We start from the raw sequence: 57,486 nt of genomic DNA, 5'->3' as shown, positions 1-57,486 counted from the left end.
CCCCACGTATCCTTGGCGGCAACATCGGCGCCGGCGGCGATCGCCGCCTGGCTGGCTTCGAAATCGTTGGCGTAAACGGCTTCGAACAGCTTCTCGGTCGGATTCGCCTCGGACGCGGCGCGCGGCGGTTGCTGGGCCTCAGGCGCGGCCAAAGTCACGACCACGGCAATCAACGTTGCGGCGGCGCGCCCGAGCAGCCGTCGCAGCGTCCGCGGACGTGCTCCTCCCGGACGGCTCCTTTTTCCCTCAGCATGGATGTCGCTCATACCCACCTCTCCTGTTCCCGGGACATCATGCCCGCAAAAGAGGCCCGCGACAACTACACCGTGTCATGCTTCACAGCCGCGTTGACGTGTGCCGCTTGAGCCGATTCGTTCAGCGGACCCCTTGCTCCGGCGAGCGGGCAGCGCCCGCCCGTTCTGCCGCCGCCACGATTCTGCTGGCTTCTCCTGATGACGCAATGCCTTGCAACGTGCCTTGATAGTCTCCGTTTGCGTCTACCGCGGCGGACGCATAAGGTGTGCCACCTTCGGATAGTGGAGAGTGCAGAGTGACAGCAATGCTAGGCGTAGTTCGTGCATCGAAGCGCTGTGTACGTGCGGCGGCAATGGCGGCGTTCGTATCGGTGTTCCTGTGGGCCGGAGTGGCGTCGGCCAACCTGTGCGCCAAACCGAAGGAGCAGGAGGCGCTCAACACGCGGGTGCTGCAGACCGAGCTGATGGTCGCCGCGCTCAGCTGCAACAACCAGCCGCTGTACAACGCCTTCGTCACGAAGTTTAAGAAACAACTGGTGGACAACGGCCAGTCGTTGCGCAGCTTTTACGAACGTAAACACGGAGCGGGGGGCGCAACGCAGCTCAACGCCATGGTGACGCGCGTCGCCAACGAAGCGTCGCAGGTCAGCAACGACCAGCACATCGGTTTCTGTTACCAGGCCTCCATCCTGTTCTCGCAGGCATTGAAAACCGACCCGGGTGACTTCCAAAGTCTGTTGGACAAGCCGATGCTGCGCGGGCGTCACGGCATCGCACCGTGCGGTGAAACGGCGCAAGCCGAAGCGCAGAAACCTGTCGCCGGCTTCGGCGCAACCGTCAATCGCATATTCAAATAGCGGCTGCGGCTGCTGGAACCTGCTCCGACAACCACTGCGCCAGATCCACACGGGCGCGTCGGACCAAAGCCTGCTTGCGCTCGCGCCCCTTCGGCAGGCGTCGCAGGTCCCCGTCGGGCCCTTCTGCACTTGCCGGCGGCGGCGGAAACAATCCGAAGTTAATGTTCATGGGTTGGTAGGTCTCTGCGGCGGCCGCGCCGGTGATGTGGTTCAGGAGCGCTCCAAGTGCGGTCGTCGTCGGCGGCGGCTCCGCCATTGTGCCCAACCACTCGGCAGCGGCGAACCTGCCGGCGAGCAGCCCGACGGCGGCGCTTTCAACGTAACCCTCGCAGCCGGTGATCTGTCCCGCCAGCCGCAACCCCGGTCGCGTCCGCAGGCAGAGCGTGCGATCGAGGACGCGCGGCCCGTTGATGAAAGTGTTGCGGTGGATTCCGCCGAGGCGGGCGAACTCGGCGTTCTCGAGACCGGGGATGGTCCGCAACAGGCGGGTTTGCTCGGCATGCTTCATCTTGGTCTGAAAACCGACCATGTTGTAGAGAGTGCCGAGCGCGTTGTCCTGGCGCAGTTGCACCACCGCGTAGGGGCGCGCCCCCTCGGCGTGCGGGTTGCGCAAGCCCACTGGCTTCATCGGGCCGAACGCGAGGGTGCGGGGCCCGCGCGCCGCCATCACTTCGATCGGCAGACACCCCTCGAAGTAGGGCGTCTCGCGCTCCCAGTCGCGGAACGGCACCGTGTCGGCAGCGACCAGCGCGGCGACGAAGGCGTCATACTGCTCGCGGCTCATCGGGCAATTGACGTAGTCGGCACCGTCGCCTTTGTCATAACGGGATTGCAGCCATGCCTTGGAGAAATCGATCGATTCCCTGTGGACGATGGGGGCGATGGCGTCGAAGAAGGCCAACGCGTCCTCTCCGGTCAGACGGCGGAGCGCCTCGGCGAGCGCCTGCGTGGTCAATGGCCCGGTGGCGATGATCACCGAGCACCCGTCGTCCGTCGGCAGTTCGGAGACCTCCTCGCGGACGATGGTGATCCCTGGCTCGGCTTCGAGGGCGCTCTGGACCTCGGCGCTGAAGCCATCGCGGTCGACGGCAAGGGCGCTGCCGGCGGGAACCCGGTGGGCATCGGCCGCCGCCAGGATGAGCGATCCCAGGCGCCTCATCTCCTCGTGCAGAAGCCCGATGGCGCTGGTCTCCGCATCGTCCGAGCGGAACGAGTTCGAGCACACCAGCTCGGCGAGGCCGGCGGTGCGATGAGCGTCGGTGTTTCGAACCGGGCGCATTTCATGGAGGATGACAGGCACGCGTGCGCGCGCCAGTTGCCACGCCGCCTCGCTGCCGGCAAGGCCGCCGCCGATGACGTGGAAAGCTTCAAGGCTGGCGTCTTGCATGGATCGACGGCCTAACCGGATCGGTGTCGCTTTTCAACAGCCCTGCGGAGGGACAAGATGGACTTCGATGCCAGAACCCTGTGGAGCCTTGTGTTCGTCATCGCGGCGGCGATGGGGCTCAAGTACCTGCCGCGCTGGCAAGCGCGCTCGCCATTCGTCGGACCGGAGGTTCTGAAGGCCCTGCTCGACGAAGGCCGCGACATCGTCGTCCTCGACGTGCGCACGACCGGCGAGGTCGCTGTCAAGGGCCTCGTTCCGGGCGCGACCCACGTCGCCATGGGCGACCTGCAAGCGCGTCTGAGGGCGCGGGACCGGGAGCTGGACACCCTCAAGGACCAGGCGATCTGGGTCTACTGCCATCGGGAGGGCCGCGCCGCGCGTGCCGCCAGGATGCTGCGGGATGCCGGGTTCACCAACGTCTCGGTGCTCCAGGGCGGCTTCATCGGATGGAAACGGAAGGGCTACCCGACCGAGCGTTCAACCGCGGCGTCCTCGCCATAAGGGCCGATAGCGGCGTCGACGGCGGTGTCTGCATCGGGGGGACCGTCCACGAGATGGCGGTACAGTCGGTCGATTTCCTTGTGAGCCACCGAGCCGGGCGCGAAATCGCCCACCCATTGACCGTGGTCGAAGGAATAGGAGAAGGCTGTGCGCATGCCGATCGGCGGCGCGATCGGCTCGCCGAATTGCTCGTAGGCCGAAAGCTTGTTGGCGATCGTGGTGCGACGGTCGAGCCGGTTCGGCACGATGACGCAGCCCGGCTTGTCGCTGCGGCGCATCTCCCGGGATTTCTTGATCAGGTTGATGAAAGTGGCCGTTGAATGAAAGTCGATGCCGCTTGGGTTGACCGGGATGATGATCAAGTCGGCGATAGTGGTGACCGCGGCCATGGAAAACTGCAGACCGGGCGGCAGGTCGATGACCACGAAGGAATGGGATTCCGCGAGGCCCTTGATCTGGGAAATCCACAGGATGCCCGGATACCGCTCCTCCGGCTTAGCCTCTTGCAGGACCCGCGGCGCGACCTTGACCGGCAGCTTGCCCTTGATGCCCCAGCGTCGCGCCGAGCCCTGGCGATCCGCATCGACGATGACGGTCGGCGCGCCGGTGGCGGCGTGAATCATGCACGCCAAGTTGACGGCGAGGGTGCTCTTCCCGGAACCGCCCTTGAAGTTGCAAACGGCGACAATGCGCGCCGCACCATCCGTCATCCAAACACCCGAGTCATAGAGCCAACCCGCATTTTATGTAACACGACCGGCGGCGCGGCAGAACATGCTATCAGCAACACAGCGAATCATTCTGACCGAATCACTCTGGCGCAACAGGGGCGAACATGACGACGATTCATTCCACCGCCATCATTGGCGAGCGCGTGCGGCTCGGCGCGGGTGTAAGCATCGGCCCTGGCGTCATCGTCGCCGACGACGCCACCATAGGGGAGCGCACCGACGTCGGCGCCCATTCCTATATCGGGCCCTACACCGAGATCGGCCCGGACAATCGCATCGGCATGTCGGTGCATGTCGGCGGCGATCCTCAGATCACCGGCTGGCAACCGGTCGCCAGTCGGTGCCGGATCGGCGCCGGTAACATCATCCGCGAATTCGTCACCATTCATCGCGCCAAGGACGCCGGCGGCGAGACGCGGATCGGCGATCGCTGCACGCTGATGGTGGCCGCCCACGTCGCCCACGACTGCCGCGTCGGCAACGAGGTTGTGCTGGCCAATGGGGTCCTGCTCGCCGGTCACGTGGAGGTCGGCGACAACGCGTTCATCTCCGGCAACTGCGTCGTGCACCAGTTCGTCCGCATCGGGCGGCGGGTGATGGTGCGCGGCCTCACCGCGCTCGGCAAGGACGTCGCTCCGTTCACCCTGGTCGACGAAACCAACACGGTGCGGAGCCTGAATGCCGTCGGCCTGCAGCGAAGCGGCCTGCCGAGGGATTCCCTCCGGCAACTGCAGCACGCCTATCGGGAGATCTTTCGCGGCGACCGCTCCGTTACCGAGGCGCTATCGCACCTGGAACGTGAACCGCAGTGCCCGGAGGTCCAGGAACTGGTGGCCTTCATCCGCGCCAGTACCCGCGGCGTCTGCCTCTATGCGCCGCCGGGAGCGCGGCGGAGGTCGCCACTCCTGGCCGGTCACGACGGTGATGACTGCGATGATGCGGACGTTGCGTAAGAGTCTTCGTGTTCGTTCGTCACGCCTGCATCAGGTGCAGGAGACGGCGGATGGGCTCGGGTTGGGCGGCGAGTCCGAGTGACAGGGAGAAATGTCCCTGCGGCCGCAGGAACAGGTTGGCGCGCGGGATCTCCCAGCGCTCGGCGAGGAGGCGGCCGCCGGGCATCGGCGTCAAGTCGTCTGCTTCGCCGATGAGCAGCAGCACCCGGTTCGGTCCCATCACCGGTGTCGGCCCCGGCTCCAGCAGCGCCGACCAGCGATCCATGAGCGCAGCGCTCCACCCGGCCTGATCCAGGTGATCGGCGAGCCCGGTCCCCGTCGCCAGGCTGCCGCCATAGACGATGTCGGTCAGCACGCCGGTGGTGGCGACCAGCAAGAGTGCCTGGGGCCGCAGGTGCTCCGGCCAGCTATGGGCGGCGGTGGCCAGGATCTGCGCGGTGAGGGCGCCGAGAGAGATGCCGGCGAGGGCAACGGTCGCGCTGCCCTGCTTCTGCGCCCAGTTGATGATCAGCGCGACTTCCGCGATCCACGCGTGGAACAGGGCGAGCAGCCCGGCCGGCCCCAGCGCCAGCACCGGCTCGCCGCTGTAGCGGGACGCCAGCATGCGCCGGCCGTGCCACGGCGCCGTCAGGCGCACGACCCGCATGCCGGCATTGACCAGGCTCTCGAACGGGTCGGTGCGATCCGGCCACAATCCGGGTTCCGCAAAGATCCCGTGCAGCACGATCAGCGTTTGCCGCGGGCGCGTCGCCGAGGGTTCGATGACCCGCGCCCAGGCTGTGTCGCCGAGGATCGGCGACGCGAACCGCATCCAGTACACCTGGGCTGCGCCGCGTCTCAGTGGATGCGTCGGATGCATTGCGATCCGCTCAGGCGGTGCATAGGCGGCTCCCGGATCGGCCAGCCGCCCGGCATGGGCGGCCTCCACGACCTCAGGAGAGGGGATGTCCCACCGCGCCGCCGGAAGCGTCCGCGCCCACGGCAGGAACACCGAGCGCCGGCCGAGCCAGTTGGCGGCGGCGAGCAGGTGCAGGCGGTGGGTCCTGAGGAGCCGCGCCGGCGTCGGTGAAACGGGGGCGAAGAAATCCCGTTCCCATCGCTCCCGAGCGCCGGCGTAGGCACGCTCGGCGAGGCGATGACGCCACAGGATCGACCGCAGCAGCGTTTGCGGAATTTCGATGCCGGATGCCTCCGCGAAGCGGTCCGGGTCGCCATCCGCCGCCCGCGCCGCCGACCAACCTACGGAGATCGGCAGATACACCCGGCTCACGAACGGGGCGCCGATGGCGTCGAACCACGGCCGGTAGATCAGGCGTCGGACCAAGGGGGGCTCCTCGGATGTTCTCTGGTGTGCCGGCTCAGCGTACACTGCCCGGAATGGAAGTGTGGAGACGCCGGTGAAAATTCATACGATCGGCCACTCGATCCACGCGATTGACAGTTTCATCGGCCTGCTCGCCGGCGCCGGCGTGACCCTCATCGTCGACGTCCGCAGCGTGCCGCGGTCGCGCCGAAACCCGCAGTTCAACGTGGACGCGCTGCCTGGCTCGCTGGCGGAGGCGGGGATCGACTATCGCCATCTCAAGGCGCTCGGCGGACTTCGCGGCCGCCGGTCATCGGACACGCCGTCGCCCAACACCTACTGGACCGTCAGCGGCTTTCGCAACTACGCTGACTACGCCCTGACGCCTCCGTTCCATGAAGGTTTGGCGGACCTGACGGCTTTGGCCGAGCGGGTCGCCACCGGGATCATGTGCGCCGAGGCGCTGTGGTGGCAGTGCCACCGCCGCATCGTCGCCGACTATCTGCTCGCCGCCGGCGTCGAGGTGGTGCACATCCTGTCCTCTGGAAAGCACGAAGCTGCAAACCTGACCGCCGCCGCCGTCCCCCAACCCGACGGCACCCTCCATTACCCGCCGGACCAGCCAAAGTTGTTCATATCTGGTCCGACAGAAACTCCGTGAACCGAGCCGCGTACGTGTCCGGCTGCTCGATGATCAGGGAGTGGCCCGCGCTCGGGATGATGTCGAGGCGACAGTCGGGCATGCGGCGGGTCATCTCCTCCAACTCCGTCCGCGGGATGAAAGCGTCGAGGGCGCCCCACAACACCTGGTGCGGATGCGGGATGTCCGGCAGGCGCGCGCGCAACACGCCGCTTTCCCACGCGGCGTTGAGGTGGAACGGCGTCCCGAGCCGGATGCCGTCGGACACGGCGAGTGCCTGATCGACCAGGCGCGCGAACAGGTCCTGCTGCGGCTTGGTGACATGCTCCGCGAAGGCAGGGTCTGCGCCGCCGAGGAGGCTCTCCGGCCGGAACAAGGTGCAGGCCGCCAGCGCGAGCGCCTTGTGGGTGTTCCTGCGCGATGCCCTCAGGCTCTCGAACACGGCCCGGCTCCCGGGAGGGAAGGGGATGCCGCTCGGACATGCCGGATCGAGCGCCAGAACCCGGCCGAAGCGCTGCGGCTCGGCAAGCAGCATGTGAAAGGCGATGAGCCCGCCGGTCGAGTGGGTCGCCAAGTGGCAGTGCTCGATCCGCAAGGCATCGAGCACTGCAAGCATGTCCGCCGCGTGGCGCTCCGGTGCGTAGTTGGCGAAGCCGGCTGAGGGCTCCGGCTTGTCCGACCCACCGCAGCCGCGCCAGTCTACGCCGACGACGCGGAACCGCGCTGGCAGCCGCGTCGCAGCCAGTTCGAACCAGTCCGCGGATGCCAGGTTGCCATGGACGAACAGCACCTTGACGGGACCGTGGCCCCATTCCCGGCAGTTGAGGCGGATGCCGCCGAGGTCCACAAGGCGGTTGGCGCGGCCATCCATCGGAGCCTCATTCGAACTCGGCGATAACCTGCCCTACGGTCAGGGTGTCTCCCTCTTTGGCGTGCAGCGTGGCGATGCGACCGAAGCGGCTCGACTTGAGGACGTTCTCCATTTTCATTGCCTCCACCACCGCCACCTCGCTGCCGGGACTGACGCTGTCGCCTTCGTCGACCGCAACCGACCGCAGCAGACCCGGCATCGGCGAGATGACGAACTTGCTCATGTCTCGCGGCTTCCGATCCGGCACGATGCGGGCGAGTTCGCCGACCCGCTTGCGATAGACAATGACGTCGATCTCGGCGCCCTGGTGGAACAGCTTGTAGCCGATGCCGTTGCGCTCGACCTTGAAGCGCTGCGGCACGGCGTTGATCGTGCAGCGCAGCACCGGATCACCGATCCGCCAGTCGCTGTGGATGGCGAGAGAGCGCCCATCCATGACGATGTCAAAGCCCTTTTCCGGCTGGTCGCCCATCGGGCTCGCGTGGACCGGGTATTGGGCGCCGCCGAACTCGATGGCCCAGTCCTTGGGGACGATCCGCTCGTAGCCCGGCATCGCGCCGGTGATGCGGGAGGCGCGATAGAGGTAGCGAAGGTGCATCAGCGTCGCGGCAGCGACGATGGCGTCGACCTCGCTCTTGTCGAGCTCGGCGGGAACGAAGCCGCGGGGATATTCATCCTCGATGAAGCTGGTCGTGAGGTCGCCGTCGAGGAACCGCCGGTTCGCCATCAGCGCGGTCAGGAAGGCGATGTTGTGGGCGACGCCCTTGATGTAGAACTCGTCCAGCGAGCGCCGCATCAGGGCCACCGCCCGCGGGCGGTCGCGGTCCCAGGTCGTGACCTTGGCGATCATCGGGTCGTAGAACATCGACACCTCGCCGCCCTCGTAGACGCCATTGTCGACGCGAACCTGGGGGCCCTCGGTGGGTGACCGGTAGCGGACGATCCGCCCGGTCGACGGCATGAAGTTGCGGTTCGGATCCTCCGCGTAGATCCGCGCCTCCACTGCCCAACCCCGCATCCGCACCTGCTGCTGCTGGATTGTCAGGTGTTCGCCGGCGGCGATCCGTATCATCCACTCGACGATGTCGACGCCGGTGACGAACTCGGTCACCGAATGCTCGACCTGCAGGCGCGTGTTCATCTCCAGGAAATAAAAGCTGCCGTCGGCGCCGAGCATGAGTTCGACCGTGCCGGCCGAGTCGTAGCCGACCGCCTTGGCGAGAGCGACCGCGGCCTCGCCCATCTCCTTGCGGAGGGGCTCGTCGACCACGACCGAGGGCGCTTCCTCGATGACCTTCTGGTGGCGTCTCTGGATCGAGCACTCCCGCTCACCCAGGTAGATGGCATGGCCATGCTTGTCGCCGAGCACCTGGATCTCGATGTGGCGCGGACGAGCAATGAACTTCTGGATGAATACCCGGTCGTCGCCGAAGCTGGACTGCGCTTCGGAGGCCGTCGAGCGCAGCGCGCTCTTCAGCTCGGTCTCGTCGGGGACCATGAGGATGCCCTTGCCGCCGCCGCCGGCCGCCGCCTTCAGCATGATGGGGTAGCCGATTTCGGAGGCGATCTTCTCGGCCTCGCCAAGGTCGCGAACCGGCTCGAGGCGGGCGGGAATGACGGGAACGCCGGCTTCCTCGGCCTTGCGGGTCGACTCGATCTTGTCGCCCATCAGGGCGATGACGTCGGAGCCGGGGCCGATGAAGGTGATGCCGGCTTCGGCGAGCGCCGCAGGAAACTTCGGATTCTCGGAGAGGAAACCATAGCCCGGGTGCACCGCGTCGGCGCCGGTCTCGCGGCAGGCCTCGATGATCTTGTCTATGACGAGGTAACTGTCTCTGGCAGGCGGAGGTCCAATGTGCACCGCTTCGTCGCAGGCGCCGACGTGCAGGCCGTACTTGTCGGCGTCGGAATACACCGCCACCGTCGGGATCCCCATGCGGCGGGCAGTGCGGCTGATGCGGCAAACGATCTCGCCGCGGTTAGCGATCAGGATCTTGCGGAACATTATCGGCCTCCAAGCCTACAGAGGAGGATTGGCGTGTTTGCGCGGCGGCGACGCGATGTCCTTGGTACGGAGCAGGGTCAGCGCCTTGCACAGCCGCCTTCGAGTCGAGTGCGGCATGATGATGTCGTCGATGAACCCGCGCCGGGCCGCGCCGAACGGATTGGCGAACGCCTTTCGGTACTCGTCGATGCGAGCGGCGATCTTCTCCTCGTCGCCGGCCTCGTCGCGGTAGAGGATCTTGGCCGCTCCCGTCGCGCCCATGACGGCGATTTCGGCGCTGGGCCAGGCGAAGTTGACGTCGGCGCGGAGGTGCTTGGAGCCCATCACGTCGTAAGCGCCACCGTAGGCCTTGCGGGTGATGACGGTGAGCTTGGGGACGCTCGCCTCGGCGTACGCAAACAACAGCTTGGCGCCATGGCGAATGATGCCGGCGTGCTCCTGACCCACCCCGGGCAGGAACCCGGGAACGTCGACGAAGGTGATGATGGGGATGTTGAAGGCGTCGCAGAACCGCACGAAGCGGGCCGCCTTGACCGAAGCGTTGATGTCGAGAGTGCCGGCCAGCACCATGGGCTGGTTGGCGACGATGCCGACCGGGATGCCGTTCATCCGCCCGAAGCCGGTGACGATGTTGGCGGCAAAGTCGGGCTTGAGCTCGAAGAACATGAACTCATCGACCACCTTGGTGATCAACTCCTTGATGTCGTAAGGCTGGTTGGGATTGTCCGGCACCAGCGTGTCGAGCGACGGCTCGATCCGATTGGGATCGTCGTAGGCGGCGCGTTGCGGCGCCAGGGCGCGATTGGACGACGGCAGGAAGTTGATCAGGCGGCGGACATACAGCAGCACCTCCACGTCGTTGTCGAAGGCGCGGTCGGCGACCCCGGATTTCATGGTGTGGACGTCGGTGCCGCCGAGGCCCTGGTGGTCGATGTCCTCGTGGGTCACCGTCTTCAGGACGTCCGGCCCGGTCACGTACATGTGCGACGTGTCCTTGACCATGAAGATGAAGTCGGTCAGCGCCGGCGAGTATACGGCGCCGCCGGCGCAGGGGCCCATGATCACCGAGATCTGGGGAATGACGCCCGACGCGTCGACGTTGCGCTGGAACACGTCGGCGTAGCCGGCGAGCGCCGCGACGCCTTCCTGGATGCGGGCGCCGCCGGAATCATTGAGGCCGACGATCGGCGCGCCGACGCGCATCGCCTCGTCCATGACCTTGCAGATCTTGGCGGCGTGGGCCTCGGAGAGGCTGCCGCCGAACACCGTGAAGTCCTGGCTGTAGACGAACACCGCCCGGCCGTTGACGGTGCCGTAGCCGGTAACCACGCCGTCGCTCGGAATCCGGGTCTCGTCCATGCCGAAATCGGCGCACCGGTGCTCCACGAACATGTCCCATTCCTCGAACGAGTCGGGGTCGAAAAGCACCTCGATGCGCTCGCGGGCTGACAGCTTGCCGCGCTCGTGCTGGGCGTCAATCCGCTTCTCGCCGCCGCCGAGACAGGCGCGCGCCCTTTGTTTCTCCAAGCCCTCGATAATCTCACGCATCCGTCGTCTCCTCACGTGTTGGCGGCGGCGCGCGCCGCCGATCGTTCATATGATCCGCTGGAACCGATCGACGCCGGCGTCGTACTCCCAGAGCTGCCCCTCCTTCAGCTCGAACCACCAGCCGTGGATCGACAGCGATCCGGACTCGACGCGCTCGCGCACGAACGGGAACGTCATCAGGTTGTCGAGCGAGCCCTTGATCGATGCTTTCTCGCAGTCTGCCGGATCGGGGGCGTGATCCTTGTGCTCATCGATCAGCTTGGCGCAGTGGCGAGCGGCGATGGACACCCACGGCGTGATAAACTCGCGCCGTTGGCCGGTTCCGGCGGCGCCGTCGATCAGCGCCTTGATGCCGCCGCAGGCCGAATGTCCGAGGATGACGATGTCGCTGACTGCGAGATCCTGCACCGCAAACTGAAGCGCTGCGCTGGTGCCGTGGAAGCGGTCGTCCGGCTCGTAGGGTGGTACCAGATTGGCCACGTTGCGGACGACGAAAAGCTCACCCGGCTCAGCGTTGGTAAGCAACGCAGGATCAACGCGTGAATCCGAGCAGCCGATCACCAAGGCCCGCGGACTCTGCCCCTGGATCGCCAGCGGCTGCATACGCTCGGGCCGCTGCTCGTAATACTCAGAACGAAAGCTCTTGATTCCGGAGATCAGGCGTTGAGTAGCACTAGTCATCACATCCCTTCCCATCAACCTTCGGAACTCGATAACGATAAACGATGTTCGTTGTTCCGCAAGCGCGATATTGCGCTGCAGCAAAGCGTCTGGCGCGACGCGGCCTTGATCTGCGCTCAACACCGACCGATGATGTTGAGCGTTCGCCGCAGAGGCAGGGGGTTACCGATGCAGATGACGGAAAGCAGCTTTCTCGGCCTGGGTCCGCACGGGTTCCATCGGGTGGCGTATGCGGAGTGGGGTGACCCGGGAAACCCTGATGCGCTGGTGTGCGTCCATGGCCTGACCCGCCAGGGCCGCGACTTTGACGAACTCGCCCGCGCCCTCGCCGATCACTACCGGGTGGTCGCGGTCGACCTGCCTGGACGCGGGCGGAGCGACTGGCTGCCGATTGCCGCCGACTACCAGCCGACCACGTATCTGCAGGACATGGCGGCGCTGCTGGCGCGGTTGCGGGTCGAGCGGGTCGACTGGCTCGGCGTATCGCTGGGCGGCCTGCTCGGCATGTTGCTGGCCGCGCAGCCGAAGACGCCGATCCGCCGGCTGGTGCTGGACGACATCGGCGGCTTCATCGACCTGCCGGCGCTGGAGCGAATCGCCAGCTTCGTCGGCGCCGATCCGGAGTTCGATGAGCTCAATCAGCTTGAGGCCCATTTGCGCGTTGTATGCGCTCCATACGGGCCGCTTACCGACGCTCAGTGGGGCCACATCGCGCGCCACGGCTCGCGCCGCGACGAGTCGAGCGGCAAGTGGAAGCTGCACTACGATCCGCGCATTGCCGAGCCGTTCAAGGATGGGTTCTCCGAGCCGGCGAGCTTCTGGCCGGTGTGGGACCTGATCGCGTGTCCGGTTCTGCTCCTGCGGGGCGCTGAGTCCGATGTCCTGCTGCGGGAGACGGCGGACGAGATGCGGATCCGCGGCCCCAAGGCGGAGTTGGTCGAGTTCGCCGGCGTCGGCCACGCGCCGATGCTGATGGATCACGACCAGATCCGCCCGGTGCGCGACTGGCTGCTCGGCTAGCGGCCACGCATCAACGGAAGAGAGACCACCATGCCGATGACCGAAAAGAGCTATCTGAGCCTCGGGCCGCACGGCTTTCACAAGATCGCCTATGCCCAATGGGGCGAGGCGCACAACCCCAATGCGTTGATCTGCGTGCACGGACTGGCGCGGCGCGGGCGCGACTTCGACACCTTCGCGGCGGCGCTGGAGGACCTCTACAGGGTGGCCTGTCCCGATCTGCCGGGGCGCGGCGACAGCCATTGGCTGCCGATCGCCGGCGACTACCAGCCGGCGACGTACCTGCAGGACATGGCGGCGTTGATCGCACGCTTGGGCGCGGAGCAGGTGGACTGGGTGGGCACCTCGCTCGGAGGGCTGCTTGGCATGATGCTGGCAGCCCAGCCCAACACCCCTATCCGCAAGCTCGTAGTCAACGACATCGGCGGGTTCATCGATCTCCCCGCTTTGCAGCGGATCGCCGGTTACGTCGGCGCCGATCCGGAATTCGACGACGTCGCCGAGCTTGATGCCTATCTTCGCGACATCTACAAGCCGTTCGGCGCCTTGACCGATGCGCAATGGCGTCATCTGGCGGAGGTCAGCGTGCGGCACGATCCGGCTTCCGAAAAAGTGCGGCTCCACTACGATCCGCGCCTCGCCGAGCCGTTCAAAGAGGGGTTCTCGGAGCCTGTGGAACTGTGGCCGGTGTGGGACAACGTCAACTGCCCGGTGCTGATCCTCCGCGGCGAAGAGTCCGACATCCTCTCCAAGGACACGGCCGAAGAGATGCTGACCCGCGGCCCGGAGGCGGAGTTGGTGGAGTTCTCCGGCATCGGCCACGCGCCGATGCTGATGGACGCAGAGCAGATCCGCATCGTCCGCGACTGGCTGACGGTGGACTGAAGGCATGGGTGTATGAACGACGACACGCCGCCGACGCCTCCGCCGGCCATCGACCTGATGGCCGCGCCGGAGCGGTTCATCAATCGTGAACTGTCGTGGCTCGCCTTCAACGAGCGGGTGCTGGAAGAAGCGCACAACGTTCGCCACCCGCTGCTCGAGCGCCTGCGGTTCCTCTCCATCTCGGCGTCGAACCTGGACGAGTTCTACATGGTCCGCGTCGCCGGCGTGAAGACGCAGGTGGAGGTCGGGTTCAACACTCCGAGCCAGGACGGCCGCACGCCCAAGCAGCAACTGGCGGAGATCCTGGTGCGGTGCGGCACGCTGCGCGACCATCAGCAGGCATGCTGGACAGCGTTGCGCGACGGCCTGCGGAGCGAGGGCATCGTCGTGGTGCAGCCGAGCGAGTTGTCCGACGAGGATCGGTCGTGGCTGGAGCAGCGCTTCGTGGAGCACGTATTTCCGGTGCTGACCCCCATCGCGGTCGATCCGGCGACAGCGTTCCCGTTCATTCCCAACCTCGGCTTCTGTCTGTTCCTCCGGCTGGAGCAGCCGCGCGGCGCGGCGATGTACGCCCTTGTTCCAATCCCGCGCCAGGTTGAGCGCTTCATCCGGCTGCCGGGCGACGGCGTCCGTTTCCTCCCGCTGGAGGATCTGATCCATCTCTGCATCGATCAGCTCTACCCCAGCTTCCGGGTGGTGCACGCCGGCTGTCTCAGGGTCATCCGCGACAGCGCCATGGCGTTCGACGAGCGCGCCGAGGACCTTGTGCAGACGTTCGAATCGGCGCTCAAGGCGCGCCGGCGCGGCTCGGTCATCCGTCTCTCCATCAACGCCGACATCGATCCCGATCTTCGCCGCATCCTGATCAACGAACTGGATGTGGACGAGGAGGACGTGTTCGCGCGGGAGGGAATTCTGGGGCTGGTGGACGTCCGCCAACTCATCGTCGGCGAGCGTCCGGACCTGCAGTTCAAGCCGTTCGAGCCCCGGTTCCCGGAACGGGTCCGCGATCACGGCGGCGACGTGTTCGCCGCCGTGCGCGCCAAGGACTTCGTGGTGCATCACCCGTTCGAGAGCTTCGACGTGGTGGTGCAGTTCATCACCCAGGCGGCGCGGGATCCGGCAGTGGTGGTGATCAAGCAGACCTTGTACCGGACCAGCAGCGACTCGCCGATCGTGGCGGCGCTGATCGAAGCGGTCGAGGCCGGCAAGCAGGTGACGGCGGTGGTCGAACTCAAGGCCCGCTTCGACGAGGAGGCCAACATCCGCTGGGCCAAGGAGTTGGAGAACGCCGGCGCCAACGTTGTCTACGGCTTCGTCGACATGAAAATCCACGCCAAGATCAGCCTGGTGGTGCGACGAGAGAGCGGGAGCCTGCGCTCATACGCCCACTTCGGCACCGGCAACTATCATCCAGTCACGGCACGCATCTACACGGACCTGTCGTACTTCACCTGCGACCGGGACCTGTGCGACGACGCCGCCGCGACCTTCAACTACGTCACCGGCTACGATCCGCCGAAGGCGCTCAAGCGCCTCCGCATCTCGCCGATGGGCATCCGTCCGACGCTGCTCCAATTGATCGACGACGAGATCGCCCACGCCGGCGCCGGTAGCCCTGCGGCGATCTGGCTCAAGTCCAACTCCCTGGTGGACGGGCAGCTGATCGATGCCCTTTATCGCGCCTCCCAGGCCGGGGTCGAGGTGCGCGCCATCATCCGCGGCATCTGCGGCCTCAGGCCCGGCGTTCCCGGCTTGTCGGAGACGATCCGCGTCAAGAGCATCATCGGCCGGTTCCTGGAGCACTCGCGCATCGTCGCCTTCGGGGCCGGGCGCAAGCTGCCGTCCAGCGACGCCAAGGTGTTTCTGTCATCCGCGGACTGGATGCCGCGCAACATGGACCGCCGCGTCGAGACCCTGGTGCCGATCACCAACCCGACCGTGCACCGCCAGCTTCTGGACGAGATCCTGGTTCACTGCTTCAAGGACACGGTGCAGAGCTGGGAACTGGGGCCCGACGCCGTCTACCGCCGGCTTAACATTGAGGACGCGGATCGGGAGTTCTCGGCGCACACCTATTTCATGACCAACCCCAGCCTGTCCGGCCGCGGCAGCGCCATCCGCAAGGACGCCAAACGCAAGGCGCGCAAGCGACCGTAGACGCGCGGTTGCGGTGGCGGAGCGTTAACGAAGTTCGGCTACGCTCCTGAGAGGCAACCGAGGAAGTTCCGATGTCTACGATCCACAAGAATCAGCCCCGCAAGCGTGCCGCAGAAGTCGTCGATGAGCCAGCGACGGAGCTGGTCACCTTCTCAGTCGAGGACCAGTGGTTCTGCATTCCGGTCCTGAAGGTCCAGGACATGCTGGTGCCCGAGCGTATCGCCGCGATCCCGATGGCCCCGCCCAGCGTCCGCGGCGCAATCAACCTCCGCGGCCGCATCGTCACCGTGATCGATGTCCGCGTCTGCCTCGGCCTTCCGCCGCGCCTGGATGACGGACCCAGCATGGGCGTGACGGTCGAGCACGAGCACGAGCTTTACACTTTGCTGGTGGATCGGGTGGGGGACGTGGTCAGCCTGCCCCACAGCCGCTGGGAGCGGAGCCCGGTGACCCTTGATCCCGTCTGGCAGGACGTGGCGCGGGGCGTCTACCGCATGGACCAGGGGCTGATGGTGGTGCTCGACGTCGACCGCCTGCTCGGCGAGAAGGTCAGAGGCGAAGCGGCGCCCGTAAACGCGTCCTGAGGCCGCGTTTCCTGAAGATCGTTGGGCGTTCCGCTGCACGTACCCTCTTGATTAGCGTGCACACCATGACCCATCCGACTGAATCACCCGAATGGTCCTGTGCACTCCTGGCAAGCGCAAGACGCCGTCACCCTCCCGCTGAAGTGGAGCCCCTGCGGAGAAGCCGGGCGGCTTCGACGGCGGCGTAGGTGAGGATGCCGTCGGCGCCGGCGCGCTTGAAGGCGAGCAGGCTTTCCAGCAGCGAGCGGTCGTTGTCGAGCCAGCCGCGGTCGGCAGCCGCCTTCCACATCGCGTATTCGCCGGAGACGTGGTAGGCGAAGGTCGGAACGGCGAAGGCATCCTTGACCCGCGCCACGATGTCCAGATACGGCAACCCCGGCTTGACCATGACCATGTCCGCCCCCTCGGCGATGTCGAGGGCGACCTCGCGCAGCGCTTCGTCGGTATTGGCGGGGTCCATCTGGTAGGTCTTCTTGTCGCCCCTGAGGGCGCCGCTTGAACCGACTGCATCGCGGAACGGGCCGTAGAAGGCGGAGGCGAACTTGGCCGCGTAGGCCATGATCTGGGTGTCCCTGAGGCCGGCGGCGTCGAGGGCTTCGCGGATGGCGCCGACGCGGCCGTCCATCATGTCCGAAGGCGCCACGATGTCGCATCCGGCTTGGGCTTGAACGACGGCTTGCCGACACAGGACGTCCAGGGTTTCGTCGTTGAGGATGACCCCGTTCTGCACCAGGCCGTCGTGGCCGTCGCTATTGAATGGGTCGAGAGCGACGTCGCAGATCACGCCGATGTCCGGGTGCGCCGCCTTGATGGCGCGAACGGCGCGGCAGACGAGGTTCTCGGGGTTGACCGCCTCCAGAGCGTCGGAGGTTTTTTGTTCCGGCGACACGTACGGGAACACCGCGACCGCCAGGATACCCAAGCCGGCCGCCTCGGCGATGGCATCGACCAGGAGGTCGCAGGAGAGGCGCTCGACCCCCGGCATCGAAGCGATCGGCTCCCGCCGGTCCTCGCCATCGATGACGAACACCGGCCAGATCATGTCGTCTACCGAAAGCCGATGCTCCGCCACCAGTCGACGCGACCAGACGGTGCGGCGATTGCGGCGCATGCGAGTGCGCGGAAACGCCCCGGGGTGGTTGGTCGCCTTCTCGATCACCGGCCGTTGGTCCTCCTTCTCGATCAACGGACGCCGGTCCTCAAGCCGCGTCAAGCGCCTGGTTGAGGTCGGCGAGGATGTCGTCGATGTGCTCGATGCCGACCGAAAGCCGCACGTAGCCCTCGGAGACGCCGGTCGCGAGACGATCCTCCGGCGTCAGCTGCGAGTGGGTGGTGCTGGCTGGATGGATGGCGAGGGTGCGGGCGTCACCAATGTTGGCGACGTGGTAGACCATCTTGAGCGCGTCGATCAAGCGTCGGCCGGCCTCCCGCCCATCCTTGAGCTCGAACCCGACCAGGCCGCCGAAGGCGCCGTCGAGATACGCGTCCGCGCGGCGCCGCATCTCGCCCTCCTGGTTGCCGGGGTAGATGACGTGCGCGACCTTGGGATGCCGGCCAAGAAAATCGGCGACCTGGATGGCGTTGGCGCAGTGCGCGCGCATGCGGAGCGGCAAGGTCTCCAGGCCCTGGATGAACATGAAGGCGTTGAACGGGCTCATCGCCGCGCCGATGTCGCGCAGCAGCACGACCCGCATGCGGATCGCGTAGGCAATCGGGCCGAGCGGCTTGACCGCTTCGGTCCACACCGCGCCGTGGTAGCTGGGATCCGGTTCGGTCAGGTTAGGAAAGCGTGAGGCGTGCTTCTCCCAGTCGAAGGTGCCGCCGTCCACGACGATGCCGCCGATGGAGGTGCCGTGGCCGCCGATGTACTTGGTGGTCGAATACATGACGATGTGGGCGCCATGGGCGATCGGTTGGCAGATGACGGGGGCGGCTGTGTTGTCGACGATGAGCGGCACGCCGATCTCGTTGCCGATATCGGCCACTTCGCGGATCGGGAACACGTTGAGTTTGGGATTGGGCAGGGTCTCGGCGTAGTAGCAGCGGGTGCGGGCATCGGTCGCGCGGCGGAACGCCTCGGGGTCCGTCGGGTCGACGAACCGCGCCTCGATGCCCAAGGCGGAGAGCGTATTGGCGAAAAGGTTCCAGGTGCCACCGTAGAGGTCGGTCGAGCTGACGAAGTTGTCGCCGCTCCGGCAGAGGTTGAGGATCGCGAGGGTCGAGGCGGCTTGCCCGGAGCCGAGCGCCAATGCCGCCGCACCGCCCTCGAGCGCCGCCATGCGCCGTTCCAGCACGTCGCACGTGGGGTTCATGATGCGGGAGTAGATATTGCCAAGTTCCTTGAGCGCGAACAGGTTCTCGGCGTGCTCGGTGTCGCGGAACTGGAACGACGTGGTCTGGTAGATCGGCACGGCGACGGCGCCCGTCTGTTCGTCGTGGCGGTAGGCGCCATGCAGCACGGCCGTCTCCGGGTGCATCTTTTTCTCGGTCACTGCGGTCCCCACTTGTCTATCAACACGCTGACTTCGAACCCGGTACCAGGATGCGGTTCTGAACGCGGGTGTATGATGGTCAAGAGCCTCGTGCATGATCACGTTCGCAGGTGGCGGAGCATATCAATCGCCCGACGACCGCGCTAAACTTTTGCGCACGGTTCGCATGCCAATGTGCGGTTTTCGAACCGACGAACCGGCGTAAGCCATTGAGAAGCTTGATTTTGTGTCATTCTGCGCCGTGAAGATGTATGCCGATGTATGCGGATGTATGCGGGGCCGGTATTATCCTATTGAAAACTAAGGGTTCTAATAGAAGTAGCAATGACAAGAAATTCTATTTCAGGTTGTAGATGCGGCTGCTGGCTCTGACGGGAGGCGGACGATACGAATGAACGACAGGAACATTATCGGAACATATAGTTGTCCGTCGTCTCGGTCAAGCGCCGGAAGGGCCTTAGCGGGAGGGCGGCGTATGGGAAGGCGGGTGGAAGGACCTTTACCTCATACGCCGGCTCGAATAGGCTGCTCTTTCGCGTAAAGGTCAAGCGATCGGACTGCTCGGGGCGCCGAAATGCCGCGCAAGAGCGTTCGTAGGTCGCAGGCGACGTGAGGATCTTATCAAAGTCCGGAGGGAACCGTGCCCGACGACATAGGCGTTTTAGACAACAAGCCCGGCCTCGACAGCGACGGCAGCGACAACGGCGGCGCCGGCGAGAACAGCACGGACACCGAGCGCCAGCCGGCCGGCGAGCGCCAAGCCGAGGACGCGGAGACGCGCTTTCGTAACCCGATCCGGTTCGTGACGGCGGCGAGCCTGTTCGACGGCCATGACGCGTCGATCAACATCTTTCGGCGCATGATCCAGGCCGCCGGCGCGGAGGTGATTCACCTTGGCCACAACCGGTCCGTCGACGAGGTGGTGACGGCGGCGCTTCAGGAGGACGTGCAGGGCATCGCCCTCAGTTCCTACCAGGGCGGGCACGTGGAGTTCTTCAAGTACATGATGGACCGCCTGCGTGAACAGGGCGGCGGCGCGATCAAGGTGTTCGGCGGCGGCGGCGGCGTCATCGTCGCGGAGGAGATCCGCGAGCTGAACGCCTACGGCGTCGCCCGTATCTACACTCCAGACGACGGCCGTCGTCTCGGGTTGCAGGGCATCATCGACGACATGATGACGCAATGCGACTTCAATCCGTCCGAGGATCTCGAACTCGACGTGAGCGCCCTTGCCGACGGCGATACGCGCATGCTGGCGCGCGTCCTGACAGCTCTGCAGGCCAAGGCTCTGGGTGACGCGGAGCGGGACGAGATCCACGCGCTCGCCCACCGCCGCGGCGTGGTGCCGGTGCTGGGCATCACGGGGACCGGCGGCGCCGGCAAGTCCTCGCTCACCGACGAGATCGTGCGCCGCTTCCGTCTGTTCGGCGGCGAGCCGCGCATCGCCATCCTCGCGGTCGATCCGTCGCGCCGCAAGACCGGCGGGGCGCTGCTCGGCGACCGCATCCGCATGAACGCCATCGATACGCCCAACGTCTACATGCGCTCCGTCGCGACGCGGACCGCCGGCCAGGACGTGCCGCGCGCCATGACCGACATGATCGCCGCGACCAAAGCGGCCGGCTTCGACCTGGTGATCCTCGAGACGCCCGGCATCGGCCAGGGCGACGCCGGGGTGGTTCCGTATGTCGATTTGTCGCTCTACGTGATGACGCCGGAGTTCGGCGCCGCGTCGCAACTCGAAAAGATCGACATGCTGGATTTCGCCGACGTGGTCGCCATCAACAAGTTCGACCGCCAAGGCGCCAAGGACGCGCTCCGCGACGTCGCCAAGCAGATGCAGCGCAACCGCGAGGCGTTCGGGTCGTCTCCGGACGAGATGCCGGTCTTTGGCACCATCGCGTCGCGCTTCAACGACACCGGGGTTACGGCGCTCTACCGGGAGATCATCCGTCAGCTCAACGAAAAGAGCCCCCGTCATTGGGAGACCACGGCGCCGGACGTGGAGACGAAGGCGTCCGACGCGGGCGCCGGCATCGTCCCGGCCAACCGCCGCCGCTATCTCGCGGAGATCGCCGACACGGTCCGCGGCTACCACGCCACCATCGACGAACAGGTGGCCATCGCCCGCGAGCGCCAGAGCCTGCAGGATACGCAACGGATGCTGAGCGACGCTGGCTCGGACAGCGCCGACGTGGCGTCGCTTCTGGAAAAGCGGAACCAGGCGCTCGATCCCCGCTGCCGCAAGATGATCGAGATGTGGCCGTCGGTGAAGAACGCCTACGCCGGCGAAGACTATGTGGTGCGGATGCGCGAGAAGGAGATCCGCTTCAAGGCGGCGCACACCTCACTCTCCGGCAGCCGCATTCCAAAGGTGGCGCTGCCGAACTATGAGGATCACGGAGCGCTGCTGCGCTGGATGCTGAAGGAGAACGTCCCCGGCGCATTTCCGTACACCGGCGGCGTGTTCGCCTTCAAGCGCGAGAACGAGGACCCGACCCGCATGTTCGCAGGCGAGGGCGATCCGTTCCGCACCAACCGCCGCTTCAAGTATCTCTCCAAGGACTCGCCCGCGAAGCGCCTGTCGACGGCCTTCGACTCGGTGACCCTCTACGGCGAGGATCCCGACGAGCGGCCGGACATCTACGGCAAGGTCGGCAACTCCGGCGTCTCCATCGCCACCCTTGACGACATCAAGGTGCTGTACTCCGGGTTCGACCTGTGCGAGCCGAACAACTCCGTCTCCATGACCATCAACGGACCGGCGCCGGCGATCCTGGCGATGTTCTTCAATGCCGCCATCGATCAGCAGGTCGAGGGCTTCGCGAGCGAGAACGGGCGCGAGCCGACCGAGGAAGAGGTCAACAAGATCCGAACCTGGGTGCTGCAGAACGTGCGCGGCACTGTTCAGGCTGACATTCTCAAGGAAGACCAGGGGCAGAACACCTGCATCTTTTCGACCGAGTTCGCGCTCCGAATGATGGCGGACATCCAGGAATACTTCGTCCACCATCAGGTACGGAACTTCTACTCGGTGTCCATTTCCGGCTACCACATCGCAGAAGCCGGAGCCAATCCCATCTCTCAGTTGGCGTTCACGCTGGCCAACGGCTTCACCTATGTGGAGGCGTATCTGGCGCGCGGCATGCACATCGACGATTTCGCCCACAACCTGTCGTTCTTCTTTTCGGCGGGAATGGAGCCGGAATACGCGGTCATGGGGCGGGTGGCACGGCGCATCTGGGCGACCGCGATGCGCTTCAAGTACGGCGCCAACGAACGCTCGCAGAAGCTCAAATACCATACGCAGACGTCGGGACGGTCGTTGCACGCGCAGGAGTATGATTTCAACGACGTTCGCACCACCCTGCAGGCCCTGATCGCGACCTACGACAACACCAACTCGCTGCACACCAACGCTTATGACGAGGCGATCACCACGCCGACCGAACAGAGCGTTCGGCGCGCCATGGCCATTCAGCTCATCATCAACCGCGAATGGGGCTTGGCGAAGAACGAGAACCCCAACCAGGGGTCCTTCATCATCGACGAGCTGACCGACCTGGTGGAGGAGGCGGTGCTGAAGGAGTTCGAGAGCATTGCCGAGCGGGGCGGCGTGCTGGGCGCCATGGAAACCGGTTATCAGCGCGCCAAGATCCAGGACGAGTCTATCTACTATGAGCGCCGCAAGCACGATGGCAGCTACCCGATCATCGGCGTCAACACCTTCCTCAATCCGGAGGGCGGCGAGCCGCCGACGCCGGAGTTGATCCGCGCCACGGAGCAGGAAAAGCAGAGCCAGTTGAAGCGGCTCCGCGACTTCCAGACGCGGAATGCGGCCGCCGCTCCGGCGATGGTCAAGCGCCTCCAGGACACGGCGGTCGCCGGCGGCAACGTCTTCGAGGCGCTGATGGATGCGGTCCGGGTGCTGTCGCTCGGGCAGATTTCCCACGCCCTGTTCGAGGTCGGCGGCAAGTACAGGAGGAGCATGTAGCGGACACTCCAGAGCAGGATGCGGCGCCGGGAAATTTGTGACCTCAGCGGGAGCTTGGTGTAGGATCGCGCCGGTCGCAAAGCCGCGAGGGAGCGTGCAGCATGGCGGGTTCGGTCAATAAGGTGATCCTGGTCGGCAATCTCGGTCGGGATCCGGAGGTGCGGTTAACCCAGGACGGAAATAAGATCGTCCATTTGTCCGTGGCCACGTCGGAGCGGTGGAAGGACCGGCAGTCCGGCGAGCAGCGGGAGAAGACCGAGTGGCACCGGGTGGTGGTGTTCAACGACCGCATCGGCGACGTGGCCGAACGATACCTTCGCAAGGGATCAAAGGTCTACCTGGAAGGCGCCTTGCAGACCCGCCGCTGGACCGGCAACGATGGTCAGGAACGCTTTACGACCGAGGTGGTCCTGCAACGGTTCCGGGGCGAATTGACCATCCTTGATAGCCGCGGCGACGGGGGTGCGGGCGCCTCGTTTGGTGAAGACCCGTCGATGATGCCGGGGGAGCCGTCCGGCAGCGGCGCGGGCCGCGGCGGGCCGGGACCCGACCTGGATGATGACATTCCGTTTTGACCCGTTTCTGACCTGTTAGAACACGACGGTCGGCCTTGATACGCATCATCGGCAGCCTCGCGCTATTGCTCACGCTGGTCGCGGGCGCCGTGTTTCTGGCTGAAACGATGAGCTCCACGGAGACATCGACCACTCCCAGCCGCGTCATCGCCATGCCGACACCGCTGCCGCCGCAGACGCGCCGGGAACTGCCGGAGGACGGGACGGAACCGGAGCCGCCGCGGGATGCCGACGCTGTTCCGGGAGACGACCTGGCGGCTGTAGAGACGGCGGCCGGCCGGCCTTCGGAGGCAGGTGCGGACGTGTCCGCGGAGGCGGACCGGGAGCCGCATGCGGACGCCGCACCGGATGAGCGCCGGCAGGCCGAGCCGGCGCCGGCGGGTCGTGACGATCGGCCGCCGCGGGTGGCGGACGAGGCCGAGATCGCCCCCGCGCCGGGAACGGCGCCATCGCAAGAGGCGGGAACGGCGCCATCGCAAGAGGCGGGAACGGCGCCATCGCAAGAGGCGGGAACGGCGCCATCGCAAGAGGCGGGAACGGCGCCATCGAAAGTCTCGGAGGGGGAGCAAGCGGAAGGCCTGGAGCTTGTGACCGACGGGGAAGCGCCGGCGAGCCCGCCCGCCACTGCGCCGGATTCAGTGCCGGAGCCGGATCACGGCACGCGCGCTCCACGCATTCCCCCCGGCGCCGTGCCTGAGCCGGTTGAAACCACTCGGAGCAGCAACCTGCGCGCCGAACCGGGGCCCGACGGCAAGATCCTCGCGAACATCCCTGGCGGATCCAAGGGTGTGCGTCTGCACCCAGATCCGTTTTTTGGATACTACCGCGTTCGGGTCAGCGGCCAGGAGGGCTGGCTGTGGTATCGGAATGTCGCAGTCGCCCGGGATCCCGAACCATCCGCCGCAGATGACGCTGACGACAGCGGAGACGGCGCCTCACCTCCGGCACGTGCACCCGTTCCGAGCAGCCAGGATCGGCCCGGCCCCAGCCCGGATTTCAGCCCGTGATGGGCAGCCCGCGATAGGCATCGGGATCGCTGCCGTTGACCGGGTCGAAGCCACTCAGTCAAAGAGCTTGTCGATATCCTCCTGGGAGATCGGCCGATCGGTGGCGAGTTGCGGTCCGTGCAGCAGGTGCATGTCGGCATCGGAGTCGGCCGGAGCGGGGGCGTCTTCCGGCGGCTCGACGCCGGCGAACGAATCCGGGCCGCCGAAGATCTCGATCATCCGCTCGACCCGGCTCTCCACGAACTTCATGGTGTTGACGACTTTGGAGATGCGCTGGCCAGTGATGTCCTGGAAATTGCAGGCCTCGAAGATGCGGATGGTCCGGTCGCTGATTTCTTCCAGTGCGGCGACTTCGCCGGCGAGTTCAACGCTGGAGCGCAAGCGGGCGGCGATGGCGTCGATCTCCTCGGCCGCAGTGAGGATGATTTCGGTTGCGCCCTCCGTTGCGTGTACGACAGCGTCCAGTTCGTCGTTGGCGCAGATCAACCGATCGGGCGATCTATTGCCATTGCGGAGCGCCGCGATTTGCCGCTTGGTCTCGATAATCGACTGCGAGAGTTCGCGGACTTCCGCGCGTAGCCCGTCGAGTTGATCGTCCGTCGCGGCGGCAGTTTGCGGGACAGACTGCACCGGCGCAGCAGCGCCAATATGGAAGCAACCGGCATGGGAGGCCGCGGTCTCTCGGGACAGGGCGTCGAGCCGGCGTTGCAGCCGGGCGACAGCGGTCAGAACCTGCTTATGCCGCGCCGCCGCCCTGGACTCTGCCGTCCTGTCCGCGAGCGGATCGGGGTTCTCTGGGGACTGCTTTCGCTGCTGCATGAGTTCCGCCGTAAATATACCCTGGGACATACGCTTTCGCCTCCTGGCGCTTGCCCTTCTAACCCCGATCATAGCGGCGGCTTGTTATTATGGCATTAACGCTTGGCGGGCCGTCATTCGTCCGCCGATCGGCAAACGCGGAGGCCAACGAAGCTGCACTGATGCCGTTTTGTTGTGCAATGCGGTTCTGCGTGCTACTGTCAGCCCGGTCGAAGAGCATTGATTCCTTTCAATTTTGGATAGCCGCATTTGAACACCGCCGCGCCACCGCCAGCGGCCATGCCGTCCATCTCCATCGAAGAGGAGATGCAGCGCTCGTACCTGGATTACGCGATGAGCGTGATCGTCAGCCGAGCGCTTCCGGACGTGCGGGACGGCCTGAAGCCGGTGCATCGGCGGATCATCCACGCGATGCACGAGGGCGGCTACGGACACGACCGTCCGTATCGCAAGTGCGCCCGCATCGTCGGCGACGTCATGGGTAAATACCATCCCCACGGCGATCAGCCGATCTACGACGCCCTGGTGCGCATGGCCCAGGACTTCAACATGCGCCTGCCGCTGATCGACGGCCAGGGCAACTTCGGCTCGATGGACGGCGACCGGCCGGCGGCGATGCGCTACACCGAGGCGCGTCTGGCGCGCGCCGCGCACGTGCTGATCGACGATATCGACAAGGACACCGTCGATTTCCAGGACAACTACGACGGCTCGGAGAGGGAGCCGGTGGTGCTGCCGGCGCGCTTCCCGAACCTGCTCGTCAACGGCGCCGGCGGCATCGCGGTCGGCATGGCGACCAACATCCCGCCGCACAACCTCGGCGAGGTGATCGATGCCTGCTGCGCGGTCATCGACGAGCCGGACATCACAGTCGCCGACCTGATCGAGCGCCATCTGCCGGGGCCCGACTTTCCCACCGGCGCCCTCATCCTCGGCCGACAAGGGGTGGTGTCGGCGTACCACACCGGCCGCGGCTCGGTCGTCATGCGCGGGCGAACCCACATCGAAGAGATCCGCAAGGACCGCACCGCGATCATCGTCGACGAGGTCCCCTATCAGGTCAACAAGGCGCGGATGATCGAAATCATCGCCGATGGGGTGCGCGATAAGCGCATCGAGGGCATTTCCGACCTGCGCGACGAATCGGACCGGGACGGCATCCGTGTCGTCATCGAGCTCAAGCGGGATGCAGAGTCGGAGGTGGTCCTCAATCAGCTCTACCGCTTCTCTCCGTTGCAGTCGACATTCGGGATCAACATGCTGGCCCTCGTCGGCGGGCGGCCGCGGACGCTGAACCTCAAGCAGGTTCTGGACGAATTTCTCGCCTTCCGCGAGGAGGTCATCCGCCGGCGTACCGCGTACGAACTCGGCAAGGCTCGCGAGCGCGCTCATGTCCTGGTCGGGCTGGCGGTGGCGGTGGCCAACATCGACGAGGTCGTCGCCCTGATCCGCCGCGCCCGTGACCCGGCGGAAGCGCGCGAGCGCCTGATGGCGCGCGCGTGGCCGGCGGAGGACGTGGAACCGCTGGTCGCGCTGATCGACGATCCGGGCCGGCGGTCTCCGACGGCACGTATCGACTCCGGAGGAGCAGGCGCAGGCCATTCTCGATCTGCGCCTGCACCGCCTGACCGGCCTGGAGCGGGACAAGATCGGCGACGACCTCAGGGCCCTCGGCGACGGGATCCGCGAGTATCTGGAGATTCTGGCGTCCCGAACCCGCCTGCTCCAGGTGCTGCGCGATGATCTGGCGGAAATCCGCGAGCGCTTCGACACGCCGCGGCGCACCACCCTCGAGGACTACCTCGGCGACACCGACATCGAGGACCTGATCCAGCGCGAGGACATGGTGGTGACGGTCACCAACACCGGCTACATCAAGCGCGTCCCGCTCAGCACCTACCGGGCGCAGCGCCGCGGCGGCAAGGGCCGCGCCGGCATGGCGACCCGCGAAGAAGACTTCGTGAGCCAGGTGTTCGTGGTCAACACCCACACGCCGGTGCTGTTCTTCTCGTCCACCGGCATGGTCTACAAGCTGAAGGTCTACAAGCTGCCCATGGGGACGCCGCAGGCGCGCGGCAAGGCGATGGTCAATCTGCTGCCGCTCGACCCCGCCGAGACCATCACCACCCTGATGCCGTTGCCGGAGGACGAGGCGGCGTGGTCCGACCTGTTCGTGGTGTTCGCGACGGCGTCCGGGCAGGTGCGGCGCAACGCGCTCTCGGACTTCACCAACGTGCTCGCCAACGGCAAGATCGCCATGAAGCTTGATGCCGGCGACCATCTGGTGCGGGTGCGCACCTTCAGCGAGGATGACGACATCCTCCTGTTCACGCGCGGCGGCCAGTGCATCCGCTTCCCGGTGACCGATGTGCGGGTGTTCAGCGGCCGCACGTCGACCGGCGTCCGCGGCATTCGGCTGGGCGAGGGGGATGAAATCATCAACATGTGCGGGCTGCGCCATGTGGAGTACGATGCAACCAGCCGCGAAGAGTATCTGGCGGCGGTCAACGCCCGCCGGCGCCTCAGCGGCAGCGAATACGCCGGCCCCGATGGCCAAAGCAAGCGCGAGCGCGACGAGGAACTGGCGGCGCGGCTCGATGAGCGCCGGTTCGTGGATATGGCAGCCAATGAGCAATTCCTGTTGACGGTCGCCGAGGACGGCTACGGCAAGCGCACGTCGTCTTACGAGTATCGCATCAGCGGCCGCGGCGGCTCGGGCGTGGCGGCCATGGGCCTGGATCGCGCCGAGGGCGTCAGCACGGTCGTCGCCGCATTCCCGATCTTCGCGACCGACCAATTGGTGATGATCACCGACGGCGGCCACTTGATCCGCGTCACCGTCGATGGCATCAGCTTGATGGGACGAACGAGCCGGGGCGTACGCCTGTTCGCCACTGCCGAGGGGGAGCGGGTGGTCTCGGTGACGCGCATTCGCGACGTCGAGGATGGAGTTAACGGCGCCGCCGGCTCCGAAGCCGGTGACGACGACGGCGGCGACGCGGCCGGGGATGATGACAATGGCGGCGGACTGGCAGGTGGCGAAGGCGCGGATGGGCCGTCGGACGCCGACGAAGATCAACACGAATAGACCGGAGAGTGATTGCGGGGGTCGAAGGAGAGACCCTCGCGAGCCGGCGAGAGGAGGACGCACAGCATGACGACGCCCCGGATCGGTGTCTATCCCGGCACCTTCGATCCGTTGACCAACGGTCACATGGACATCATCAGCCGCGCCGTGCACGTGGTCGACCGGCTGATCGTCGGGGTCGCCGCCAATACCGGAAAGGAACCGCTGTTCAGCCTCGATCAGCGTGTCGAGATGATCCGTGAGCAGGTCGAGCGGATGCGGTGCGGCGATGGCCGGGTCGTCGAGGTGCGGCCGTTCTCGAATCTGCTGATGCACTTCGTCACGGAAATGGGCGCCGGAATTATCTTGCGCGGACTGCGCGCCGTCTCCGACTTCGAATACGAGTTTCAGATGGCCGCCATGAACGACCGCCTGAACCGGGATGTGGAGACGGTGTTTCTGATGGCCTCGGAGAACCACCAGTTCATCGCGTCCCGTTTCGTCAAGGAGATCGCCCGCCTCGGCGGCGACATCAGTACGTTCGTTCCGGCGGAGGTCGAGCGGAAGACGCTGCGCCAACTCGCCCCTGAACTGCCGCTGCTGGCCGCAGCGGATGCCGGCGGTGCCGCCTCTCCCGCGGCGCCTCGGGATTGACCGCGGCAGACCCCGCTCAGTATGGTAGGTTGCCCGGCGACAGCCGCCGTGGCGCGCGCCCGTAGCTCAGTTGGCAGAGCATCTGACTTTTAATCAGAGGGTCGTTGGTTCGAATCCAACCGGGCGTACCAATTGGTTCAAAGACTTAGCTTAAGCCTTGGAGAGCTCTCTGGAGATCACAGGGCGGCGGGCGGCGGGCGGCGGAGTCGGATCGGGCCGACTACCGGCGCGATCTCGTCGTTTCACTGGTGAAGGGCTGCAGCGTTGCAGCCTGATGGTAAGTATGCGGCAGACTAGAAAAATCGAAAATGGGTGGTGGTCGGGCCTCAATCGGGCTAAATCTCAGGGATGGAGTCCGGCGGTTCCGGAATCTCGTGCAGACCCCGTGGACGATTGAGCTCCTTCGCATGTTCGTCGCCATGAGCCGATTCGCCATCGCCAACGGCATGACCGAGTCGGTGCGTGAGGCCTTTCGCTGCCGGCCGCATCTCGTCGATCACGCGCCCGGCTTCGTCAGGATGGACGTCATCAGCCCAAATGAGCGTCGGGAAGAGATCTGGCTTATCACCTACTGGACGGATGAAGAGAGCTACCGCGTCTGGCACCGGAGCCATGAGTACCATTCCTCCCAAAGGCCATTCCCAAGGGGCTGAAGCTCATGCCCGGAAGCGTTCGGATCGAGTTCTTCGAGCATATCGCGAGTTGATGGAGTTGTTGCAACATGATGCAAGAGGAGAGCTTCACCGTTAGCCCCGACGGCTTGAGCCGGCTGCTCGCGGTGCGCGAGGACTCGATAGAAGCCGCTACCAACCGCTTTTATACGAACCATGGCTCGCTCTACGAGGCGTTCGGAGCAAGGGGTCGGGCCGCTTGCAAGGAAGACATCGGGTATCATCTGGAGTTCATTGCAGCGGCTCTCGAATTCGGCAGCATCGATGTATTGGTGATTTATATACGATGGCTGGCGAGTGTACTACGCTCGCGCCATATACCCGACGAACATCTTGCTTTGTCGCTCGATTATCTGGTGGAGGCCATTGGCGTGCGCCTGTCCGAGGCGGATGCGGCCGCGCTTGCACTGGTCGTGGCGAAGGCGAAGAGCGCACTGTTCGAGGACGCGGCGGGCGCAACGCCGTATACCGCGGCCATGCCGTGTGCCTGGGAGGAGTGCGACGCCTTTCAGGAAGCCCTGGTATCGGGTGACAGGCTGAAAGCCTTGGAGATTTTTCGCCAAGTCATCACCGCCGGCAGAGGCTTCGTGGACACCGAGATGCACCTCGTTCAGCCTACCTTCTATCGGATCGGAGAGGGGTGGCAAGCAAACAAGGTATCGGTCGCCCAGGAGCATGTCGCCACAGCCATCGCGCATTCCATTCTTGCGCGGGAGTTCGCGCATGCACAGCCGGAGCCGCGAGTGGACCGTAAGGTGGTCTTGGCGTGTGTGGAAGGGAACCATCACATGCTTGGCTTGCAAATGGTTGCAGATGCGTTCGAGTTGCAGGGTTGGGAGGTTCGGAACATCGGCGCGAACACGCCCACGTCAGCGCTGGTGCGATTCGTTCGCGAAGACGATCCTCATCTCGTTGGTCTGTCAGCGGCAATGCCGCATCATCTGCCGGCGGCAAGAGGGGCGATCGCCAGGCTGCGTTCCGAACTCGGCGAAGCCTGTCCGCCGCTGATGCTGGGCGGGTACGCGATCAATCAGTTCGAGTCTCTGTCGACGATGCTGGGCGCCGACTTCACCGGCGCCGACGCCCGGGCGGCAGCAGAGACTGGAAGCGGGATCATGGGTTGACCCCAGCGCAAGCGTCGGCGGTCATCGATCTGTTCCGACGAATGACCTCGGTCGCGCTCGCCAGGATCGACCGCCAGAGCGTCATTCTGGATGGCAATGCCGGATTTTTCAGGCTGTTGCCGCTGCAGGCGAATGCAGTCATCGGAGTCCCGGCGGCTCGTTATTTTTCCTCTCCGTCGTTCAGCGACCTGCTCGAGCTTTCCAGGTCGGATCCGCAGCCTCACTATTCAGGTCTCCTGACCGTGGGCGAGCCGACGGGCAAGACACACTCCCTGCGGGGGGAAGTCTACTCGGACGCGCAGTCGCTTCTGATCCTGGCCGAACACGACATCGAGGAGCTGGAGAGTGGCCACGTCACGGCAATACAGCTCGCCAACGAACTGGCGCAGACACATCGCAAGCTGATATCGGCAAATCGCGATTTGCAGCTTCGTGAGGAACAGGTGCGCGCGCTGTCGCTCACCGACCAGCTCACCGGCCTCGCCAACAGGCGCAAGCTCGACGAGACCGTGGTTTCGGAGATCAACCGCGTCCGGAGGTTCGGCGGACATCTGGCGCTGGTGATGGTGGATATTGATCATTTCAAGCAGATCAACGACAAGTTCAGCCACCAGGTGGGCGATACCGTGCTTGCCGCCGTGGCGGCGATAATCCGCTCCGAAACGCGCCAGACCGATTTGCCATCGCGGTATGGCGGCGAGGAGTTCGCCATCCTGATGCCCGGAACCCATCTCGCCACGGCAGTGGCGTGTGCCGAGCGAATTCGAGAAAAACTCGAGGTAAGCATCGTTTCGCCGCTTCCCCAGCCGGTCACGGCGAGCTTCGGCGTCGCGGAGTTGATGGCGAGCGAGAGCGCGGAGTCTCTTTTCCGGCGCACTGACCTCATACTGTATCAGGCGAAACGTAATGGACGTAACCGGGTGGCAGCTGCGGCGAAGCCGGTCTTGCCCCCGTGACCGGCGCCATCTCAGGCAGGCCGTGGTCAGAGCCACCACGTGGGCTTCGTTCCTAGTGCAGCGTTGGGCGGGGAGGTCGATGCTTCGAATCCGATCGGGCGTAACACCTAACCCTGATCCTCGCCGGCGCGGCCGCGCTCGCTCCGGAAGCGCGGCGCGCTCCTCGATCAATCCTTCACATAGAGACGCCGGGGGGTTGTGCAGAAGGGCTCGGCGCCGGACTCGGTGATGCGGATGCATTCCGAGATCTCCACGCCCCAGTCGTCCTTCCAGATGCCGGGAATCAGGTGGATGGTCATGTTCGGTTGCAGCACGGTCTTGTCACCCGGACGAACGCTGAGAGTGTGTTCTCCCCAATCGGGGGGATAGTTGAGGCCGGTGGAGTAGCCGATGCGGGATTCCTTGACCAATCCGTAGCGGCCGACCGTTGTCCGCCACGCCTCTTCCACCTCTTCGCACGTCACGCCCGGCTTGGCGGCGTCGAGGGCCGCGTTCAGGCCTTCGACCACCACCTCGGCTGTGTCCACAAGGATCTTCGGTGGCGTGCCCAAATGGACGGTGCGCGCCATTGGGCAGTGGTAGCGTCTCCGGCAGCCGGCAAGTTCAAGGATGGTCGCTTCGCCGGCGACGAAACGGCTGTCGTTCCAAGTCAGATGCGGCGTTGCGGTGCCGGAGCCGGTGGGCAGCATCGGCACCAGCGCGGTGTACTCGCCGCCGTATTGGGGCGTGCCGCTGATCTGCGCGTGGAAGATCGCCGCCGCGGCGTCGCATTGGCGGTTGCTGATATGGATCGCGTCGATGGCGACGCTCATCGCCCGCTCGACGATGCGGGCCGCCTCGGTCATGTACTCCATTTCCTTCGGCGACTTGATGACCCGGATCCAGTTCACCAGTGTGTGGCAATCCTTGAACTTGGCATGGCGCAGTGCACTTTTCAGACACTGGTAGGCGGCCGCGGTGAAATAGTAGGAGTCCATTTCGAGACCGAAACTGCGTTTATCCCATTTCCGGCTCTTGATGAACGACGCGACGAAGTGCATGGGATGGCAGGTCATCGACTGCACGTATTTGTCCGGATAGAACAGGATGTTTCTTTCATCCAGGTAGGTGGTGATCTTGGCGCCGTTGGCGTCCATGCTGCGGCCGATCCAGATGGGCTGCGGCTCGTCGAGTGCGACGATGACCGTCTGGTGGACGTAGAAGGACCAGCTGTCGTAGCCGGTCAGGTAGCACATGTTGGACGGGTTGACGCACAGCAGCACCTCGATGCCTTGTCGCGCCATCGCCTCCTTGGTCTTCCGCACCCGGCTCTCGTACTCGGACACATCGAAGGCCAGTGGATAGGCGCGGTGCGGCTGCGGGGCCGGCTCGGCGATCTTCTCATCCACGCGATCAAGGTTGCTCTCCATCTGCGGCTAAGCTCCAGTTTCGATGGTCTGGCCCAGTCCCTGCCGCTTCGCGAGGCGCAGGGCGTGGAGGGCGATGGCGGTGTCCTGTACGCCGGTGCCGGTCAGATCGCAGACGGTGATCTGCGCACTGTCCGTTCGCCCCGGCCGGGCGCCGGCGGTGATCGCACCAAGCTCCGTCACCTGTGCGTCGTCGGCCATGACGCCCGCCGTGACCGCATGATGGAGTTCGCCGAGCCTCAGACTCTGCGTCCGCCGGTCGCATACGAACAGGTCGGCGCGGGCGAGCACCGACGGCTGCAGTTCGTTCTTGTCCTCGGCATCCGAGCCCATGGCGGTAATGTGAAGCCCGGAGTGAAGCCACGCGCCGTCGACCAGCGGCGAGCGCGCCGGTGTCGTGGTGATCAGCACGTCGCTTTCCGTTACGGCCCGCCGCGCGTCCGGCACCGGCGTCACGGTCATGCCCAGCCGCTCGCTCATCTCGTCCGCGTAGCGCTCCGCTTTGGCGGGATCACGCGCCCACACCAGAACACGCTGGAAGCCGCGGACCAGCTTGAGCGCTTGCACCTGCAGGCGGGCCTGCATGCCTGCGCCAATCACCCCGACGGTCGATATATCGGCTCGCGCCAAGACCTCGGCGGCGACGGCGCCGGCGGCAGCGGTGCGGATGTCGGTCAGGTAGCCGTTGTCCAACAACACCGCTTCGACGACCCCGGTGCGGGCGCTCAGCACCACCATCAGGCCGTTGACGCTGGGTAGGCTGAGGGCGGGGTTGTCAAAGAAGCCGGGGGCTGATTTTGATGGCGAACCCGTCGAGGCCGGGGACGTAAGCGGTCTTGACGTCCACTTCGCCATTGTGGGCAGGGACGTCGAGGCGAAGGATCGGCGGCATTACCACGTCGCCTCCGGCCAGCGCCGTGAACGCGGCGCGGATCACCCCGACGGTCTCGGCATCGAGGCCGACGCATCGGCGAAGCTGGCTCTCGGTGAGGATGGTGACGTCCGCCATGATTTCTCCCCTATGGTCCCGCTGTCTCGCCCGCAGTCTCCAGCGAGGACGGACGGCGCGTCCGGACAATGTTGGTGAACGCCGCCATGTCCACGGTGTTGCCGCTGATGATGACCGCCACGGTGTGGCCGAGGTCTTGGGCCAAGTCGTGGAGCAGCACCGCAACCCCGACCGCCGCGCCGCCTTCGCTGATCAGCCGCTCCCGCCAGTAGAGATGCGCCATCGCTTCGGCGATCTGGTGTTCCTCCACGGTCAGCACCTCGTCGACCAGATCGCGGACGATCGGAAAGGTGAAGCGGTTTCCAAGTCCGATGCCGCCGCCGAGGCTGTCGGCTAAAGACGCCTCCTCGCGCACGTTGACCGGGCCACCGGCCTTGAGGCTTTCGATCATCGCCGCGCCGCGGGCTATGGAAACACCGATGATGCGCACGGTCGGGATCAAGTCCTTGAGAGCGAGGGCGATGCCGCCAATTAGCCCGCCGCCGGAAAGCGGCACGATGACACTGTCGACTGCCGGCAGGTCTTCAAGCAACTCCAGCCCGATCGTGCCCTGGCCGGCGAGGACGGCGGGGTCGTCGAACGGGTGGACGAAGGTCATGCCGTGGTGTTCGACAAGGCGCACTACCTCGTTCTCCGCCTCGTCCTGGCTGTCGCCGACGATGCGGACCTCTGCACCCAAGTCGCGGATGGCGGCCACCTTGTTCTCCGGCACCAGCCGCGACATGCAGACGACGGCGCGCACGCCCCATGCTCGCGCGGCAAACGCGACGCCCCGACCATGATTGCCGGTCGACATCGTGACGACGCCGCGTGTCCGTCCGTCGTCGCTGAGGGCATGCAACTTGTTGGTGGCGCCCCTCAGCTTGAACGCCCCGGTCGGCTGCAGCGACTCCAGTTTGAGAAGGACGGCGCGCCCTGCAGGCGTGGACAACGACGACGCGGGAACCAGCGGCGTCCGCACGATCTGGCCACGCAGTGCCGTTTGCGCCGCGCGAATGTCCTCGATCCCTACGCCGTAGTTCGACACGTTCAGTGATTGCGAAGTAGGGCGCCGTAACCGGCGACAGAGGTTGCGATGCCGGTCAGGCGAAGCAGATGCCAAGCCAGCGCCTGGTTGCTGGTGATGACTGCCTTGCCAATGCGCGTCTCCAATTGCTCGGCGGCTTCGGCGGCGCGCAATGCCGTGCATGAAACAAACACGCCGTCGGCACTCGGCCGATCGGCGGCGATGCCGGCATCGATGATCGCCGCCGGCGTCACCCTCGCCATGTCCAAATCCGACTCCTGCTCGAAACTGACCACTGAAACCACGTCCAATCCCTCCGCTTCCAGGCGGGAGACGACACGGCGATTGACCGCAAGTACATAAGGCAGCACTAGGCTCAGCCGCTTGATCCCGAGCGCCCGGCAGGCCGCCATGGCAGCCTCAATCGGTGTCGTCACCGCGATGCCGGGGCGGGCCAGGCGGATGCGCCGCGCCACCTCCGTCTCCCCGATGACGATGGCGCCGGTGGTGCAGGCAAACGCGATGGCGTTGAGGACACTCCCCGGCAGCAGCAGATCCGCGGCGCGGGTCAGATCAGTGGCCATCTCGCCCAGTGTCTCGACCGTTGTGACGGTGCGGCAGGGCACCCTGCTGACCACGATGTCCATGGCCGGCGGCAATATGCGGCGCAGGTCCCGCTCGCTGGTGTGGTCGGTGGCAATGACCACGAGGCCTGTGCGTACCGGCGCCCCCGGTTGGACACCAAGTTCGGGATCATATCGGGTCCACGCCGTGGTGCGCTGGCTGCCGGCAACCATGACCATGACGCTCTAGCTCCCGCAGAGTTCCGCAGCGGTTTTGTCGGGCAGCATGTCCTCGCCGAAGCCGAACTCGGCCACAAGTTCGAGATGCTGATCGGAGCCGATGAAGGCGTGGAGACGCTCGTTGAATGCATCCACCAAGTCCGCATCCTCCTTGCGAAAAGCAAAGCCGCCGTAACCCTTGACCACCTCGCCGTCGATCTCCGGAAAGAACTGCGCGGTCGACTCGAGGTCCGGTTCGTCCGCGACGATATGACGCACCGTCAGCGCGGTCATGGCGACGGCGTCCACGTCGCCGGCCTTCAGGGCGCTGATCGCCTTTGCGAAATTGCGGTATAGCGGCGCGCGGTCTGCCGGGATGGCGGCCACCAGCGCAAAGTTGTACTCTACGGTGCCGGCAATGAGCCCGACGCGGGCTTCGCGATGGTCCGAGATCGACGGGAAATCGGTGATTTGCTTGGGGTTGCCTCGCTTCACCGCGAACGCTTGGCCGACGACGTAGGTCGGGTCGGAAAACGCAACCTCGGCGCAGCGCGACGGGGTGATGAACATACCGGCGGCGGCGATATCGAACGTGTCGTTGCGGAGACCGGGAATGAGGTCTCCAAAGTCTGCCGATACGAAATCGATCTGAATGTCGGGATTGATGTCGCGCAGTATCCTGCGCGCAATCTCGGGTGCCTCCCCGGTCACCCGACCGTCGGCCTCACGGTAGCCGTAGGGCGCCTCGTCGGCGATGGCGACAGTGACCACGCCGTCGCGCTTGATCTTTTCCAGCGTCGATTGCGCTGCAGCGGGTGAGACGGTCAGTCCAAGCAGAACAGCTGCGACAAGACATGCTGCCGCGAGGAAGGGAAGTGGCCACTGCCTCGACATCGTCATCACTTCACCGTGATGCAGGTAGCGTCGGCAAGGCTGCACACCTTGTGCGACACGCTGCCCAACAACAGGCCCTCAATGTCGCCACGCCCGCGCCGCCCCATGACGATGGTGTCGAAGCCGTGCTTTTCAGCGTACTCGACGATGGTGCGGGCGATCGGGCCGCGTTTTGCGACCGCCGCCGCCTCCGACACGCCGTGCTCTCTGGCATAGGATGCGGCGCGTTCGGCGGTTTCCCGGGCAAGCCGGCCAAGGGTTGCGTCCGGCCGCTCCGGCACCTCACGGGCGCGGACCAGGGAATGGGTGCTCTCCAGCCGGCTGAAGTGCCGGTAGACGCAGATGAAGACAAGTGGGGCGTTGAACTTGTGCGCCATCTCGATCGCTGTTTCCACGGCCATGGCGGCATGTTGCGATCCGTCGACGGCGACGAGGATTTTCTCGAACATGCTGCGCCTCCGCCTAACGGAAGGCCAGATCGCGCAGGAACAGCGCGATCTGCGGGAAAAGGATGAGCAGCGCGGACGCCGTCAGCAGCATGAGAATGAACGGCGGCGAGCCCTTGATCACATCCAGATACGGCCGTTTGAAGATGGCAATGGCCGTGAAAATATCGCAACCGAAGGGCGGCGTCGCTGATCCGATCGCCACCTGCAGCGTGATGATGGTGCCGACGAGAACCGGGTCGAGGCCGGCCTGATCGACGATCGGCGCGAAAATCGGTACCAGCACCAGAATCACCACGATCGGGTCGACGAACATGCAGCCGACGAAGAAGGCGATTGAAATGGCGACCAGCACCATGATCGGCCCGGCCTGATCAAGGCCGAGCGAGCCTAGGATCTGCTGCGGGATCTGAGCGAACGAGATGGTCCACGAGAAGGCCGCACCAGCACCCACCAGGATGAACACAACCGCGGTGATCAGGCCGGTGGACATGGCGATCTCCGGGATCTCGCGGAGCTTCACCGAGCGGAAGATCAACACCTCGAGGATCAAGGCGTAGGCGACGCTGACCGACGCCGCCTCCGTCGGGCTGAAGATGCCGCCGTAAATGCCGCCGATGATGATCACCGGGAAGCCGAGCGGCCAGATGGCGCCCCGCATGGCGGCGAGGCGCTCCGTCCACGTCGCCTTCGGCAAGGTAGGAATGTTGTTCACCACGGCGAAAATCACTGAATAGACGGAAAACATGGCAAGGATCAGCAAACCCGGTCCGATCCCGGCGATGAACAGTTCGGCGATCGACGTGCCCGAGATCACGCCGTAAATGATCATTCCGATGCTGGGAGGGATCAAAAAAGCGATGTCGCTGGCGTTGATGGTCAGCGCGATGACGAACGAGTCCTTGTACCCGGCTTCCAGGAGTTTCGGGCGCAACGGGCTCCCGATCGCGACGACAGTCGCCTGCGTGGAGCCGGAGACCGCGCCGAAGACGGTGCATGTGGCGGCGGTCGTGATGGCGAGTCCCCCCTTCACGTGCCCGACGAAGCGCATGACCACGTCAAGCAGGCGCTCCGCGGCCTGCCCCTTGGTGACGATATCGGCAGCGAAGATGAACATTGGCACCGCAATCAGCGCGACCGGCTTTACCCCGCCGATCATCTGCTGGATGATGATTTCCGGTTTCATGCCACTGAAAAATATAAAGAATCCGACCAGAGTAGCGGCGATGAGCGGGATCATCATTGGAAAGCCAAGGAGCAGCAGCACGATCATCGTCCCAACCAGCGCTTCGGTCATGCGGCGGTCTCCTTGGAGTTCAACATCGCCATCGCCGTGATACGCGGTGTTCTCGCCACTGCCGTTGCCGCGGATTTCACCCCCGTGACTCCGGTCCGGCGGACGTCCCGCCGCCTTGGCCGGCTTCCATCTCCTGATGACTCTCGTCGTAGGAGTCGATTTCCTCGTAGGAGATGTACACGTCCGAGTGGCGAAGGTTGCTCACCACGGTCAGGGCATACTGCAGGCCTGTGATAGCGAAGCCGATCGGCACCCAGATGTACGTCAGGTAAAGCGGCACCTGCAGAGCCGGCGTTACCTTGCCGAGCCGCGCGACGCGGGAGACATATACGTAAGAATAGTAGGCGAGGACGAACATGATCACCGACGTCACGACGGCGATGACGATCATCAGGATCTTGCGGTTACGGTCGTTGAGCTGGTCGTAGACCGCCGACATGCGGATGTGCCGCCCTTTGCGCGCCGCATAGCCTATGCCAACGAAAGTGATCAGCACGATAAGAAACTGGTTCAGTTCCTCCGAGAAATAAATGCTTTGGGAAAACAGGAACCGCCCGGCGACGTTGGCGATGGAGTTGGCGGCCATCAGCAGCACGCCGTAAGCAAGGACGATGGTTTCGAACCGGGCGACGAGGGCGTCGACCCCCGCCAGGAAGCGAACGGCGGCGTTGCCGGCCCCGGCGGCTGATCGGCTTTCGTCCGTTCGGCCTTCATTCATGGTGACGGATCCTTCGAACCCGCGCCTGGATTTTTGCTTGCGGCGCCAGTCTCTCCCTGTTGCGGAAATCGTTGCCGCCTGCGCGGGGCATGTCAATCGCAGAATCGTCGCGGTTCAATTTGCGGGAGGGGGCGGGGTATCGAGTCAAACGTTGATATAGGCCGGTTCCGGCTCCTCCGCGAACAAGGTCGCCAGTCGCTCTAGCCCGGTGCTCAATTGCCGCCGCGATGTGGCGGCGCCGAGCGTGACCCTGATTGCCTGCGGCTCGGGGTTCTCCCCGACGACGAACGGTTCGGCGGGCGTCACCGCGACGCCGGCCAAGCGGGCGTGGGTAGCGAAGTTGGCCGGGCGCCACGCCGGCGGCAGATCGAGAAACGCGTGCGGAGCGCCGGGAGGTGCGCAGTAGAGGTGATCGGCGAGATGTTCGCGGAGAATGGCACCGCGTGCCGCCAGTTCCTCGCGCTGCCAGTCCGCCAGCAATCGGGCAGTGCCATCCATGATCCAGCGGGCCGCGATTTCGCTCACCAATGGTGTCGCCATCCAGGAACTTGCGCGCAGCCGCGTCTCCAACCTGGGCATCATCATCTCCGGCGCGACGAGGTAGCCGACCCGGAGGCCGGAAACCAGGCTCTTCGTCAAGCTCGTGATATAGCAGGCCCGCTTTCGGTCGAAAGCGGCCAGCGGCGGCATCTGTTCCGGCAGCAGCGGCAGGAACACGTCGTCCTCAACGATTGTTACATCATACCGTTGGGCGATTTCGGCGATCTGGCGCCGCCGGTCCTCCGGCATCAGTGTCGCCGTCGGATTTGAGTAGTTCGGGGTCACGACCAGCACCTTCACGCTGCCCTGGCGGCACGCGCGCTCGAACGCATCGGGACGCAACCCGTCCGTATCAAAGTCGATCTCGCGCAGCCGGAAATGGAGGACGCTGGCAAGAGCGATGAGTCCGTGGTCGGTGAGCGCTTCGGTCGCGACGATATCGCCCGGCTTGGTCAGGGTTGCCAGCGCGACGAGGATCCCGTGGGCACAGCCGTTGACGATCATCACCTGCTCGGGAGCCACGTCGTGGCCGTGAAGATTGAGCCAATGGGCACCGGCGACACGATGGCTGTCGAAGCCGGAAATTGGGCGGCAGGCGAGCATCGCGGCGTGGTCGCCACTACCGGCGATCTCGGCAAGTGCAGCCGCAATACGATCGGAATGAATGGCGCCGATCGCCGGCCGCAGAATCGACAGATCGATGATTTCCTTCTCGCGGCGACCGAGAATAAAGCGTGGCTCGCCGTGGTCGGAGCGGAAGGTGACGTAAGTGCCGCGGCCGACCTCGCCGGCGATGAGCCCGCGCCGCTCCAACTCGGCGTAAGCACTGCTGACGGTATGGACGCTGAGTCCGAGGGCATGCGCCAGTTCTCTCTGGGTGGGGAGCTTGGCGGAAAAAAGCAGTCGTCCCGCGCCGATGTCCGCCGCGATGGCGTTGGCAAGCGCCAGATACCTCGGGCGCGCATCCTGGTCCGGCCGTGGCAGCCACTTGGTCATGGTTCGATTGGTATGGTTCAATTGCCTGGGATCAACTGCCATATTGCACCCACTTCATTCGCACTATAGGCTGAATTGATTGAGCGAGGCGAGACGGATCGGAGGTGCAATATGCGGTGGTCCTTCGGCGCGGATGCCTGCGGACCCGTCCAGCTCCGACCCGGTTTGCACCAACAAGGACGAGGGAGATGAGGATATGAGCAGACCTCGGCACCGAACCTTTTTCGGCGCCTGCGCCGCCGCATCCGTGGTCGCGCTGGCCGCCGTCGTTGCACCGGCGCAGGCAGAGGAATGGAAGTTCGCAATTGAGGAGATCACTGGCAGCGTCCAGGACGAGTACGCGCAGGAGTTCAAGCGACTGGTAGAGGAACGCTCCAGCGGCGAGGTCGACGTAACCGTCTATCCGTACGGCACGCTTGGCACTTCAGCCGATCTGACCGAACTGGTGACGCAAGGCGCGATCCAGTTCGCCAACGCTTCGCCAGGGCACCTCGGCACCATGGTTACTGAGATTCAGGTTTTTTCTGTCCCGTACCTTCTCTCGCAGAACAATGAAGCGAACAAGAAGGTGCTGACAGAGAGCGAAACCATTTATGGGGAACTCGGCGAGAAGTTCGAAGAGAAGGGCCTGAAGCTGCTGACCATGTACCCCGAAGGGGAGATGGTGTGGACCGCCAACAAGGAGATCCGCTCGCCGGAGGACTTCGACGGCTTCAAGATGCGCACCATGGTATCGCCGATGCTGGTTGCGGCCTATGAATCCTTCGGCGCCAGCCCAACGCCGATGCCATACGGCGAGGTCTATGGCGGCCTGCAGCTCAAGTCGATCGACGGCCAAGTCAACCCGATCTTCGCCATTGAGGAGATGAAGTTCTACGAGGTGCAGGACTACATGATTTGGGCGGGTCAGCAGCAGTTCACGACTACCGTCGTGACCAACGCCGACTGGTATGCGGCCGACCTGGGCGATGACCGCCGGAAGATGCTCGATGGCGTGATCGCCGACCTCAATGATTACATCTACGACGTCCAGGAGGAGTACAACGCCAAGCGTCTGGAAAAGATCAAGGAGGCCAAGCCCGACCTCAAGATGATCGAGCTCACCGAGGACGAACGCGCCGTCTTCAAGGAAGCAAGCATGGAAGCCCGAAAGAAGTTCGTCGAAATGGCCGGCGCAGACGGCAAAGACGTGCTGGAAAAGCTGGAGTCCGAAATCAAGGACGCCGAGCAGAAGGTGCAGGGTAACTGAGTACCGCGGGTAACCTGGTCCGAGGTTGATTCATCCATGGAGAAGGTATCCGGAGGTGCGGCGGTGGTGGCCGCCGCGTTTTCCGCCCAACGCTCCAACACGCCGAGCCGGGTCTCGTGCACGGTCGATTTTGAAGCCAATGGCCGGCAGGCTGGCTTCATGACCGTTCCGCACTCCCGCAACGACAGTGCGTGGGGATCGCTGCAGATCCCCATCGTCTGCGTGAAGAACGGCGAGGGTCCGACGGCCCTGTTCATCGGCGGATCGCACGGCGACGAGTATGAAGGGCCGATCGCCCTGATCAAGCTCGCCAAAAGCCTTTCTGCCGCCGATGTTAGCGGGCGGGTCATAATCATCCCCTGCCTCAATCTGCCGGCGGTGCGCACCGCCACCCGGCTGTCGCCCATAGACGGCCGCAACATGAACCGCGTGTTCCCGGGCAATCCGGAGGGCACGATCACCGATCTGATCGCCGATTTCGTCTACCGGAGCATCCTTCCTCTCGCCGATGCCGTCGTCGATCTCCACGCCGGCGGCAAGACCCTCAACTATCTGCCCAGCGTGGTCATGCACCACCTGGATGACCCGGAGCTCATGGTTCGGACGTTTGCCGCGCTGAAGAGTTTCGGTGCCCCCATCGGCATGATCCTCCGTGAGCTTGACACCCAGGGCATGCTGGATACGGCCGTCGAAGAGATGGGCAAGATCTTTATTTCCACCGAACTGGGAGGGATCGGAACGTCATCGGCGACTTCGGTCGGCATTGCCGAACGCGGCGTCTATAAGCTGCTCCGGCATTTCGGGGTACTGGCGGGTTTCGCGGACTTAAGTAAGCAGACCAGGCTGATGCACACGCCTGACGCCGCGGGCTTCACCATCGTCGCCCACGCCGGTATCCTCGAGATGATCGTCGATCTCGGCGACGAAGTGGCGGCAGGCGATGTGCTGGCACGGATCTACGACTACGAAGACCTGGAGCGCCCCCCCGCAGAGTATGCCGCCAAGACCGCTGGGATGGTGTTCTGCCGCCATGCGCCAGGCTTGATTCAGCGGGGCGATTGTCTGGCAGTCATCGCGCAGGACATGCCACCCGACCTACTCGCTTCGCTCATCTGAATGAGCGCCGCCATGCCGATGGCCACGAAGCTCGACGGCCTCGACCTGAAAATTCTCGCCGCTTTGCAGGAAGACGGCCGGATGACCAAGCAGCGTCTGGCGGAGCGGGTTCATCTGTCGCCCAGTGCTTGCTTCGAGCGGCTCCGCAGGCTGGAGGAGGGGGGATGCGTCCGCGGTTACCACGCCGACATCGACCTCGCCCGCATCGTCCATGCCACCACGGCCTGGGTCCAGGTGACCCTGCAATCGCACCATGCCGACGACTTCTCCCGCTTTGAGAAGGGGATCGCGGCGGTGACGGAGGTTCTCGAAGTGTACTCGATCGGCGGTGGCATGGACTACGTGATGAAGGTTCTTGCCGTCGATATCGAGCACTATCAGTCAATCATGGACCGGCTGCTGGCTGCTGAAATCGGCATCGCCAAGTATTACACGTACTTCGTCACCAAGCTTGTCAAACGCCAGCTCGCCTATCCGATCCATACCCTCTTGGACGCCCAGGATCAGGCACCTCGCCTCGGCTGATCGTCGGGCGGTTTTCGGGTATGCCTGCCCGAAGATTCTTCGGCGATCTTGGGGTGCGGCTGGCGATTCTTCGGTTTTCGCCGGCCACATCGAATGCACCCTCGGCAGCCGTCTCGCTAGACTGAGCATCGTTGCAAAGCGCAGGCCTGCCCGGCCGCAGATCGCACCGCCAACGCCAAAGACAAAGCGATGGCCGGCGCCGGCTGTAGTGCCTGAACATGCCTGATGGCCGCATAGCGGTTGCAGCGGCGCAAGGCGATGGGCTTTGCGGTCACCACCGTGGAAAGGAGCTGGCGGCATGACCACAGCAGCCTCCGTCCTCACCCTCGATCATCGCGTCCTCTACGGGCGCTTGAAAGATCCGTCGCTGTTTGCCCAGCGCGCCTTCATCGGCGGCCAATGGCGGGACGCTGCCGGCGGCAGCACCACCGACGTCACCGACCCCGCCTCGGGCCGCGTGCTCGGCACGGTGCCAGCAATGGGTGCGGCAGAAACCCGTGAAGCGATCACCGCCGCGGCGCGAGCGTTCGCATCCTGGCGGCGGTTGCTGCCGGATGAGCGTGGCGGCACGCTGCGCCGCTGGGCGGAGCAGATGCGCCGGAACCGCGATGACCTCGCGGTCCTCATGACCTGTGAGCAGGGCAAGCCGCTAGCAGAGAGCCGCAGCGAGGTGGAATATGCGGCAAGCTTTCTCGACTGGTTCGCCGAGGAAGGAAAACGGCTGTACGGCGATACCATTCCCAGCCACCTGACCGGCCGCAAGCTCCTTGTCAGCCGTGAGCCGATCGGAGTGACGGCGGCGGTGACGCCGTGGAATTTTCCGTCGGCGATGATCACCCGCAAGGCCGGCGCAGCCCTGGCCGCCGGCTGCACCATGGTGGTCCGGCCGGCCTCGGAAACGCCGTTCTCGGCTCTGGCGCTGGCCGTACTGGCGGAACGCGCCGGCGTTCCGGCAGGGGTTTTTTCGGTGGTTACCGGCAAGGCGTCCGAAGTGGTTGGTGAGCTCTGCACCCATCTGAAGGTGCGGGCGGTGTCGTTCACGGGCTCTACCGAGGTCGGGCGGCTGCTGCTGGCGCAAGGCGCGGCATCGGTCAAGAAGATGTCCATGGAGCTCGGCGGCCATGCGCCGCTGATCGTCTGCGAAGACGCCGACCTCGATGCTGCAGTCGGCGGCGCCGTCGCCGCGAAATTCCAGACCACCGGCCAGGACTGCCTCGCCGCCAACCGGATCTTCGTCCACCGCGAACTCTACGACGCTTTCCTGGATCGCTTCACCGATGCGGTCGGGCATCTCGAGGTCGGGCCAGGTTTGCAGCCGGGAGTGGACCAGGGCCCGTTGATCAACGAACGCGCCGTCGCCAAAGTCGAGGAGCACGTGGCCGACGCAGTGGCGAAGGGGGCGCGGCTGCTTGTCGGTGGCGGGCGGCATGGGCTCGGCGGCCTGTTCTTCCAGCCGACCGTCCTCGCCGACGTCACCCCTGCGATGAAAATCTTCCGCGAGGAAACCTTCGGCCCGGTAGCCGCGGTGCTTCCGTTCGAAACCGAGGGCGAGGCGATCGCCCGCGCCAACGACAGCGAGTACGGCCTCGCGGCCTATGTGTTCGCCCGCGACCTGGGGCGCATCTTCCGCCTGACCGACGGCCTCGAATACGGCATGGTGGCGGTCAACTGCGCCAAGATGACGGGCGCGCCGATCCCGTTTGGGGGCGTCAAGCAGTCGGGCCTTGGCCGCGAGGGATCGCGCTACGGCATAGACGACTACAGCGAGCTGAAATACGTTTGCCTCGGCGGGCTCGACCATTGAGGCGAAAGCCCTCCTGAAACAAAGGACCAACCGATGACCTCCCTGAACTTCCGCAACATGTCCCTTGAGGAGATCGACCGCCGCACGGTATTCCACCCGTCGACCCACCTCCGCGACCACGCGCATGGGATGAGCGGCGGCCCGCGCATCATCGACAGCGGGCAGGGCATCCGCATCACCGACCATAGCGGGACCACCGTCATCGATGCCTTTGCCGGTCTCTATTGCGTCAACATCGGCTACGGCCGGCGCGAAATGGCGGAAGCGATCTATGAGCAGGCCAAGAAGCTCGCCTATTACCATGCCTACGTCGGCCATTCGAGCGAGCCGGTGATCCGGCTTTCGGAGCGCCTGATCGAGATGGCGCCGGAGGGCATGAGCAGAGTCTACTACGGCATGTCCGGCTCCGACGCCAACGAGACCCAGGTCAAGCTGGTTTGGTACTACAACAACATCCTCGGCCGGCCGGAGAAAAAGAAGATCATCTCGCGGTGGCGGGGCTACCACGGCTCGGGCATCGTTACTGGCAGCCTTACCGGCCTGCCGCTGTTCCACGACGCCTTCGACCTGCCGGTGGACCGCATTCTTCATACTGTCACGCCGCATGCCTACTGGCAGGCGGCGGAGGGCATGTCCGATACGGCGTTTTCCCGCTGGTGCGCCGAAGAACTGGAAACGATGATCCTCGCCGAAGGACCGGGGACGGTCGCCGCCTTCATCGGCGAGCCAGTGATGGGCACCGGCGGCATCATTCCTCCGCCCGCTGGGTACTGGGACGAGATCCAGAAGGTGCTCAAGCGTTACGACGTCTTGCTGATTGCAGACGAGGTCGTCACCGGCTTCGGCCGGTTGGGCTCGGATTTTGGATCGTTGCACTACGGCATCGAGCCTGACCTGATCACGGTGGCGAAGGGGCTGACCAGCGCCTATCAGCCACTCTCTGGCGTCATCGTCGGCGACAAGGTCTGGCAGGTTCTGGAGGAAGGGACGGCAAGATTGGGCCCAATCGGCCACGGCTGGACCTATTCTGCGCATCCGCTGGGCGCCGCCGCGGCGCTCTGCAACTTGGACATCATCGCCCGCGAGGGCCTGGTGGAGAACGCCCGCACCACCGGCGCCTACTTCCAGGAGCGGCTGCATGCGACGTTCGACGATCATCCGCTTGTGGGCGAGGTGCGCGGCGAGGGCCTGATGGCGGCGCTCGAGTTCGTGGCGGAGAAGGCGGGGAAGGAGCGTTTCGATGCCGCACTGAAGGTGGGTCCGAAGGTGTCGGCGGCGTGCAACACGCATGGCCTGATCGCCCGCGCCATGCCTCACGGGGACATTCTTGGTTTCGCCCCGCCGCTGATCGCCACTCCCGCGGACGTGGACGAAATTGTCGCCATCACTGCCAAGGCGGTCGATGAGGTCGCCGATACCATGGTCCGCGAGTCGCTCTGGCACGCCGCGTAACACTACCTGATGCCGACGCCTGTGTGACAGCTGGAAGTTGTTGCGGAGGCGGAGACTACTGGTGCTGTCAGTCCGGGGGGTGCTCAGCTTGCTGAACGCTACCGCGCCCAACCGGATGACATCCCTCTAATAGTTCCGCTACATCGGCTGAACGCTCGCTGCCGGACTTGTCCCCTCGCGTGCTCGGCAGCTGGAACCGCTAACTGCACATCCGGAGTTCGTTGACTCGGCTTGCCGCAGAAAAAGAAAGACCCCCCCGCGGGCCCCCATGGAGAGAGATGAGGCGGCGGGAGGGTCAAGTTGTGCAACGGAATGCACCTGGATGCGGGCGGAGTGTGCTGAATTCGTCGCTCCCCCGCAACTACCAGAACTGGCAGGTGGTGTCGCCGAATCTTCCCCAGGTTTCCGTTAATTATCAACAGCGTGCCGTCCCCCTGACCCCGTAGAGGCACAAAAAAGAAGCCGCCCCGAAGGGCGGCGTCAGTTTGGATGGGAGGAGGTCATATCGAACCGGCTGGGGGGAGAACGGTCCGCTAAGGTCCGTGTCCGGTTCGATATGGACACTCGCGGGACGCTCTACATTTACGAAAAGTTGTGGCCACAGGATACCTACCAGATCTGGTAGGCCAGATCTGGTAGGTACGACGCGGAGATGCCGGGTCAGGGCGTCCTCCGCGACAAGGGCCGGCCCAGTTCTTGACGTCGGCTGGACGGACGGCCAAAGTGCTGGTGCGACGCGATCATCAAAGGCGGGGGGAGAAGCCCTCGAACCTCTCCGAACATCATCCGGACACCATGCTTTTTCTTCTGATCGACAATTACGACTCGTTCACCTTCAATCTCTATCACTATCTGGGCGAGGTCGGCGCCGAGGTAGCAGTGCGGCGGAACGACGCCGTCACCGTGGCGGAGGCGCTGTCGCTGCGGCCGGCGGCAATTGTCCTGTCTCCGGGACCGTGCGATCCGGATCGGGCCGGCATCTGCCTGGAGCTGGTGCGCGAGGCGGCAGGCCGAGTGCCGATCCTAGGAGTCTGTCTCGGCCACCAGAGCATCGGCCAGGCGTTCGGCGGCCGGGTGGTGCGCGCGCCCCAGCCGATGCACGGCAAGGTCAGCGCTATCCGCCACCACGATGGCAACGTGTTCGCCGGCCTCCCCAACCCATTTACCGCCACCCGCTATCACAGCCTGATGGTCGAGCGCGGCAGTCTGCCGGATTGCCTGCGAGTGACAGCGGAGAGCGACGACGGCGTGATTCAGGGGCTCGCGCATGTGTCGCTCCCCATCCATGGCGTGCAGTTTCACCCGGAAAGCATCGCGACCGAGCATGGGCACGCGCTGCTCCGCAACTTCCTCAGTCTCGCAATCAAGGCGGAGGAGTCCGCGTGCGCGACAGCCTGAACGAGATGAAGGCGTTGCTGGGCAAGATCGCCGGCGGCGCCAGCCTCGACGAAAACGACGCCCATGCCGCGTTCGACATCATCATGTCCGGGGACGCTACGCCCGCCCAGATCGGCGCCTTCCTCATGGGGCTCAGGGTGCGCGGCGAGACCGTGATCGAGATCACCGGCGCGGTCCGCGCCATGCGCGACAAGGCGCTCAAGATCAAGGCGCCCGCCGATGCCATCGACATCGTCGGCACCGGTGGCGAGGCATCGGGCACGTTCAACATTTCCACCGGCGCCGCGCTGGTCGTCGCCGGCTGCGGCGTACCTGTGGCGAAACACGGCAACCGCGCGCTTTCGTCCCGTTGCGGCGCCGCAGACGTGCTGGTGGCGCTCGGCGTCGACATCGAAGCCGACATGGCGTTGGTCGAGCGCGCCATCCGCGAGGCCGGCATCGGCTTTCTGATGGCGCCACGCCACCACCGCGCCATGCGCCACGTTGCCGGGCCGCGGGTGGAATTGGGAACGCGGACGGTGTTCAATTTGCTCGGCCCGCTCTCCAATCCGGCGGGGGTCACGGCGCAGTTCTCGGGCGCTTTCGCGGGCGAGTGGATCGAGCCGATGGCCGAGGTGCTGGGCAAGCTCGGCAGCCGCCGCGCCTGGGTCGTGCATGGCTCCGACGGGCTCGACGAACTGACCACCACGGGTCCCTCCCGAGTGGCCGAACTCCGCGACGGCGTTGTCCGGACATTCGAGGTATCGCCCGAAGACGCCGGCCTTCCGCGGGTTCCGTCGGAAGCTCTCAAGGGCGGCGATGCGGAGACCAACGCCGCGGCGATGCGGGCGATGCTGGGAGGCGAGCACGGTCCGTTCCGCGACGTAGTGCTCTACAACGCCGCCGCGGCGCTGATCGTCGCCGACAAGGTGTCGGACCTCCGCGAAGGCGTGGCAATGGCCGGCAAAGCCGTGGATAGCGGCGCCGCACGCACCGCACTCGCCCGGCTGGTCGAAATCACCAACCAAACCCCGCCCCGGCGCACGGCGCCATGAGCGGCGTGCTCGCCCGCATCTGCGCCACCAAGCGGGACGAGGTCGAGCGGCGCAAACGAACGCGGTCACTGGCCGATGTCGAGCATGACGCCAGGCTCGCGTCGCCGCCCCGCCACTTCGCCGCCCACCTCGCTGATGCGGTTGCCTGCGGGCATTACGGCCTGATCGCCGAGATCAAGCGCGCTTCGCCGTCGAGAGGCCTGATCCGCGCGGACTTCGACCCGGCCGCACTCGCTGAAGCCTACCGGGTGGGCGGGGCGACGTGCCTCTCGGTGCTGACCGACGGCCCCTACTTCCAGGGCGATGATGCCTATCTCACCGCCGCCCGCACCGCGGTCGATCTGCCGGTATTGCGCAAGGATTTCATGCTCGATCCCTATCAGGTCGTCGAGGCGCGGGCGATGGGCGCCGATTGCGTTCTGCTCATAATGGCGGTCCTCGACGACTCCCGGGCGTGGGACCTCTGCGCCGTCGCCCACCACCACGACATGGATGTATTGGTCGAAGTTCATGACGCCGCCGAAGCTGAGCGCGCCCTCCGGCTGGAGACGCCGCTGATCGGCATCAATAACCGCGATCTGGACACGCTACAGGTCGATCTCGCCATGACCGAGGCGCTGGCGCCGATGGTGCCGGAGGACCGGCTGGTGGTGAGCGAAAGCGGCCTGGGGACACCCGCCGACCTGGTTCGCATGGCCGCGGCGGGCGTCCGCTGCTTCCTGATCGGAGAATCGCTGATGCGCGAGACGGATGTCGCTGCCGCCACCCGCAAGCTCCTGGAAGGACCCCCGCCAGAGTAAATTTTCCGAGGCGGTTGCAATCCGGCCTCGGCAACCGGATATTTGATCGCCACCCGATCCAGGCGACCGGACCTTGTTCAGCAGCGAAATGTGCGGGGGGCCGCTGCTTTTCGGCTCCGCTCATGAACGGAGTCAACACAGAAGGGATCAGGGGAATGGGACTGTTTTCATTCATCAAGTCGGCGGGCGAGAAGCTGGGTTTGGGCGGCGGCGACGATGCGCCGGATGCCGACGTGCTCAAGAAGGAAGTGAAGAAGCACGGCCTCGACATGGATGGCCTGGACGTTGCCGTCGATGGCGATACGGTCAAGGTGTCAGGAAAGGCCGCCAGCCAGGAGGTCAAGGAAAAGATAGTGTTGGCGCTCGGAAACGTGACCGGCGTCGCCAAGGTCGAGGAAGACATCACGACCGAGGCGGATGCTGAGCAGGCGACGTTCTACACCGTGCAGTCGGGTGACACGCTCTCCAAGATCGCCAAACAGCACTATGGTGACGCCAACAAGTACATGGGCATCTTCGAGGCCAACAAGCCGATGCTGAGCCACCCGGACAAGATCTACCCCGGGCAAGTCTTGCGCATCCCGCCGGCGGCCTGAGCGACGGAGAGCGGCAAGCGGTGACCAACGGTCCGAAAAAGCCCTCGGTGGCGAAGATCCTCGGGTGGATCCTGCTCGTCGGCACCATCGGTGTGGTGAGTTGCCAGGCGTTTCTGGCAGAGCCGGACGACGTCCGTCCGGCCAGCCCGCCGACGCAACAGCAACAGTCCCGCTAGATGCCTGCGATCGCCGGACGAAAGCTGCCGCGCCGCCTCGGGCTGAGGGGGCTTCTCCTGTACCTCCTGCCACTGCCACTGTTGCTGAAGGCCATTGGCGGCCTGTGGGGCGGCGAGTTCGCGACCCTGGTCGGGAACGCCATCCCGTATGCGATGTTCGTGCTCGGCGCCTTGGTTGCCCGACGCGGGCTGGAGCGGGAGCTTCGCTATCTGGAGCGGCCGTTGGCATTGTCCCCGCCGCCGCCCCTCAAGGCTTTGGCCGCCGGGCTCATCGGCAGCGCGACCGGGCTCGCGGCTTGGTGGGCGGCGGGGCACGATGTTTTGATCGCGGCGGCGTTTGCCGTCGCGGCCGCGGCCGGCATGGCCCTCTACTATGGCCTTGATCCAAAGAGGCGGGCATTGGCCGCCGGCGATCATGGCGTCGATCACCAGGAACTCAGTACCGCCCTCGCCACCGCCTACCGGAAGCTGGACGGCATCGGCGAGGCGCGCCGCCGCCTGCCGTCCCGCGAGTTCCAGGACCGGCTCGGCGTCATCCTTGACCGCTCCGAAGCGATCCTCAAGGAGATCGAGGCCGATCCCGCCGACCTCCGCCGCGCCCGCAAGTTCCTCAACGTCTATCTCGACGGCGTGCTCGGGGTCACCAACAAGTACATCGAGGCCCACCCCAAGGCGCAGTCGTTCGAGCTCGAGCAGAATTACCGGGCGATGCTGATTGACATGGAAACGGTCTGCAAGGAGCAGCACGAAAAGCTGATTCAGAACGAAACATTCGACCTCGACGTACAGATCGAGGTGCTGTCGACGCGCCTCAAACGCGAAGGCGTCATCTGACGCGATTGCCATCAAACGACGAAGGGACACCGGCCATGGCCGTAAAAGCGCGGGACGCGGACACCGAGGTCATTACCGCGGGCGACGCCGCCAGGATCGTCCAGCAGACCCTCCAGGCCGACATGGTTTCCTACGACGAGGCGTCGCCCGACCGTCGTGCGCGCATCGAGAGCCTGGTGCGGGAACTCGACCTCAACGACACCAACTCGATCATTTTTTTCGGCGCCAAGGCGCAGGAGCAATTAACCCATATTTCGGATCAGATGCTGGAAGGGGTGCGCAACAAGGACGTTGGCCCGGTCGGCGGCACTTTGAACGAGATGGTGGCGACGATGCGCGGCTTCGGGATCAACGACCTTGAGCCGCCCGGGTTCTTCGGCAAGCTGTTCGGTGCAGCCAATCCCGTCGTCAAGTTCATGCAGCGCTATGAAGAGGTGCGGAAGCAGATCGATCTGATCAGCGATAAGCTCGACACCCACAAGACGCGGCTGTTGACCGATATCGTGGCGCTGGATCGCCTCTACGACGCCAACCTGGAGTACTTCCATACCCTCGCCGACTACATCGCCGCCGGCGACGAGAAGCTTCGCGAGCTGGACGCGGAGATCATCCCGAAGCTGCAAAAAGAGGCTGAGGCAAGCGGCGAGATGCTGGCGGCCCAACAGCTCCGCGACCTGCGCGCGGCCCGCGACGATCTGGAACGTCGGGTGCACGACTTGAAGCTCACCCGTCAGGTCACCATGCAGAGCCTGCCCTCGATCCGCCTCGTACAGGAGAACGACAAGGCGCTGGTCAACAAGATCAATTCGGTCATGACCAACACCATCCCGCTGTGGCGCAACCAGCTTGCCCAGGCGGTCACCATCCACCGTTCCCGCGAGGCCGGGCAGACGTTGAAGGAAGCGACCGATCTCACCAACGAGTTGCTGCTCGCCAACGCCGAGAACCTTAAGACCGCCAACGCCGAGGTTCGCCGCCAGATCGAGCGCGGCGCCTTCGATATCGAGGCGGTCAAGAAAGCCAATCAGCTTCTGGTCGCCACCGTCGAGGAGAGCCTGCAGATCGCCGACGAGGGCAAGCGCAACCGCGCCGCTGCGGAGCAGGATCTGATCGCCTGCGAGAACGAGCTCAAGTCGGTGCTGTCGGCGGCGCGCGCGCGGGCGCCGGCCGCCCTGCGGCGCCGCTGAGGGCCCGACCTCGGAAGCCAGGAGCCAGGAAACAGGAGCCGGCTATGATCTGGAACAAAATTCTCGGCGAGTTCGTCGACGTCATCGCGTGGACGGACGATTCGCCGGACACCATGGTCTACCGCTTCGAGCGGCACGGCAACGAAATCAAGTACGGGGCGCGACTCACGGTGCGTGAGTCGCAGGTCGCGGTGTTCGTCAGCGAGGGGCGGATCGCCGACGTGTTCAAGCCTGGCCTCTACACCTTAGAGACCCAGAACATGCCGATCATGACCACGCTGGAGTCGTGGCCCCACGGCTTCCAGAGCCCGTTCAAGGCGGAGGTCTATTTCGTCAACACCCGGCGATTTACAGACCTCAAGTGGGGCACCAAGCATCCGGTGACCTTGCGCGATGCGGAGTTCGGGCCGGTGCGGCTGCGCGGCTTCGGGACCTACGTGATCCGCGTCCAGGATCCGGTGCTGTTCCTCAAGGAGATCGTCGGCACGGACGGGTACTTCACGGTCGACGAGGTGTCGGACCAGCTCCGCAACATGATCGTCTCCGATCTCGCCCGGGTGCTGGGCGAGTCCGGCATTCCGGTGCTCGATCTGGCGGCGAACTACGACGACATGGGCGCGTTCCTGACCAACGCCATGGCTCCGGCCTTCGCCCAGTATGGCCTCGAGCTTTGCCAACTGCTGATCGAGAACATCTCGCTGCCGCCGGCGGTCGAGGAAGCGCTCGACAAGCGCACCAGCATGGGCGTCATCGGCGACCTTCGCAAATACGCCCAGTTCCAGGCCGCCGAAGCCATGGCGGCGGCGGCAGCCAACCCCGGCGGCACCGCCGCGGCCGGGATCGGCATGGGAATGGGCTTCGGCATGGCCCGGCAGATGAGCGACGCGCTGGCGCCGGGCGCCCCCGGCGCCGCAGCAACGCCGCCGCCGCTGCCGGGGAGCGAGCCGCAGGCTTTCTTCGTGGCGATCGATGGGCAGCAGCAGGGTCCGTTCATACTGCAGGCGCTCGAAGAGCGCGCGGCCTCCGGAATCCTGACCCGCGAGACACTGGTCTGGCGCCAGGGCATGGCCAGCTGGACCCCCGCCGGCGACGTCGCCGATTTGGCAAACGTGTTCGCCAAGGTTCCGCCCCCGCTGCCGCCGATGTCATAGGTCCGACGAACACGGAGCCGATGCCCCGATTCGTCGCCGGCGGCACAACACCCTCTGCCGCAAGCGGGAGAGGGACGGAGCCGCGATGGGGGAGGGTGAAGGCATTCTGCCACCACCCGGGGGATCGACGCTGATGAACGAGGGTCCGCCTTGGTAACCATTGGTCCGTGGTCAGAGGGGCAGATCGCCGTCCCCGGCTCAGCGGCCGAGGCCCGCTTCCCGTGTCACAACTGCGGCGCCAACCTGACGTTCGCGCCGGGGACGGAGGTGATCCGCTGCGGCCACTGCGGCGCCGAAAACCGCATCCCCGACGACGCCGCGCCGATCGAGGAGATGGATTTCCGCGGCGTGGTGGCAACCCTCGGGCGCGGCGAAGCGGTAGAGGAGAAGCGCACCGTCAAATGCGAGTCCTGCGCCGCCGAATTCACCTTCGATCCCCATGTTCACGCCGGTGCCTGCCCCTATTGTGGCGGTGCGATCGTCGGCGCCGTCGCGACCCACACCCTCCTGAAGCCGCGCGGGCTGGTGCCGTTCCAGATCGCCGGGGAGGAGGCCCGACAGCGGCTCAAGGGCTGGCTCGGCTCGCTGTGGTTCGCGCCCTCGGGTCTCAAGACCCACGCCCGCGAGGCGGGGGGGTTGAGCGGCATCTACGTTCCCTACTGGACCTTCGACGCCGAGACCCAGAGCACCTACTTCGGAGAACGCGGCACCGCCCATCACGTGCCGCGGACGGTGATGGCGCGTGTCCAGGGCAGGATGGTGCGTCAGACCAGGATGGTGGTGGAGATGCGTTGGCGGCCGGTGCGGGGCTCGGTCGCCCGCTTCTTCGACGACGTGCTGGTGTTGGCGAGCCGCACCCTGCCAGACCACGTCGTCGAGCGCCTCGGCACCTGGCGGCTCGACGCCCTCGTCCCCTATCGCGAGGAGTATTTGAGCGGATTTCGCAGCGAGACGTACCAGGTTGACCCGCAGGACGGCTTCGCCTGCGCCAAGGATATCATGGACCGGGTGATCCGCGCCGACGTCGCCCGCGACATCGGCGGCGACGCCCAGCGCATCCACCAGGTCGATACCCGCTTCGGCAACATCCGCTTCAAGCACATCCTGCTGCCCCTGTGGACCGCCGCGTACCGTTACAAGGGCAAGGCGTACCGCTTCGTGGTCAACGGCCAGACCGGCGAAGTTCAGGGCGAGCGCCCGTACAGTGCGTGGAAGATCGCCTTCGCCGTCCTCCTCGGCCTCATCGCCGCCGCCGTCGTTGCCTACCTCTACGCAGAGACCCAGGGCGCCACGCCCCTATAGTCCGACCGTGTGCTTCTTCGATCAAGCCAGCATGCCGCTCCGAGCCGGCTCGACGCACTGGTCCGGTCGCGAAAACGAATAGTTGACGTTACCCGCGAAATGGTGCAATCTGTGGGTGCATCGAGATTGGGTCGACGCCCAGACCAACCTGCCATCCCGGGCAAGGTGGTTCCCGAAAGGGGATGTGGCTCCCGTCAGGTCATGAACGTGGCCGGGAGCAACCAAACGGGCCGCGTCGACCCTCCTCGGGGAACCGAAGGAGGGTTTTGTTATGTCCAAAACCAACAAGAATATCGAAAATGGCGACGCGATCGTGGATCCGTGGCTGCACAAGGCGCGCGTTGATCAGCGACTGCCGAGGGTTAGCGAGTTCTTCTGCGCATTCCAGCCTCTCGAGCAGGAGTTGGCGGATAACGCCAAGGAAGCGGCGCAAAACGAAACCGAAATCATCGCCGCTGCGCGAAATCTCAGCATCAACCCGCGTCCGGCCGGAACCGGCGCCGATCATTGGCGAGCCAACTGCCCCCAGACCAACCACTCGTTCGAGATCCAGGCGCAGCAAAACCTGTTCTTCTGCGGCTATTGCAGCCGCAGCGGCGGCCCGGCCGAACCGGTAACGGCATGAGCCCGACCGGATTCTTATCTGCGCATCAAGCCTGAGATCAGATCCTGTGCCCGACACGTGTACGATTAATGGAGAAATGAAAATGTCGAAGTCATTCAAGTTGGGTCCTGCCGCCCCTGACGATCCGATCTACAACCTGGGCTACGTTATCGGTGGCGCCCGCCTTCGGGAGATCAAGCCGGAGCTTTTCTACTGCGAAGTCCGCGGCAGTCTCGTGTTCGCCGAGCGCAGCACGGCTGAGCACGTGCATCAGATCCATAAGGCGATCGGCTCGGCAGAGACCTGGGGCGCCTTCAAGGCGGCGCTGCCGGAGGGCGAGTTCGACGAAATCGCCGAGCGCTACGATGCCGTCGACGATGACCTGCCGCCGGACGATGCATCGTTCAGCGCCGGCGACTTGCCCGGCTTCTGCGACGGCGATTATCCCCCTTGGCTGCAGGCGGAGATGGACCTCGTGCTTCCCCGGGATCTCATCCACCGCTTCGGCAAGCGCGAGACCAGCTTCCTCAACGGAAGCTTCTATTCTATCGACCCCGCGCACGAGGAGCCGCTCGTCCGGGAACTGCGGAGCCGCGGCTACGAGGTCACCCGCCGCGAGGACCTCTCCTTCTGGTGAGGCACGCTCGGGGCCGCGCCCGACCATCGGATTCATTCCGACCTGTTGCGCGGCCTCGCGATCACCCGGCCGAACCAAAGAGTAGGCTTCGCGGCTGAGAGGTTCGTTTTCGAGCGAGTGCAGGTGTCACTCTGCCGCCTGGACCTGGGCGCCGCGGCGGCCGGCGGACGCGGCGACAACGGAGGCGACGTCAATGTCGTCGAGGATTTGGCCGCGGTCGAGGACGATGACGCGGTCGGCGGAGCGAATCGTTTCGGGGCGGTGGGCTGCGGAGATGCGGGTAACGGCAGTGGAGCGGAGAGCGGCGTTGACCGCCTTTTCCCGGTTGACGTCCAGGTGGCTGGTGGCTTCGTCGAACAGCAGCACGCTCGGCTTGTTGTAGAGAGCGCGGGCGATCAGCACCCGCTGCTTCTGACCGCCGGACAGCACCGTGCCCATGTCGCCGATCAGTGTCGAGTATGCCATCGGCATGGCGAGGATGTCGTCGTGTACCGCCGCCAGCCGCGCGCAATGCTCGATGCGCTCGGCGTCAGGCCGCTCCGAGAAAAAGCTGATGTTGTCGGCGATCGAGCCGGCGAACAGCTGATCGTCCTGCATCACGACGCCCAGCATGGCCCGGAAGTTATCAATTCCAAGGCGCACCAGCGGCGTGCCGTTGACCAGGATCTCGCCCGCGGTCGGCTGCAGCAGGCTCGCGAGGATCTTGAGCAGGGTCGACTTGCCGCAGCCGGACGGCCCGACGATGGCGACGGCTTCGCCTGCCTGGAAGCGGACGTTGAGGCCGTCCA

The 57,486-nt window shown here is 65.1% G+C and carries 49 protein-coding genes, 1 tRNA gene, 4 pseudogenes and 1 riboswitch (2 of these 55 only partly in view); of the genes and pseudogenes, 33 read left to right on the top strand and 21 right to left on the bottom strand.

Going from position 1 to position 57,486, the window contains the following annotated elements; translation table 11 throughout:
- Window positions 1-266, bottom strand: partial view of a hypothetical protein gene (locus tag IPM60_04570; GenBank protein ID MBK8907184.1) — the start only. The gene continues 712 nt to the left of window position 1, outside the view; only the first 266 of its 978 coding nucleotides appear in the window; it begins with the start codon at window positions 264-266; its stop codon lies off the left edge, out of view.
- Window positions 267-607: 341 nt separating this feature from the next.
- Here IPM60_04570 and IPM60_04565 point away from each other — a divergent pair, with 341 nt between their 5' ends.
- Complete coding sequence (locus tag IPM60_04565; GenBank protein MBK8907183.1) at window positions 608-1,111, top strand: hypothetical protein; 504 nt, start codon at window positions 608-610, stop codon at window positions 1,109-1,111.
- On the opposite strand, the gene trmFO is transcribed toward IPM60_04565, so the two are convergent.
- Window positions 1,104-2,498 (bottom strand): methylenetetrahydrofolate--tRNA-(uracil(54)-C(5))-methyltransferase (FADH(2)-oxidizing) TrmFO, encoded by a 1,395-nt coding sequence (trmFO, locus tag IPM60_04560; GenBank protein ID MBK8907182.1) that lies wholly within the window; start codon window positions 2,496-2,498, stop codon window positions 1,104-1,106. The two genes, IPM60_04565 and trmFO, sit on opposite strands and share 8 nt — an antisense overlap.
- 57 nt (window positions 2,499-2,555) lie before the next feature.
- Here trmFO and IPM60_04555 point away from each other — a divergent pair, with 57 nt between their 5' ends.
- Window positions 2,556-2,999: a rhodanese-like domain-containing protein gene (locus IPM60_04555; protein ID MBK8907181.1), complete on the top strand. Its 444-nt coding sequence runs from the start codon at window positions 2,556-2,558 to the stop codon at window positions 2,997-2,999.
- On the opposite strand, the gene IPM60_04550 is transcribed toward IPM60_04555, so the two are convergent.
- Window positions 2,960-3,709: a ParA family protein gene (locus IPM60_04550; protein MBK8907180.1), complete on the bottom strand. Its 750-nt coding sequence runs from the start codon at window positions 3,707-3,709 to the stop codon at window positions 2,960-2,962. The genes IPM60_04555 and IPM60_04550 overlap by 40 nt on opposite strands.
- A 125-nt stretch (window positions 3,710-3,834) precedes the next feature.
- Between IPM60_04550 and lpxA the strand changes: the two genes are divergently transcribed.
- Window positions 3,835-4,683 carry an acyl-ACP--UDP-N-acetylglucosamine O-acyltransferase gene (gene lpxA / locus IPM60_04545; protein MBK8907179.1) on the top strand — a complete coding sequence of 283 codons (849 nt, stop codon included), beginning with the start codon at window positions 3,835-3,837 and terminating at the stop codon, window positions 4,681-4,683.
- A gap of 19 nt (window positions 4,684-4,702) precedes the next feature.
- On the opposite strand, the gene IPM60_04540 is transcribed toward lpxA, so the two are convergent.
- Window positions 4,703-6,007, bottom strand: coding sequence for an alpha/beta hydrolase family protein (locus IPM60_04540; protein MBK8907178.1), 1,305 nt, complete (start codon window positions 6,005-6,007; stop codon window positions 4,703-4,705).
- A gap of 61 nt (window positions 6,008-6,068) precedes the next feature.
- On the opposite strand from IPM60_04540, the gene IPM60_04535 reads away from it, so the two are divergent.
- Window positions 6,069-6,647 (top strand): DUF488 domain-containing protein, encoded by a 579-nt coding sequence (locus IPM60_04535; protein MBK8907177.1) that lies wholly within the window; start codon window positions 6,069-6,071, stop codon window positions 6,645-6,647.
- Here IPM60_04535 and IPM60_04530 read toward each other — a convergent pair.
- The 4 genes from IPM60_04530 to IPM60_04515 are packed head-to-tail and all read right to left on the bottom strand — an operon-like array spanning window position 6,619 to window position 11,731.
- Window positions 6,619-7,497 carry an alpha/beta hydrolase gene (locus IPM60_04530; GenBank protein MBK8907176.1) on the bottom strand — a complete coding sequence of 293 codons (879 nt, stop codon included), beginning with the start codon at window positions 7,495-7,497 and terminating at the stop codon, window positions 6,619-6,621. The two genes, IPM60_04535 and IPM60_04530, sit on opposite strands and share 29 nt — an antisense overlap.
- A gap of 7 nt (window positions 7,498-7,504) precedes the next feature.
- Window positions 7,505-9,502: an acetyl-CoA carboxylase biotin carboxylase subunit gene (locus IPM60_04525; GenBank protein ID MBK8907175.1), complete on the bottom strand. Its 1,998-nt coding sequence runs from the start codon at window positions 9,500-9,502 to the stop codon at window positions 7,505-7,507.
- A gap of 15 nt (window positions 9,503-9,517) precedes the next feature.
- Window positions 9,518-11,050 carry an acyl-CoA carboxylase subunit beta gene (locus tag IPM60_04520; GenBank protein MBK8907174.1) on the bottom strand — a complete coding sequence of 511 codons (1,533 nt, stop codon included), beginning with the start codon at window positions 11,048-11,050 and terminating at the stop codon, window positions 9,518-9,520.
- A 45-nt stretch (window positions 11,051-11,095) separates the two neighbouring features.
- Window positions 11,096-11,731, bottom strand: coding sequence for a carbonic anhydrase (locus IPM60_04515; protein ID MBK8907173.1), 636 nt, complete (start codon window positions 11,729-11,731; stop codon window positions 11,096-11,098).
- A gap of 168 nt (window positions 11,732-11,899) precedes the next feature.
- Here IPM60_04515 and IPM60_04510 point away from each other — a divergent pair, with 168 nt between their 5' ends.
- From IPM60_04510 to IPM60_04495, 4 genes are all read left to right on the top strand, one after another.
- Window positions 11,900-12,751 (top strand): alpha/beta hydrolase, encoded by an 852-nt coding sequence (locus tag IPM60_04510; GenBank protein ID MBK8907172.1) that lies wholly within the window; start codon window positions 11,900-11,902, stop codon window positions 12,749-12,751.
- A 30-nt stretch (window positions 12,752-12,781) separates the two neighbouring features.
- Window positions 12,782-13,636: an alpha/beta hydrolase gene (locus IPM60_04505; GenBank protein ID MBK8907171.1), complete on the top strand. Its 855-nt coding sequence runs from the start codon at window positions 12,782-12,784 to the stop codon at window positions 13,634-13,636.
- 12 nt (window positions 13,637-13,648) lie between these two features.
- Window positions 13,649-15,796: an RNA degradosome polyphosphate kinase gene (locus tag IPM60_04500; protein ID MBK8907170.1), complete on the top strand. Its 2,148-nt coding sequence runs from the start codon at window positions 13,649-13,651 to the stop codon at window positions 15,794-15,796.
- 71 nt (window positions 15,797-15,867) lie between these two features.
- A complete protein-coding gene (locus IPM60_04495) occupies window positions 15,868-16,380 on the top strand; it encodes a chemotaxis protein CheW (GenBank protein ID MBK8907169.1) in 513 nt (170 codons plus the stop codon).
- 127 nt (window positions 16,381-16,507) lie between these two features.
- Here IPM60_04495 and hemB read toward each other — a convergent pair whose 3' ends face one another.
- Window positions 16,508-17,491, bottom strand: coding sequence for a porphobilinogen synthase (hemB, locus tag IPM60_04490; GenBank protein MBK8907168.1), 984 nt, complete (start codon window positions 17,489-17,491; stop codon window positions 16,508-16,510).
- Window positions 17,492-17,579: 88 nt separating this feature from the next.
- The gene (locus IPM60_04485; protein ID MBK8907167.1) at window positions 17,580-18,857 is read right to left on the bottom strand and encodes an O-acetylhomoserine aminocarboxypropyltransferase/cysteine synthase; all 1,278 of its coding nucleotides are present in this window, start codon (window positions 18,855-18,857) and stop codon (window positions 17,580-17,582) included.
- A 799-nt stretch (window positions 18,858-19,656) separates the two neighbouring features.
- On the opposite strand from IPM60_04485, the pseudogene IPM60_04480 reads away from it, so the two are divergent.
- The 3 genes and pseudogenes from IPM60_04480 to IPM60_04470 all read left to right on the top strand — a co-directional run bounded on the left by IPM60_04480 (window position 19,657) and on the right by IPM60_04470 (window position 24,448).
- Window positions 19,657-22,866, top strand: a pseudogene (locus IPM60_04480) (methylmalonyl-CoA mutase family protein).
- A 101-nt stretch (window positions 22,867-22,967) separates the two neighbouring features.
- Entirely contained in the window at window positions 22,968-23,441 is a 474-nt protein-coding gene (gene ssb / locus IPM60_04475) for a single-stranded DNA-binding protein (protein ID MBK8907166.1), read from the top strand.
- Between the two features lie 35 nt (window positions 23,442-23,476).
- A complete protein-coding gene (locus IPM60_04470) occupies window positions 23,477-24,448 on the top strand; it encodes a hypothetical protein (GenBank protein ID MBK8907165.1) in 972 nt (323 codons plus the stop codon).
- A 54-nt stretch (window positions 24,449-24,502) separates the two neighbouring features.
- On the opposite strand, the gene IPM60_04465 is transcribed toward IPM60_04470, so the two are convergent.
- Entirely contained in the window at window positions 24,503-25,297 is a 795-nt protein-coding gene (locus IPM60_04465) for a protein phosphatase CheZ (GenBank protein ID MBK8907164.1), read from the bottom strand.
- A 276-nt stretch (window positions 25,298-25,573) separates the two neighbouring features.
- On the opposite strand from IPM60_04465, the pseudogene gyrA reads away from it, so the two are divergent.
- The 6 genes and pseudogenes from gyrA to IPM60_04435 all read left to right on the top strand — a co-directional run bounded on the left by gyrA (window position 25,574) and on the right by IPM60_04435 (window position 31,739).
- A pseudogene (gyrA, locus tag IPM60_04460) lies at window positions 25,574-28,355 on the top strand (DNA gyrase subunit A).
- Window positions 28,356-28,421: 66 nt separating this feature from the next.
- Complete coding sequence (gene coaD / locus IPM60_04455; GenBank protein ID MBK8907163.1) at window positions 28,422-28,988, top strand: pantetheine-phosphate adenylyltransferase; 567 nt, start codon at window positions 28,422-28,424, stop codon at window positions 28,986-28,988.
- 55 nt (window positions 28,989-29,043) lie between these two features.
- Window positions 29,044-29,119: transfer RNA gene (locus IPM60_04450), tRNA-Lys, on the top strand.
- Between the two features lie 276 nt (window positions 29,120-29,395).
- Window positions 29,396-29,694: pseudogene (locus IPM60_04445) on the top strand (antibiotic biosynthesis monooxygenase).
- Window positions 29,695-29,709: 15 nt separating this feature from the next.
- Window positions 29,710-30,783 (top strand): cobalamin B12-binding domain-containing protein, encoded by a 1,074-nt coding sequence (locus IPM60_04440; GenBank protein MBK8907162.1) that lies wholly within the window; start codon window positions 29,710-29,712, stop codon window positions 30,781-30,783.
- A 41-nt stretch (window positions 30,784-30,824) separates the two neighbouring features.
- On the top strand, window positions 30,825-31,739 hold the full coding sequence (locus IPM60_04435) for a GGDEF domain-containing protein (protein MBK8907161.1): 915 nt from the start codon (window positions 30,825-30,827) through the stop codon (window positions 31,737-31,739).
- A gap of 167 nt (window positions 31,740-31,906) precedes the next feature.
- Here the strand turns inward: IPM60_04435 and IPM60_04430 are convergent, their stop codons facing one another.
- The 9 genes and pseudogenes from IPM60_04430 to IPM60_04390 form a co-directional block, all read right to left on the bottom strand.
- Window positions 31,907-33,076, bottom strand: a complete 1,170-nt coding sequence (locus tag IPM60_04430; protein MBK8907160.1) for a M24 family metallopeptidase — start codon at window positions 33,074-33,076, stop codon at window positions 31,907-31,909.
- A gap of 78 nt (window positions 33,077-33,154) precedes the next feature.
- Window positions 33,155-34,154, bottom strand: a pseudogene (locus IPM60_04425) (cyclodeaminase).
- A gap of 10 nt (window positions 34,155-34,164) precedes the next feature.
- Window positions 34,165-35,187: a hydroxyectoine utilization dehydratase EutB gene (gene eutB / locus IPM60_04420; protein MBK8907159.1), complete on the bottom strand. Its 1,023-nt coding sequence runs from the start codon at window positions 35,185-35,187 to the stop codon at window positions 34,165-34,167.
- The gene (locus tag IPM60_04415; GenBank protein MBK8907158.1) at window positions 35,184-35,963 is read right to left on the bottom strand and encodes an aspartate/glutamate racemase family protein; all 780 of its coding nucleotides are present in this window, start codon (window positions 35,961-35,963) and stop codon (window positions 35,184-35,186) included. The genes eutB and IPM60_04415 overlap by 4 nt, the downstream gene beginning before the upstream one ends.
- A gap of 6 nt (window positions 35,964-35,969) precedes the next feature.
- Window positions 35,970-36,842 carry an ectoine/hydroxyectoine ABC transporter substrate-binding protein EhuB gene (ehuB, locus tag IPM60_04410; GenBank protein MBK8907157.1) on the bottom strand — a complete coding sequence of 291 codons (873 nt, stop codon included), beginning with the start codon at window positions 36,840-36,842 and terminating at the stop codon, window positions 35,970-35,972.
- Window positions 36,842-37,285, bottom strand: a complete 444-nt coding sequence (locus IPM60_04405; GenBank protein MBK8907156.1) for a universal stress protein — start codon at window positions 37,283-37,285, stop codon at window positions 36,842-36,844. The genes ehuB and IPM60_04405 overlap by 1 nt, the downstream gene beginning before the upstream one ends.
- 13 nt (window positions 37,286-37,298) lie before the next feature.
- Window positions 37,299-38,579 (bottom strand): TRAP transporter large permease, encoded by a 1,281-nt coding sequence (locus IPM60_04400; protein MBK8907155.1) that lies wholly within the window; start codon window positions 38,577-38,579, stop codon window positions 37,299-37,301.
- Window positions 38,580-38,655: 76 nt separating this feature from the next.
- Window positions 38,656-39,297 (bottom strand): TRAP transporter small permease, encoded by a 642-nt coding sequence (locus tag IPM60_04395; protein ID MBK8907154.1) that lies wholly within the window; start codon window positions 39,295-39,297, stop codon window positions 38,656-38,658.
- A gap of 144 nt (window positions 39,298-39,441) precedes the next feature.
- Window positions 39,442-40,833 carry a PLP-dependent aminotransferase family protein gene (locus IPM60_04390; protein ID MBK8907153.1) on the bottom strand — a complete coding sequence of 464 codons (1,392 nt, stop codon included), beginning with the start codon at window positions 40,831-40,833 and terminating at the stop codon, window positions 39,442-39,444.
- A 196-nt stretch (window positions 40,834-41,029) separates the two neighbouring features.
- Between IPM60_04390 and dctP the strand changes: the two genes are divergently transcribed.
- The 16 genes from dctP (at window position 41,030) to IPM60_04310 (ending at window position 56,698) form a co-directional block, all read left to right on the top strand.
- Entirely contained in the window at window positions 41,030-42,082 is a 1,053-nt protein-coding gene (gene dctP, locus IPM60_04385; protein MBK8907152.1) for a TRAP transporter substrate-binding protein DctP, read from the top strand.
- Between the two features lie 36 nt (window positions 42,083-42,118).
- Window positions 42,119-43,198, top strand: coding sequence for an N-alpha-acetyl diaminobutyric acid deacetylase DoeB (doeB, locus tag IPM60_04380; protein MBK8907151.1), 1,080 nt, complete (start codon window positions 42,119-42,121; stop codon window positions 43,196-43,198).
- Between the two features lie 18 nt (window positions 43,199-43,216).
- Complete coding sequence (locus tag IPM60_04375; GenBank protein MBK8907150.1) at window positions 43,217-43,723, top strand: Lrp/AsnC family transcriptional regulator; 507 nt, start codon at window positions 43,217-43,219, stop codon at window positions 43,721-43,723.
- A gap of 298 nt (window positions 43,724-44,021) precedes the next feature.
- Complete coding sequence (locus tag IPM60_04370) at window positions 44,022-45,527, top strand: NAD-dependent succinate-semialdehyde dehydrogenase (protein MBK8907149.1); 1,506 nt, start codon at window positions 44,022-44,024, stop codon at window positions 45,525-45,527.
- Between the two features lie 33 nt (window positions 45,528-45,560).
- A complete protein-coding gene (locus IPM60_04365; protein MBK8907148.1) occupies window positions 45,561-46,979 on the top strand; it encodes an aspartate aminotransferase family protein in 1,419 nt (472 codons plus the stop codon).
- A gap of 795 nt (window positions 46,980-47,774) precedes the next feature.
- The gene (locus IPM60_04360) at window positions 47,775-48,377 is read left to right on the top strand and encodes an aminodeoxychorismate/anthranilate synthase component II (GenBank protein MBK8907147.1); all 603 of its coding nucleotides are present in this window, start codon (window positions 47,775-47,777) and stop codon (window positions 48,375-48,377) included.
- Window positions 48,378-48,382: 5 nt separating this feature from the next.
- Window positions 48,383-49,411, top strand: coding sequence for an anthranilate phosphoribosyltransferase (gene trpD, locus IPM60_04355; protein MBK8907146.1), 1,029 nt, complete (start codon window positions 48,383-48,385; stop codon window positions 49,409-49,411).
- On the top strand, window positions 49,408-50,211 hold the full coding sequence (trpC, locus tag IPM60_04350; GenBank protein ID MBK8907145.1) for an indole-3-glycerol phosphate synthase TrpC: 804 nt from the start codon (window positions 49,408-49,410) through the stop codon (window positions 50,209-50,211). Before trpD ends, trpC begins: the two co-directional genes overlap by 4 nt.
- 155 nt (window positions 50,212-50,366) lie before the next feature.
- Window positions 50,367-50,807 (top strand): peptidoglycan-binding protein LysM, encoded by a 441-nt coding sequence (gene lysM / locus IPM60_04345; protein ID MBK8907144.1) that lies wholly within the window; start codon window positions 50,367-50,369, stop codon window positions 50,805-50,807.
- 20 nt (window positions 50,808-50,827) lie between these two features.
- On the top strand, window positions 50,828-50,983 hold the full coding sequence (locus tag IPM60_04340; protein MBK8907143.1) for a hypothetical protein: 156 nt from the start codon (window positions 50,828-50,830) through the stop codon (window positions 50,981-50,983).
- Window positions 50,984-51,817 (top strand): 5-bromo-4-chloroindolyl phosphate hydrolysis family protein, encoded by an 834-nt coding sequence (locus IPM60_04335; protein MBK8907142.1) that lies wholly within the window; start codon window positions 50,984-50,986, stop codon window positions 51,815-51,817.
- Between the two features lie 35 nt (window positions 51,818-51,852).
- On the top strand, window positions 51,853-53,004 hold the full coding sequence (locus IPM60_04330) for a toxic anion resistance protein (protein ID MBK8907141.1): 1,152 nt from the start codon (window positions 51,853-51,855) through the stop codon (window positions 53,002-53,004).
- A 44-nt stretch (window positions 53,005-53,048) separates the two neighbouring features.
- Window positions 53,049-54,155: an SPFH domain-containing protein gene (locus IPM60_04325; protein MBK8907140.1), complete on the top strand. Its 1,107-nt coding sequence runs from the start codon at window positions 53,049-53,051 to the stop codon at window positions 54,153-54,155.
- A 183-nt stretch (window positions 54,156-54,338) separates the two neighbouring features.
- The gene (locus IPM60_04320) at window positions 54,339-55,457 is read left to right on the top strand and encodes a primosomal protein N' (replication factor Y) - superfamily II helicase (protein MBK8907139.1); all 1,119 of its coding nucleotides are present in this window, start codon (window positions 54,339-54,341) and stop codon (window positions 55,455-55,457) included.
- 112 nt (window positions 55,458-55,569) lie between these two features.
- Window positions 55,570-55,692: riboswitch (SAM riboswitch) on the top strand.
- Between the two features lie 36 nt (window positions 55,693-55,728).
- Window positions 55,729-56,082, top strand: coding sequence for a hypothetical protein (locus IPM60_04315; GenBank protein MBK8907138.1), 354 nt, complete (start codon window positions 55,729-55,731; stop codon window positions 56,080-56,082).
- Between the two features lie 82 nt (window positions 56,083-56,164).
- On the top strand, window positions 56,165-56,698 hold the full coding sequence (locus IPM60_04310) for a hypothetical protein (GenBank protein ID MBK8907137.1): 534 nt from the start codon (window positions 56,165-56,167) through the stop codon (window positions 56,696-56,698).
- A 126-nt stretch (window positions 56,699-56,824) separates the two neighbouring features.
- On the opposite strand, the gene IPM60_04305 is transcribed toward IPM60_04310, so the two are convergent.
- A protein-coding gene (locus tag IPM60_04305) for a peptidase domain-containing ABC transporter (GenBank protein ID MBK8907136.1) crosses the window boundary here: on the bottom strand, window positions 56,825-57,486 show its final stretch. 1,507 nt of this gene lie beyond the right edge of the window; only the last 662 of its 2,169 coding nucleotides appear in the window; the start codon falls outside the window, past its right edge — the gene reads right to left on this strand; its stop codon occupies window positions 56,825-56,827.

This window comes from Rhodospirillales bacterium, assembly GCA_016710335.1.
Taxonomy (GTDB): domain Bacteria; phylum Pseudomonadota; class Alphaproteobacteria; order Rhodospirillales; family Defluviicoccaceae; genus JADJXQ01.
The sequence above is the reverse complement of the archived record's forward strand: the minus strand, read 5'-3'. Positions and strand labels throughout refer to the sequence as shown.

Bases quoted from the DNA above. Each gene is read 5' to 3' on its own strand.
- IPM60_04505 (MBK8907171.1), top strand. From the start codon at position 12,782: ATGCCGATGACCGAAAAGAGCTATCTGAGCCTCGGGCCGCACGGCTTT.
- IPM60_04395 (MBK8907154.1), bottom strand. From the start codon at position 39,297: ATGAATGAAGGCCGAACGGACGAAAGCCGATCAGCCGCCGGGGCCGGC.
- dctP (MBK8907152.1), top strand. From the start codon at position 41,030: ATGAGCAGACCTCGGCACCGAACCTTTTTCGGCGCCTGCGCCGCCGCA.
- IPM60_04315 (MBK8907138.1), top strand. From the start codon at position 55,729: ATGTCCAAAACCAACAAGAATATCGAAAATGGCGACGCGATCGTGGAT.
- IPM60_04525 (MBK8907175.1), bottom strand. From the start codon at position 9,502: ATGTTCCGCAAGATCCTGATCGCTAACCGCGGCGAGATCGTTTGCCGC.
- IPM60_04530 (MBK8907176.1), bottom strand. From the start codon at position 7,497: ATGGATGGCCGCGCCAACCGCCTTGTGGACCTCGGCGGCATCCGCCTC.
- IPM60_04415 (MBK8907158.1), bottom strand. From the start codon at position 35,963: ATGGTCATGGTTGCCGGCAGCCAGCGCACCACGGCGTGGACCCGATAT.
- IPM60_04520 (MBK8907174.1), bottom strand. From the start codon at position 11,050: ATGCGTGAGATTATCGAGGGCTTGGAGAAACAAAGGGCGCGCGCCTGT.
- IPM60_04555 (MBK8907181.1), top strand. From the start codon at position 2,556: ATGGACTTCGATGCCAGAACCCTGTGGAGCCTTGTGTTCGTCATCGCG.
- trpD (MBK8907146.1), top strand. From the start codon at position 48,383: ATGAAGGCGTTGCTGGGCAAGATCGCCGGCGGCGCCAGCCTCGACGAA.
- IPM60_04335 (MBK8907142.1), top strand. From the start codon at position 50,984: ATGCCTGCGATCGCCGGACGAAAGCTGCCGCGCCGCCTCGGGCTGAGG.
- IPM60_04440 (MBK8907162.1), top strand. From the start codon at position 29,710: ATGATGCAAGAGGAGAGCTTCACCGTTAGCCCCGACGGCTTGAGCCGG.
- IPM60_04400 (MBK8907155.1), bottom strand. From the start codon at position 38,579: ATGACCGAAGCGCTGGTTGGGACGATGATCGTGCTGCTGCTCCTTGGC.
- IPM60_04465 (MBK8907164.1), bottom strand. From the start codon at position 25,297: ATGTCCCAGGGTATATTTACGGCGGAACTCATGCAGCAGCGAAAGCAG.
- lysM (MBK8907144.1), top strand. From the start codon at position 50,367: ATGGGACTGTTTTCATTCATCAAGTCGGCGGGCGAGAAGCTGGGTTTG.
- IPM60_04360 (MBK8907147.1), top strand. From the start codon at position 47,775: ATGCTTTTTCTTCTGATCGACAATTACGACTCGTTCACCTTCAATCTC.
- IPM60_04565 (MBK8907183.1), top strand. From the start codon at position 608: ATGGCGGCGTTCGTATCGGTGTTCCTGTGGGCCGGAGTGGCGTCGGCC.
- IPM60_04495 (MBK8907169.1), top strand. From the start codon at position 15,868: ATGTCTACGATCCACAAGAATCAGCCCCGCAAGCGTGCCGCAGAAGTC.
- IPM60_04500 (MBK8907170.1), top strand. From the start codon at position 13,649: ATGAACGACGACACGCCGCCGACGCCTCCGCCGGCCATCGACCTGATG.
- IPM60_04310 (MBK8907137.1), top strand. From the start codon at position 56,165: ATGTCGAAGTCATTCAAGTTGGGTCCTGCCGCCCCTGACGATCCGATC.
- lpxA (MBK8907179.1), top strand. From the start codon at position 3,835: ATGACGACGATTCATTCCACCGCCATCATTGGCGAGCGCGTGCGGCTC.
- IPM60_04515 (MBK8907173.1), bottom strand. From the start codon at position 11,731: ATGACTAGTGCTACTCAACGCCTGATCTCCGGAATCAAGAGCTTTCGT.
- IPM60_04365 (MBK8907148.1), top strand. From the start codon at position 45,561: ATGACCTCCCTGAACTTCCGCAACATGTCCCTTGAGGAGATCGACCGC.
- IPM60_04485 (MBK8907167.1), bottom strand. From the start codon at position 18,857: ATGCACCCGGAGACGGCCGTGCTGCATGGCGCCTACCGCCACGACGAA.
- IPM60_04405 (MBK8907156.1), bottom strand. From the start codon at position 37,285: ATGTTCGAGAAAATCCTCGTCGCCGTCGACGGATCGCAACATGCCGCC.
- IPM60_04330 (MBK8907141.1), top strand. From the start codon at position 51,853: ATGGCCGTAAAAGCGCGGGACGCGGACACCGAGGTCATTACCGCGGGC.
- trpC (MBK8907145.1), top strand. From the start codon at position 49,408: ATGAGCGGCGTGCTCGCCCGCATCTGCGCCACCAAGCGGGACGAGGTC.
- IPM60_04375 (MBK8907150.1), top strand. From the start codon at position 43,217: ATGGCCACGAAGCTCGACGGCCTCGACCTGAAAATTCTCGCCGCTTTG.
- IPM60_04435 (MBK8907161.1), top strand. From the start codon at position 30,825: ATGACCTCGGTCGCGCTCGCCAGGATCGACCGCCAGAGCGTCATTCTG.
- IPM60_04390 (MBK8907153.1), bottom strand. From the start codon at position 40,833: ATGACCAAGTGGCTGCCACGGCCGGACCAGGATGCGCGCCCGAGGTAT.
- doeB (MBK8907151.1), top strand. From the start codon at position 42,119: ATGGAGAAGGTATCCGGAGGTGCGGCGGTGGTGGCCGCCGCGTTTTCC.
- IPM60_04550 (MBK8907180.1), bottom strand. From the start codon at position 3,709: ATGACGGATGGTGCGGCGCGCATTGTCGCCGTTTGCAACTTCAAGGGC.
- IPM60_04325 (MBK8907140.1), top strand. From the start codon at position 53,049: ATGATCTGGAACAAAATTCTCGGCGAGTTCGTCGACGTCATCGCGTGG.
- coaD (MBK8907163.1), top strand. From the start codon at position 28,422: ATGACGACGCCCCGGATCGGTGTCTATCCCGGCACCTTCGATCCGTTG.
- ehuB (MBK8907157.1), bottom strand. From the start codon at position 36,842: ATGACGATGTCGAGGCAGTGGCCACTTCCCTTCCTCGCGGCAGCATGT.
- trmFO (MBK8907182.1), bottom strand. From the start codon at position 2,498: ATGCAAGACGCCAGCCTTGAAGCTTTCCACGTCATCGGCGGCGGCCTT.
- hemB (MBK8907168.1), bottom strand. From the start codon at position 17,491: ATGCGCCGCAATCGCCGCACCGTCTGGTCGCGTCGACTGGTGGCGGAG.
- ssb (MBK8907166.1), top strand. From the start codon at position 22,968: ATGGCGGGTTCGGTCAATAAGGTGATCCTGGTCGGCAATCTCGGTCGG.
- IPM60_04510 (MBK8907172.1), top strand. From the start codon at position 11,900: ATGCAGATGACGGAAAGCAGCTTTCTCGGCCTGGGTCCGCACGGGTTC.
- IPM60_04370 (MBK8907149.1), top strand. From the start codon at position 44,022: ATGACCACAGCAGCCTCCGTCCTCACCCTCGATCATCGCGTCCTCTAC.